Genomic DNA, 57,671 nt, shown 5'->3' on the forward strand with positions numbered 1-57,671 from the left:
CAACGTCGCCCGAACACGATTGACTTCATGTGCGTCCACACAGTCCTCATGCCCCTGAACACGGCACGCAGACAGACGTAACGGAGTCCTACTAGGGCCTGTCGTCAAATGTCACGCCCACATCAGCAGGGATGCCAGCGTGACGGCTGCCTGGTAGGACTCGGCGGTCTTCTCGTAGCGGGTGGCGATGCCGCGCCATTGCTTCAGCCGGTTGAAGCATCGTTCCACCACATTGCGTCGCTTGTAGATCTGCTGGTCGAAGGCCGGGGGCCGGCCACCGCGACTGCCGCGCCGGAGGCGGTTGCGGACCTGATCCGCCCGCTCGGGGATCGTGTGAGCGATGCCCCGCCGACGCAGCCAGGTGCGGATTGCCTTCGAGCTGCAGCCCTTGTCCCCGATGACATGAGACGGCCTGGTCCGGGGCCGGCTCGGGCCGATGCGGGGTACACGGATCGCTTCCATCACCGTGGCGAACTGGGTGCAGTCGTTGGTGTTGCCGCCCGTGACCACGAGCGCGAGCGGGCGGCCGAAGGCATCGCAGGCCAGATGAATCTTGCTGGTCAGACCGCCGCGTGAACGACCGAGGGCCCGGCGCCCCCTTTTCGGGCACCGGCGGCGTGCTGGTGGGCGCGCACGATGGTGCAGTCGACCGACACCAGCCAGTCGATGTCGTTGGCCGCATCCGCCCTCGCCTGTGCGACCTGGAGCATCCGAGTGAACGTGCCGTCCTTGGCCCACCGGCGGAAACGAGTGTGCAGCGTGGCCCACGGCCCATACCGCTCGGGTACGTCTCGCCAGGCCACTCCAGCCCGAAACTTCCACACGATCCCGTTGAGGATCGTCCGGTCGTCCAGCCGCTTCCGGCCCCGCAACGACTCCGGCAGCAGTGGCCGGACGAACTCCCACTCCACATCGGACAGTTCATGGCGACGTATCACCCGACCATGATCCACCACGCGAATCATGTGACGATACGCCTGGCGGCACTGGCGGTATGGCCTGTCGCCTCCGAGGGGCGCTATAGCCTTCCCGCGTGAACTTGGACCAGATCGTCATGGCGCCTTTCATCCCTGCGTCGGCAGGGCTCTCGGGTTGGGCCTTTGTGAAGGCGTGGACCAACTTCCGCCTCCTCACCCGAGGGCAGTGGATCGAGGCGGAGATCGTCTATGTCCGGGAGGACACGGACGGCGACGGCGACCCCCGTTTCTATCCCGAGGTCGCCTTCACCCCTCCGGACAGCGATGAGGTCAGGGTCGAATCCAAGGTCGGCAGGCTGTACCCGATCGACTACCCGACGCGGATACGCGTCCGGTACGACCCAGCCAAGCCCCGACGTGCCCGTCTGCAGGGTTACGGCGAACCTGGCCTGTTCGCATGCTTGGCGAGCGGGGTCGCCATGGCCGTCCTCGCCGTGGGTCTGTTCATGGACCTCTTCAACTGACGATCTTCCGCACCACCTGGCCGTCGACACGGCCCCAGGAACAGGTTCTCGATCAGGCCGCCAGGGCCCCCTCGGGCCTGGTGTTGGCCCACTTTGACGACAGGGCCTAGGAGCAGCCGGGTACGGTGCTGGCGCTACCACAGTTGTTGGGTTGGTTACCGGCGACGGGACTGTCGATCAGCGTCACCGTGCCGCTGGTTTTGACGATGCCGCCACCGTCTGCACCCGTTCCCAGCGCTCGGTTCTTGGTTACCGGGCTATGGTTGAGAGCCACCGTGCCGAAGGCCGTATTGAAGATGCCGCCACCGCGGGAGTTCGTGCCGTTGGCAGTGTTGCCGGTGACCGGGCTGTCGGTGAGTTGCACCGTGCCGGAGCCCGTATTGAAGATGCCGCCGCCCTGCGCATTGTTACCGGTGGTGGTGTTGCCAGTGACCTTGCTTCTCTTCAGCGTCATGGTTTCGGCTTGCGCGATGCCGCCGCCCTGCACATTGGTACCGGTGACATCGTTGCCGGTGACTCCGGTGCTGGTCAGCGTCACCTTCGTGCCGACGGCGGCGGCGATTCCGCCAGCCAGTGTGGTTGCGTGGTTGCCGGTGATCCTGCTTCTGTCGACGGTCGCCGTGCCGGAACCTCCGAATGGGCTCACAAACACGGCCCCGCCGGCCCTCCTCGCCGTGTTGTTGTAGAGCGTGCTCCTGTTGACGCTCACCGCGCCATTGTCGTTGTCGATGGCCCCACCAAAGATGTCGGCGGTATTGGTGGTGAGGCTGGTGTTGTTCAGCGTCAGCGCGGGACCGCCACCCTGGAGCCAAATGGCACCGCCCCGGCCGTTGCCAAGGCCACTGGACGCGTGACCGTTGCTGAGGGTCAGGGCGTTGAGAGTGAGGTTTCCATTGGGGCCGTCGATTTCGAAGAAACGGAAATTTGCCGCGGTTGCGGCACGGGTGATGGTGTCGCCGCATCCGTTGATCGTAACCTTATTCGTGATGACCGACAGTCCGTTATCGTCGTTGGGCGGTGCGGCGTCGGTGAGAGTGTAGGTGCAGCCGCGCCTGAGATTGACTGTGCCGCCCACTGTGGCGACAGCGCCGATCGCGGCTTGCAGGTCGCTCTCGCTGCAGCTGGTCACTTTCACAGTCAGCGGCCGACTGGTGGCAGGAGTGGTTCCGCTTGCCTCGGCTGAGGGAGTGCCGACCACTGGGTTGGTAGGCGCCGTAGCCGACTGCGACACGCCCAGTGGGTCCGGACCCGGTGGGACAGGTTGTGCGGTAGCGGGCGGCGTGACGAAGCCAAAAGCGGCGGGGGTGAGCCCCATGAGAATGGGGGCGATACGAGAGATGCTCAGACGCATCGGGGCTCCTTGGGCGGATCGCGAGTGTCGTTCCCGTGAGTGGTACCGGAACACCAACAGAAATGATTCATGTCGGATCAATCGACAGGAAGGCAACACGCCCGGCTGCGATCACAATTCAACCGAGAGATCCTCGCCTGAATAGCCGCCAGTGACACATCGCACGCGCACTCACGGTGGCAGCCGACTCCTGATCGACACCATTCGGAGACAGTGCATCCAAAGCGCTGAGGGCGATTCTCCAGGGTATTGCACTTGAATTCGTGTGTCGGTCAGTCGTTGATGGTCAGGCCAGTGCTTGTCGGTTGCTCGATGCGGGCCACCAGTTTGTTGGCGAAGTGCTGAAGTTCGTGCCGACACGGCAGGTTCAGTAAGGCGACGGGTGAGGGCCAGTAACAAGGTCGGTGGAGCCTCAACGGGCGTGGCAAGACCTGTCTTCTTGCCCTGGGTCTTGCCCAAGAAGTTGGCGACCTGCGTTTTCGGCCCGGCCTGCCTGGACCCTCGGTGGGCGGGAGGCCGTCCCCGCCTGCTCAGTTGTGACGACGAGGACTTTGTCGTCCGGACGGCCACCACCCGCTCCACCAAGCTCGGCCGGCCTTTCACCCGCTGGTCGCTGCGCAAACTCGTCGCCTACCTGCGGAAAGTCCACGGCCGGGTGATCCGCGTCGGCCGCGAGGCGTTACGCGGCTTGCTCGCCCGCCGCGGTGTCACCTTCCAGCGCACCAAGACATGGAAGGAATCCCCCGACCCGGGCCGCGAAGCGAAGCTGGACCGGATCGAGGAGGTCCTTCACCGCTTTCCGGACCGGGTGTTCGCCCTCGACGAGTTCGGCCCGCTCGGAATCCGGCCCACCGCCGGCTCGGGCTGGGCCGAACGGAAACATCCCGACCGGGTGCCGGCCCCCTACCACCGCACCCATGGGGTGCGGTACTTCCACGGCTGCTACTCAGTCGGCGACGACCGCCTGTGGGGCGTCAGCCGCCGCAAGAAGGGTGCCGCGAAGACGCTGGCCGCGCTGAAGTCGATCCGCGCCGCCCGGCCTGACGGCGCACCGATCTACGTGATCATGGACAATCTGTCCGCCCACAAAGGCGCAGACATCCGCCGCTGGGCGAAGAAGCACAAGGTCGAGTTGTGCTTCCCCCGACCTACGCCTCGTGGGCCAACCCGATCGAGGCGCACTTCGGACCGCTGAGGCAGTTCACCATCGCCAACTCCAACCACCCCAACCACACCGTCCAGACACGGGAGCTGCACCGCTACCTGCGCTGGCGCAACGCCAACACCCGGCACCCCGACATCCTGGTTGCTCAGCGACGCGAACGGGCGCGTATCCGCAGTGAGAGAGGCATCCGCTGGGGCGGTCGACCACTCGAAGCGGCAGCGGCCTGACCACCGAACCCGGCGGGTGTTTCCGGTCACAGCCCCAAGTCGGCGCGCACGAGCCGGACCGCGGCTACTGGGTCTTCGGCTCGGGTGACTGTCCGGCCCACGACGATGTGTGACGCACCGGCGGCGATGGCAGCACGCGGTGTCCCGGGTCGGGCGTGTTCGGATGGGGATTCACCGGGCAGTGTCACTCCCGGCGTGACGATCAGGGAGCTGGACCCCAGTACCCCCCGCAGCTGTGCGGCTTCCTGCGGCGATGCGATCACGCCATGGCATCCAGCGCGGTTCGCCAGCCGGGCCAGGCGCAGCACCTGCTCCCCGGTCGAGGCGTTGACCCCGAGGTCAGCGAGGTCGGAGCCGGTCATGCTGGTGACGACGGTCAGGGCCAGGACACGCAGGCGAGGAAAGTCGCGGGCCGCGGCGACGGCGGCAGCCATAATGTCGGTGCCACCCATGCCGTGCACCGTCACCATCGACGCGCCCAGCGTCCCTGCTACACGGACTGCGCCGGCAACGGAGTTCGGTATCTCGAAGAGCTTCAGGTCCAGGAACACCTCATTGCCCTCGGCAACGAGGTGCTTGATGAGATCGGGCCCCGCCGCCGCGAGCAGCTCCAGCCCGACCTTGTAGAAACGGCACTCATCACCCAGACGGTCGACGACCTCCTCAGCCGCTCGACGGCTGTCGAAATCCAAAGCAACGATGATCCGGCTGGTTGACTCCACGGCGCCATTGTCATCCACCACGCCGGTCGGCCCACGGTCGGGTTGCCTCAACCCGACCGACCAACCCGGTGAACTAACCAGGGGGCCTGACCTGCGGTTTCTCTCGTCGGTGCGGCGGGCTCGACTGGCACTGGCCACGCAGCCCGATCACCTGACGTACGCGATCTGTGGCTGTGTGTCCTGCTCGTTCAGTACGGGTGCCGATCCGGTTTCGTCTCCCAGGCCTCGTATGCCGTCGCACCCAGCTCGGGGTGGATCTGCTCGATGTGGATCCGACGCTGGTCGAGCGGTTTCTGGAAGTCCTCGTACTGGAAGGCGTCGTCGAAGCCGATATTCCGCGTGGCGTCCAGGTCGCAGCTGAAGTAGACGTTGTCGATACGTGACCAGTAGATGGCGCTCATGCACATCGGACACGGTGCGCCGCTGATGTAGATCGAACAGCCCTGGAGCATCCGGGCACGCTCGGGAACCGGGTCGGGTGAGCCTTCGGGACGCGGCACATATCGCAGGGTGCCCTCGTTCTGGTGCTCTTCCGAGATGGTGGGCGCCTGGGGGTTGAGGAGCTGGGACGCCTTGCGGATGGTCTCCACCTCGGCATGTGCGGTCGGGTCACCGGTCAGGAGCACGCGGTTCTGCCCCCGGGCGAGGATCTCGCCGTCCCGGGTGATGACGGCGCCGAACGGGCCACCCCAGCCGTGCTCGACCGACTCCGTGGCCAGTCGCACCGCTTCCTCCAGGAACTCCTTGTGCCCCATGGCGGCCTCCGCTCCTCGCCATTTTCATGGCTCAACAGTCAACATTATTCGAATTCTGCCAATTTGCTCCTTAAATCCCTTTCAGATTAGGCTACTCCGTATGAACGCCAGCGCAAACCGCGCCCCTGGTGGAGCCGGAGCCACCGTGGTGATCACGCAAAGGGTCGTCCCGGGTCGTGAGGAGGACTACAAGCGCTGGCAGGAGCAGGTGAATCGGGCCGTACGGGACTTCGACGGCTTCGAGGGAACGGAGCTGTACCCCCCCGAATCCGCCGAGGACAACCAGTGGGTCGTGGTGTTCCGTTTCTCGGGCGTCGACCAGCTGAGCGCCTGGCTCGAGTCTGCGACGCGCCGGGAACTTCTGCACGACGGCCGCGACTTGTTCGAGGAGCAGCCGTCCCAGGAGGTTCTCAGCGGAGGGCGACCGGCTCGGGAAGCCGTGACGGCGGTCGTCTCCCACGATGTGAAGCCCGGCCGCGAGCAGGACTTCCTGCGCTGGCAGGACAAGGTCCTGAAGGCTCAGCAGAAGTACCGGGGCTTCAAGGGGTCCGAGCTCTTCGCGCCGGTCGAGGGGATCCAGGATCGCTGGGTCGTCGTGTTCCGGTTCGACACCCGTGAACACCTCGACCACTGGCTGGAGTCGGACGTCCGCAGGAAACTGCTGGACGAGGGGCGTGACTACTTCGCCGACTTCGAGGTGCGCGAGATCGCGTCGGCCTTCAGCGGGTGGTTCCGTTTCGGCGGGGAGGAGGCGGGGGTCCCGCCCAACTGGAAGCAGGCCATGTCCGTTCTCCTCGCCCTCTATCCCACCGTCGTGGTGCTCAACCTCAGCGTGGGTCGTGCCCTCACCGATGCCGGCGTTCCGGGGTACCTCGGCCTGTTCATCGGAAACGTGTTGAGCGTCGCGATTCTGACCTGGGTTCTGATGCCGTTGGTGAACCGTGCCCTGACCTTCTGGCTGGCGCCCGACCGGCCGCGTTCGCGACGCGTCGAGCTGGCGGGTACTGCCATGGTGATGGCGTGCTACGCGGGGCTCCTCGCTGTTTTCGGCTTCACCACGTGACGTGCCGAGGTGAGGAGCACAGGTGATGAACCGGCACACGCCAGCTCACCGTCTCGCAGGAATGTCGGTACGACGGGACGACGCCGGTTACGAAGACATCCGCAGCGCCGCGGTGTGGAACGGGCTCACACCGGCGCGGTTCCCGGACGTCATCGTCCGTCCGGCCTCGGCCGATGACGTCGTGGAGGCGGTCCGCCTGGCCCGCGCCCGGGGACTCCAGGTCGCCATGCGGTCGGGAGGACACAGTTGGTGCGGGTCACCGTTGCGTGACGGCGGCATGCTGATCGACCTGTCCGGGCTCCGAACGTGTGCGGTCGACCCCGTCTCCGCGACGGCGACGGTGCGGCCCGGGATCACGGGCCGGGAGCTCACTCCCGAGCTCGGCCGTCACGGGTTCGCCTTCCCCACGGGACACTGCGGGTCCGTCGCCCTTGGTGGGTACCTCCTCAGCGGAGGGCTGGGATGGAACTCCGGTGTCCGTGGACCGGCCTGCGCCGACGTGACGGAAATCGAAGCCGTCACCGCGGACGGCGAGCCCCTCACCTGCAACGAGCGGGAACACCGAGATCTGTTCTGGGCGGCGCGCGGGGCAGGGCCCGGCTTCTTCGCCGTGGTCACCGCCTTCCGTCTCAGGCTGTATCCGCGCCCCGAGGCGATCATCAGTACCACCTGGGCCTTCCCCCTCGCGGACGTCATCGAGGTGACGCACTGGGCCATGGGGGCGTCCTCAGAGATCCCCCCGAGCGTCGAGCTGAGCCTCTCCCTCGCCACGGCGGACCCCGGCCCGGCGCCCGGCCCCAAAGTGGTGACCGTGACGGGGACCGCCTTCGCCCATTCACGGCAAGAGGCCTACGACTTCCTGGAACCGCTGCGGACCTGCCCCCTCGCCGAACGCTCCCTCTCCCGCCGGCTGGACGAGCCGATGACATTCGAGACCCTGTACGACGTCTCCGCCACTCTGTGGGGTCCTGAGTACCGCTACGCGTCGGACACGCTGTGGTCGGACGCCGACTTCCCCACGCTGCTCGGGCGGCTCGCCGACGTCTTCGACGCGGCCCCGTCGAGCAGGTCGCTGGTCCTGGCGCCGGTCTCACCGGCGGGCCGACCGCCGAAGGACATGGCCTTCTCCGCGCTCGGGGACAGCTACCTCGCTCTGTACGCCGTCTGGCAGGACCCCCGCCAGGACGCAACCAACATCAACTGGCTGCGTCAAGCCATGCACGCGGTCGAACCCCTGGGGACCGGGCACTACATCGCCGAGGCCGACCTCACCGCCGCGTCGTCCCGTGCCCGCCGGTCCTTCGTCCCGGACGACTGGCAGCGACTGCAGAGTCTCAGAGCGACGTACGACCCGGACGGCGTCTTCTGGTCCTATCTGTCACCTGGCGACGTCTCCCCATGACGTGGGGTGACCATGACCGCGTCGTATCGCTCAGTCATGCGTCCCCGTCTGCTTCGTGCGGACCAGGAGCAGCGCCGCGCCGCCGATCACGACCAGGGCTATCGCCGTGCCCGCGACGAGCGGGGTGGCGTTCGACGTGCCCGTTTCGGCGAGGTTGGTGTCCGTTGCCGTGCCGCCCGCCGTGGCGGGACCGGGCTCGCTGAGCGTCTGGATCTTCAGGCCGCCCGTGGCGGTCTCCGTCTTGCAGTCGAGGACACCCTTGACCCACCTCTTGTAACCTGCCGGGCCCTTGATCGTGAAGTCGTAGGGCTGGTCCTCCTGCAAAGGGACGGTCACCTTCTGTGACGCACCTGCGGGGATCGCGTGCTCGGCGCCCATGAGATCGAACGTGAACGCCTTGTCGCCCTTGTTCACCGCGGTGATCTCCACACCGCCCTCGGCGCAGTTCTTCTCGGCCGACAGGGCCGGCACGGCACCTTTCTTGGCCCAGGCCGCCGTGGTCGTGGCCGAGACGGTGGACTCGCTGGAGCCGGCGAGTATCTGCGCCTGGCTGCGGGTCTCGGAGGTGAGGGCCCGGCCGACCGGCACGGTGGTCGAGGCCTGGACGGTCAGCTCTGCCCAACCGTCCTGCGCCGTCTTCGGCACCTGGAAGTAGATCCGGCTACCGTCGGCCGCGGTCGTGACCGGTTTGCCGTCCTTGTCCACGATCTTCACCTTGGTGGTGGCGGCGTCCGCCGGCGGGGTCACCGTCACGCCGTCCGCGTTCGTGTGCACCGTGACCGGGCCGAGCCGCTCGCCCGGGTGGCCCGCGACGGCCGGCGGGTCGAGGGTCAGGGACGCCGCGGGCTCCGGAAGGTTCCGCGCGTGCTTCTCCAGGTAGTCCGCGAGTCTCTCGGCCTGCGGATCGACCGCGTCCACGTCGGCGCCGTCCGAGAAGCGCCAGATCGCCACCTGGGTGCCGGCCGCCGCGTCCTGCTCGGTGAGGCCCTTGGCTCCGGTCTCGGCCGCCAGCCGCGCCAGGTCGTTCACCTGCGGGTAGGAGTTCTGCACGATCCAGCGGATCTTTCCGGCGTTCTTGTTGCCGTTCAGGGACGTGCCGCTCCAGGACGTCTCGTGGTACCTGGCCTCCTTCTGCGTGGCGTTGTCGATGTCGATGCCGTACGTCTGCAGGGTGCCGCCGTTGTCGACGGACATCTCGAACAGGCCCGCCGACACCTGTTCGTCCGTGCCGCCGCCGTGGACGACAGCGGCCCCGTACGTCTTGAGGCCGCCGACGGTCGCGGTCGCCCCGCCCTCGCTCTGCGGCGTCCCGTCGGCGGCCGCCGCCCACACGACGGCCAGCGGGCCCGCCGCGACGAGTCCGGACACCAGCGTCACGGCAGCGAGACGGGCGGCTCCTCGCCTGCGCGCGGACGGCGCAGAGAACGCAGCAAACACAGAATTCCCCTTCGAGCAGGACCCGTTGACGTGGGGGGTGTGGTCCCACCAGCAGAATCAGAAGCCCCGAGAGCTATGCCCGGCATCCTAAGGACGCCGCGCAGCCCGCTCCCCGATCATGTGGCCCAACAGCCGATCCGACTCATAATCGTTATCGCTCACACAGCCTGTGAGCTGCGCCTATCGCCCTTTGGACAGGAAGCGTCGGGATATCGACTGACACTTGCGGTGATAAGCGGCAGTTGAGCCGGGACTGATGACCTGTCGGATCTGATTTCATGTCACCCCGGCTGGCTCCGGGTGCGGTTGCTCCGCCCCTTCTTGCGGCTGTGTCTCCTCCGGCATCCGACTCGCCGGTTCCGTCTCCCAGTTGGGCTCCGGCTGCATCGTCCCCCCGGTCTGCGCCTCGGGCCGGGACGACCGCCGGAAGGCCGACGTGCCGCGCGACAGATCGTGACCGATCGCCGCCGCGTCGAGGTCCGCCGACAGCCAGCCCTGCCCGTCGCGCTGCTCGGTCCGCACCTTCAACCGCCCCTGGACGACCAGCGGGTCCCCCACCGCCACCGACGCGGCGACGTTCGTGGCCAGCGAGCGCCGGGCCCACACCGTGAAGAAGTTGGTGTGCCCGTCCGTCCACACGTTCTTCTCGCGGTCCAGATACCGCGCCGTCACCGCCAGCCGGAAGCGGGCGGTGGGTCCCGTCGGCGACTCCCGGTACACCGGCTGTGTGGCGACGTTGCCGACCACGCACACCATCGTCTCGTTCATGGCGAAACCCCTCCCTCGCCCCGGCCGCGCGCCGGAGCGGAACGCGTACGGGCCTGTCCCGCACGGATGCGTCTGCCGCGGCGGCCACGCGCCCTGTCGCCTGCCGCCGCCGTGCGGCGACCGCGTCGTCCGCGATCGCCGCGAAGCCAGACTGCCTCCGTCGGCCCGAGCCCGCTGCGCGCTGTGGGCTACCGTCCGGTTGTGGAAAACGCCGCCACCCGAACGAGTGCCTCCGCCCCTTCCCGTGCCTGGCCGACGCCTCCGTCGGCTCTCCGGCGCGACGGCCGCACGGCGCTCACCGCACTCGCGTCCCCAGCCCGGCCCCCGCCACCTTCGCGTACTGCTCCCGCACTTCCCGGTACCGCAGCAGTTCCGCCGCCACCGGATCCAGAACCCGGGCCCGCCCGCACGCGGCGGCCGCGTCCCTCAGCCGCCGTTCCGCCTCGAGCCCGTACCGCCGGGCCGGTCCGCGTGCCGCCACCCCGCAGCCCCACTCGACGGCCGGACCACCGGCCAGGCCCACCAGCAACAGCAGTAGCGCCATCCAAAGGCTCGACGGCATGAAACCGACGACTTGCCCCACCAACCACAGAGAACCCATCAGTTGCAGGAGTGTCATCGACACCTGGGCGAACACGGCGACCCGCCACCAGCCGGGTCGGGGCGGCCGACCCGACGGCAGGGCGGTACGCACCGCCAGCTCGTCCAGCGCCTCCGGCAGCCCCTGCGCACCCCGTACCGCGGCCTCGCGCACCGCCTGGGCCCAGGGCGTCGGCAGCCCGACCGTCGCCCGGTCCGCCACCGTCCGCACGGCCTGCTCCACGCGCTGCCGCGCGGTGGCCTCCTCGTGCGGGGACACGGGCACCGGCACGCGTCCCGTGGAGGGTTCGCGCCGGTCCCGGTAGCACCGCCACAGCCGCAGCCACGGCGCGCCGCACGCACGGTTGGCGTACCGCAGCCAGGCGCGCTCGGCGGCCTCCCCCGCGGCGGTCGCGCCGACCGCGTCCGCGAGCCGCCCGGCGAACTCCTCGCGTGTCTCCTCGGTGAGCCCGGCGCAGCCCGCGGTGGCGTAGACGGGCCGCAGCCGGGCGGCGGCCGCGTCCACGTCCGCGGAGACACGGCGCGCAGCAGCCCCGCGCTCGGCCACGAACTGTCCGAGCGCCTCGCGCAGTTCGCCCACGCCCTCGCCGGTGAGCGCGGACAGCGCGAGGACGGTCGCGCCCGGCTCGCCGTACTCCCCCAGGGCGATCCCGTCCCCGTCGAGCAGCCGCCGCAGATCGTCGAGCACCTGCTCGGCGGCCTCCCCGGGGAGCCGGTCGACCTGGTTGAGGACGACGAACATGACCTCGGCGTGCCCGGCCAGGGGCCGCAGATAGCGCTCGTGGAGGACGGCGTCGGCGTACTTCTCGGGGTCGACGACCCAGATGACGGCGTCCACGAGGGCCAGGATGCGGTCGACCTGCCGCCGGTGTTCCACGGCCGCGGAGTCGTGGTCGGGCAGGTCGACCAGGACGAGGCCGCTCAGCGGTGCCTCGCCGTCGGCGCTCGACACGGGGCGTCGACGCAGCCGCCCCGGAACGCCCAGGCGGTCGAGCAGCGGGCCCGTGCCCTCGCTCCAACTGCACGCGTTCGGCGCGGCGGTGGTCGGCCGGCGCAGCCCGGTCTCGGAGAGCGGCGCGCCGGCGAGCGCGTTGAAGAGCGTCGACTTCCCGCTGCCGGTGGCGCCCGCGACGGCCACCACGGTGTGCTCCCCGGAGAGCCTGCGACGCGCGGCCGCCTCGTCCAGGACCCGGCCCGCCTCCGCGAGCGTGCGGCTGTCCAGCCGGGTCCGCGACAGACCCACCAGTTCGCGCAGCGCGTCCAGGCGGGAGCGCAGGGGCCCGTCGTAGGCGAGCGGCTCGGGCCCCCGTACGGCCGCGTCACCGGGCTCGCCCGGTGTGGTGCCGTCCGGCGGGACGGCCGTACCGGACATGCGGCGGGCGATCAGTCCGTCGTCCCAGACGGTCAGGGACTCCGTGTGCGCCGTATGCGCCGCCGGGTCGCCGGGCTGCACCCGTGCGTGCCGGTCGTCGTCCGCCGGGCCCCCGGTCGGGGGCGTCGCCTTCGGGGCGCCCGTCAGGGAGCCGTGCGGCACGCCGGTGTCCGCACTGGTCTCCTCCGTCGCGGAATCGTGCTCCCCGCGCGCGTACTCGGCGGCTGACCGCCCGTCGTCCGCCCGCTCCTCGGGGGTGGCGGCGGCCCCTTCCGGAAGCTCATATCCAGGGTTCTGGACGTGACCCATGTGATCGCTGTGATCAGTGTGATCCGTGGCGGCGGTCACCGCGGTCACCTCTCCTTCTCGAGTACGGACAGCGCGGCGATGAGTTCGGCCTGGGGCTCGGCGTGGACGTCGAGGGCGTCGAGGGGGGCGAGGCGGCGTTCGCGTTCCGTGCGCAGGGCGCGGTCGAGGTACTCCGAGAGCAGCCGCGCGGCGCGGTCGCGCAGCCGCAGCGCCCTATGTGCGCCGATCCGCTCGGCGAGCCCCTCGCCGGCCGCCCGCGCCCGCCGTCCGCCGAGCAGCGCCGTGGCGACGAGGGCGGCCACCTCCTCGACGTCCGGGGCGGTGCTCCTGTCGAGGTCGCGCACCGCTTCCTCGGAGTACTCCTCCAGGACGCGCCGCCAGCGTCGTACGGTCATCCCGATGCGGTGCTCGGCACTCTCCAGTGTGGCGTCGCGCTGCGTCAGTTCGGGGGCCGCCGCGGCGGGTTCTCGCCGCCAGACCTCCTCCACGCGCTCGTCGGCGGCTGTGACCGCGCACAGCAGCAGGGCGCCGAGGCTGTCGACCAGGGCGTCCAGCAGCTCCCCGGCGGTGCAGTCCACGGGGTGACCGCGCCAGCGCTTCAGTGCGTCGCCGGCGAGGACGGCCCCGGACTGCAGACGCTCCCGCACGCGCGCGTGCTCGCTGTCGTACGCCGTGTCGACGGCCGCGGTGAGCCGGAGGGCGGCGGCGTACTGGGCGGAGGCGGCGCCGGCCAGTTCCGGCAGCCGGGCCCTGAGCGAGTCGAGGACTCCCCGTGCCGTCCGTGTCATGGCGGCCTCCCGGGCGGCGGGATCCCGGACCAGGTTCTCGAGCCACAGGCGCAGCGGCTCGACGGCGGTGGCGGGCAGCAGCCCCCCGCCCCAGGCGGACTCGGGCAGCTCCGGCACGGTGAACCGGGGGACGTCGCCGAGGCCGGCCTTGGTGAGCAGCGCGCCGTACTGCCGCGACACCTCGGACACGACCTGGTGCGGTACCCGGTCGAGGACGGTGACGAGGGTCGCGCGGTACTCCTTGGCGGTGCGCAACAGGTGCCAGGGCACGGCGTCGGCGTAACGGGCGGCGGTGGTGACCAGGACCCAGACGTCGGCGGCGCAGATCAGCTCGGCGGCGAGGATCCGGTTGCCCGCGACCAGGGAGTCGATGTCGGGCGCGTCGAGGAGGGCGAGCCCGCGCGGAAGCGTGTCGGCGGTCTCGATGCGCAGCACCCGCTGCTCGCGGCCGACGGCGGCGCGCGGATCGTCGCCGCTCTCCTGCTGGGGCACCCACACGCGCGGAAGGCTGGGCAGGACGCGCATACGGCTGAACCAATGGTGGTCCCCCGGATGGCAGACGAGGACGGGCGTTCGGGTGGTGGGCCGCAGTACGCCCGCCTCGCTGACCTTGCGCCCGACGAGGGAATTGACGAGCGTCGACTTGCCGCTTCCGGTCGATCCCCCGACGACGACCAGCAGGGGCGCTTCAGGCTCTCTCAGCCGGGGCACCACATAGTCGTCGAGCTGTGCGAGAAGCTCGTCGCGGTTCGCACGCGCGCGTGGAGCCCCGGTCAGGGGCAGCGGGAAGCGTGCGGCGGCGACACGGTCGCGCAGGGCGGAGAGTGCGTCGAGCAGCTGAGGCCGTACGTCCAAGGTCACCACATGCGAAGAATGCCCAATTTTGGACACTTTCTGAAGCATATGGCAATGTCTGCGCGCCGAAGGACAGACGGGACGGATGGGGCGACTGGGGCGCAGGCATAACGAGTGCACAACACCCGGGTCGTGGAACGCCAAAAGCGATGCACGATTCGCACCTGCCTGCGATTATCGGACCGCTTCACCGAACCTCCACACAGAGCCACGGAGGCGAAGCAACAGGGACAAGGGCCCGGGGAGCCCTATCCTTGTCCCCGGCAAGGTCACGGATCAGCCCGTCCGGGCCCCACGACAAGCCACCACACAGGCCCCCGTAGCTCAGTGGATAGAGCAGGCGCCTTCTAAGCGCTTGGCCGCAGGTTCGAGTCCTGCCGGGGGCGCCACGTCCTACCAGCAAAAACGCCCTGGAGGGGTTCTCCCCTCCAGGGCGTTTCGCGTCTCTGACGGCAACGCTGACGGCAAAGGTGACATCGCTGCCACGACGGTTTTCAAGACCGCCGGCCTGCCTGTCCACCACCAGCGGAAACGCCGTTGCAGGAATATCGCTGTCCCAGGTCGGCTCCCAGCGCTGTGGGCCCCGCCACGCGTATCCGAGCGCTTCACTGTCGTCGGCGGGGTAGAAACGGGCAGGCGAACGTAGCGGGCTGGATCACAGGCGCATGATGACCAGGGCGGTGTCGTCGGTGGCGTCGCCTGATGGAAGCAGGTCGTTGAGCACGGCGTCGGCGAGGGCTTCGGGGTCGTCTGCCTGGTGGCGGGCCAGAGAGTCGGCGAGCCGGGCGAGGCCGGTGTCGATGTCTTCGCCACGGCGTTCGAGCAGGCCGTCGGTGTAGAGCGCGAGAACGGCGCCCTCGCGGAAGGCTGTGACAGCCTGGATCCGGGAGGCGTGTTCAGGACGGGCGGCCAGTGGCGGGTCGGTGGCCTGGTTGAGGAACTCGACGGTCTCGTCCCTCTGCAGGAGCGCGGGTGGTGGGTGGCCGGCGCTGCTGTAGGTGATGGTGCGGCTCTTCCAGTCGATGAATGCCGTGGCCACGGTGGTGTTCTCGGCGCCGTCGACGGTACGGGCGTACAGCCCGAGGACTTCCAGGGCGCGGGCGGGACCTTCGGCGACGAGTGAGGCGGCGGTGAGGGCGCTGCGCAGTTGTCCCATGACGCCGGCCGCGGGCAGGCCGTGGCCGACGACGTCGCCGACGGCGACGGCGATGCGGTCGCCGGGCAGGTCGACCAGGTCGTACCAGTCGCCGGCCACATTCAGTGCTTCGGCGGCGGGCCGGTAGCGTACGGCCGCCTGATGCCGGCCGACCGGGCGCAAAGCGGGCAGCATGGATTCCTGCAAGGCCAGCGCCACTTCACGGGCGCGGATTAGTTCGGTGACGTCCTCCGCCCGGTGCAGCAGCAGCGCCACCCGCCCATCCGGTCCGAACACAGGAATGTTGGTCATGTTGAAGTACTGCTCGTGCCACACTCCGGGCTGATCGGGGTCCTCCCTGTCGTAGCGTTGCAACGCCACGATGCTGCGCTCCCCGGTGTCGGCCGCTTGGCGCAGTGACGCCAGAACTCTGAGCAGGAGAGGCTCGGCGGGGGCTTTTTCGGGGTGGTCCTCAGGCACGAAGTGACCGATCACTTGTTCGCGTGGAAGGCCCCGTAGGCGCAAGAACTCCGCGTTGGCGTCCGCGTAGATCAGTTGCGGGGTCACTAGCGCCACCGCCCCGGGAAGCGCCTGGAACACCGCCGCGTAGTCGATCGCCGGTACCTTCATGACTTCCCTGCCTTGCCCGCAGCTCTGTCTCTTTTCACGATACGAGCGGGGAGTCACAGCTCGCCTCATGATGTTGTGGGCCCAAGGGCGGCTACACACGAACGGTGATCGATTGGCGTGCCCGGAGACCTCGCCGGGGCGTGCGCCGCGCGGACGTTTGCGGACCGTCGCAGCAGGTGAGAGGCGCACCGGCCCAAGGTCAAGCACTCCGCGAAGTTGCTTCGGGACGAAGAGGTCGTGAGCCAAAGGCTGTCACGCTCGATCAGTACGGCGTTTGCCCATACCCACGGCCGACCTGCAGATGCTTCAGCTGCCGGGCGCCTCTCAACCATCGCCCTGTCGGGTGGATCAACAGGGTCAAGCAGGATTGGGCGCCCCCGGAGGGGACCTATGGACTCGCGGGCGATGTCTGCGGTCCGCCACGAGGGCGTACCGGTGCCTTGTGAGGGGTGAGCATGGGACCTTCGGTGAGCAGGGTTGCCGTGAGCAAGTTGCCGATGGTCGGCGCGATGTTCTGGGCGACCAAGATCGTGGCCACCACGCTGGGCGAGTCGGCATCGAACTTTGTCACGATGGCCCCACTGAACCTCGGCTACGCCGTCGGCGCGCTGATCTTCCTGATGGCGTTCGGGGTCACCCTGGCGATGCAGCTCAAGGCTGACCGCTTCCATCCGGTGGTGTTCTGGTCGGTCATTCTGACGACCAGCATCGTGGGCACCTCGATGTCCGACTACATCAACCGCACCGCTGGGCTCGGCTACGCCGGCGGCTCAATTCTGCTGACCAGCCTGCTGGTGATCGTGCTGATCGGGTGGCGGATGACCGGACAGACCATGGATGTGGAACGGATCGCCACCACGGAGGGCGAGGTCTTGTACTGGACCGCGACACTGGTGTCCAACACGCTGGGTACCTCCAGCGGTGACTTCCTCTCCGGCGGTCTGGGCCTCGGCTTCCGCGACAGTTCTCTGCTGCTGTCCGGGGCCATGCTCGTGATCCTTGCCGCGCACTATCTGACCCGGATCTCCGGCACTGCGCTGTTCTGGGCGGCCTACGTGTTGACCCGCCCTCTCGGAGCGGTGGCGGAGAACGCGGTGGAAAAGCCCGTCGCGCAGGGCGGGCTCGGAGTAGGAACCACGGTCACCTCATCCGCGCTGCTCGCCGTCCTGGCAATTCTGGTGGGCTGGCAGATGGTCACCGGCCACCAAGTGACCTGCAAGGTGGATGCCGCCTTGGCAACCGATAGCGACGATCCCCAGCCTGCCGGCCCATCAACAGCAACTTCGACGGATGGCTACGCGGGCAAACCCCCGGGACGCCACTCGCACCGAGGGGAAGGCGGCCGGGCCGATCTCTGAACTGCGCCGTTCTGACATCCACGAGTGACATCGACGGCGCCGGACGCCAGCACTCCTAGCCGGTCTGGCACGGCCCGCGTGGCCCGGCGCCTCCCCGGCAGTACCGCGCAGCGATCGAGCTCCTAAGGCGGTGGTCCGGCACCCGCAGGCCGACAGCATCGACGGCAACGCTGACGGCAACGTCCACGGACGGCGACGGCTCTCGGCAACTCGTCACAGAGATGACGGGGAGCCGCAGGACCGCACCTGTAGGGCTTGCCCGCATCTTCCAAGCGCTTGGCCGCAGGTTCGAGTCCTGCCGGGGGCGCCAGATTCCGCCCTCCCCTCGGGGAGGGCTTTTTGCTGCTCAGAGCGGGTATCGCTTGGCATGAGTCAGCCTCGGACGCCCCCTTTATGGCCAAGGGAAGACTCCGGGGCTGTCCGGTTGTCGCCGGGTTTTCGCGGGTGGCTGTGTCGAACGCGTGTCGAAGTTCTGGGCCGAGGGGCCAGTCACCGGACGGCCGCTCGGGGAGATCTCCGGCAGCCTCAAGCCGCCTCTTCAGGTCGGGTAGCCGGCCTTCGATGCGTTGGGCGTAGGTCGCCAGGAGCACGGCAACGCTGTTCCCGGCCCACTGTCTGCCCCGGGACGTCCTTGGGCCGTGCAACGTCACCCGACGGCCGACCGACAACAGCAGAAACCCATGGCATCTGAGCTGGTCAGAGCCGTGGGCTGCGTCAGCCTTGCTGGCCAGCCGGACGGCTGTCCAGTACACCGGCAACTGTTCGTTTGCACCCTTAGCACTCGATCGACTACCAGAGCATCCGCAGCAGTTGGTGTGCTTTGTTCGCCAGGCTGCCGGGGGACGAGCAGAGGTCGGCCAGATCTCGGAGAGTACCGAAGGACCACAACCAGGGGTGGTTGTGACTCTGTCCGGCGATATCGCCGCTGTACGCCGCCGCCGCGCCGGCCACAACCGGCGCGCAGAGCAAGGTCAACAGCACCGGCCCATACCCGACATCCGTAGCCACAGCTACGACCACGACCTCGCCCAGGAACAATCCTCCCCCTAGGAACGCTGCCAGTAGCCCTCTGAGCAGGTTGCGAGAGACCAACCACGCGGGTGCGATCGCAAGCACCGCTCCGATCACCACACCGAGCAGTGATCCCACCCCCAAGCTACCCACTACGGAGATCAAGCCTCGCCCGAGGATCGCGAGTGGGTCATGGCGAAACGAGACCACTGCCCCAACGAGGAACAGGTCGCCCCAGATGATCGCGGGAAGCGTTCCCACCCGTACGCCGAATCGCAGACCGCGCAGCGCTGCCCCCCGCCTCACCATCCCCTACACCCCCGCACGGCTGACGCTTCAGGCTGTCGCAGCCTGTCAGCTTAGCCGTGCCCCATCCATGCCCGAGCGTGCGGGAAACCGGCCCGTTCCGCCTTTGCGGCCACCTCCCGAACGGTAGCCGTCAGCAGTCGGTCATGGCTGGGGCACGAGGCGGACCGGCCGCCAGGCACAGGGGTGGCGGCGTCTTCTAAGCGCTTGGCCGCAGGTTCGAGTCCTGCCGGGGCGCCAGTTTCCGCCCCCCTCGGGGAGGGCTTTTCGCTGGACAGAGTGGGTGGTACTCGGTACGAGTCAGCCCCGGAAGCCCCCTTGATGATCAAGGGAAGACTCCGCCAGGAGCACGGCAACGTGCCTGCCCCCAGTTATCCTGCCTTGTCCTGAACAAGTCAGGGAGGCCCCCACCATGAGCAGCACCACGCCCTTTCCCGAGCGGATCGAGCTCTCGGGGGAGGGTCTCGTTCTCCGCGACTGGACGGAGGCGGACCTGGCCGCGATGCCGGAGCTGTTTGATCACCCCGACATCGCGTACTGGACACCGATCGTCTCCCCCTTCGACGAAGCGGTCGCCCGCGCACGACTGGACCGGGACCGGCAGCTGCGAGCGGAGGGCACGACCATCCTGCTCGCGATCACCGTCGACGGCGGCGCACCGCTCGGCGAGGTGATGCTGCGGCGTACCCCCGAGGGCGCAGAGCTCGGCTACGCGGTCGGCCCGGCTCACCGCGGCCAGGGACTGGCGGCGCGGGCGGTGCGGGTGATGGCCGCGTACGCCTTCGAGCAACTGGGCGCCGAGAGGGTGGTCCTGGAGCTGGAGGCGGAGAACGCCGCCAGTGTCGCCGTGGCCACCAAGGCGGGCTTCAGACTGCTCGACGTGCCGCTGATCAGGGGTGAGGAGAAGGGCCGGCCCTACGCCCTGCAGACGTGGGGTCTGAAGCGCCCCTGATCGACCGGCCGTATGCCCCACTGGAGCCGTGCCCACATCCGGATCTGTTCGACATCTGACATCCGCGTCCGACTCGACGGCGTTGGCCGTGGACGGCCTTGAGCTACCTCTCATGACCGATGGCTCCCCAAGTCCCCACGGAGGCCAGCGGAGCGCTCCACACCCGGGCCACTCCCCTGCTCACCGTCGAAGAGATCGACGAGGCTGCCCGCCGGCAGGTCACCTTCCGCCCTCCCGGCGCGTAGGCCGAGACGGCCTGGCCCGGCAGAGGGTGCCAGACGCGTCACAGATCGTGCGGGCAACCCAGCGACCAGGGGCGCCCCATGGAGGCGGCGGACATCGTGGTGCCCGCCGCTCACTGCGAGATCGTCCATGTGATCCCGATCAATCGTCACCGGCCTTGACGGCGCCGCCCGTTGAATGCGTGCCGAAGACCGGTCGAGCAGACGAGGGAGGACTCCGGGCCCAGACGCCTGTCGGAGGCTCAGCCGCTCGTCCTGGTGCGGGTGACCCGCATCACACCCGACTCCTGTCAGCAATCGGGGCGCCGTCTCGTTCAAGGGGCACGCGAACGAGACAGGAGCATCTCCATGAAGCACCGCATCGTCGTACTCGGCGCCGGATACGCCGGGGCCTTCGCCGCCGGAAACCTGGCCCGTCGGTTGTCCCCCGCCGACGCCGAGGTCACCGTCGTCAACGCCGTGCCCGACTTCGTCGAGCGGATGCGGCTCCACCAGCTCGCGATCGGCCAGGACCTCGTGTTCCGCAAGCTCGCCGACGTATTCGCAGGCACCGGGGTGCGGCTGCGCCTGGCGCGCGTCACCGGCGTCGACCCCGAGCGCAGGACCGTCGCCGTGACCGGCGAGGACGGCGACGGCGAGCTCGCGTACGACACCCTTCTCTACACGCTCGGCAGCTCCGTAGCCCACCACGGCGTCCCCGGCGTGGCCGAATACGCCTTCGATGTGACCGGCCGGTCCTCGGCGCTGCGTCTGCGCGAGCGCCTGGCCGGCCTGGGCGAGGGCGGCACCGTGCTGGTCGTCGGTGAGGGGCTGACCGGCATCGAGACCGCCACCGAGTTCGCCGAGTCCCGGCCCGATCTCTCGGTCGCGCTCGCCGCCCGCGGCCAACTGGGCGCCTGGCTCTCCCCGAAGGCCCGCCGCCACCTGTGCCAAGCCTTCGACCGGCTCGGCATCACCGTCCACGAGCACACCGGCATCGAAGCCGTCGAGCCGACACGGGCGATCACCGCCGACGGTACTGCCATCCCGGCCGACGTGACCGTGTGGTCGGCCGGGTTCGCCGTGCACCCCATCGCGGCCGCCAGCGGCCTGGAGGTCGCCGAGACCGGCCAGATCGTCGTCGACCGCACCATGCGCTCGGTATCGCACCCGGACGTCTACGCCGCCGGTGACTGCGCCTACGCGATCGGCGAGAACGGCCGACCGCTGCCGATGTCCTGCGCCTCGGCCGGCTACACCAATATGCAGGCGACCGCCGCGATCACCGCGCGCCTGACGGGCAGCGCGGTCCCGACCATCGGGCTGAAGTACCACGGCAACCACATCGGCCTCGGACGGCGGGACGCGATCTTCCAGATGGTGGACAAGGACGTCCGGTCGAAGGACTGGTACCTGGGCGGCCGGACCGCCGCGTGGCTCAAGTCGGGCGTGCTGAAGGGGGCCGGGTGGAGCATCGCCCACCCGACCTTCGGCATGCCGAAGCGCAAGCGCCGCCTGGTCACCGCGCCTGAGCGGGCCGGTGCGAAGGTCGCCGCATAGGCTCCTCCGCATGGACAGCGCAGCCATCGATCGATTCGAGGCCGGCCGGGGCCGACTGGCCTCGCTCGCGTACCGTCTGCTCGGCTCGGCCGCCGACGCCGAGGACGCCGTTCAGGACGCGTTCCTGCGTTGGCAGGCCGCGGACCGGGCACGCATCGAGGTGCCGGAAGCGTGGCTCACCAAGGTCGTCACCAATCTCTGCCTCGACCGGCTCCGTTCGGCGCAGGCCCGCCACGAGCGCGCTGTCGGAGACTGGATGCCCGAGCCACTCCTCGAGGGCGACCCGATGCTCGGTCCTGCCGACACCTTCGAGCAGCGCGAATCGGTGTCCTTGGCCGTACTGACCCTCATGGAGCGCCTCTCTCCGGTCGAGCGGGCCGCTTACGTCCTGCGCGAGGCCTTCTCGTACACCCACGCCGAGATCGCCGGGATCCTCGACATCACCGAGTCCGCGAGCCAGCAGCATGTCCACCGGGCCCGACGCCGGGTCGCCGCCGAGCGCCGCGGCGGCGACGAGGTGGATCCCGCGTCCGCGCGCCGGATCGTCGAGGAGTTCCTCGCCGCGGCCACGTCCGGGCGCACCGAACGGCTGGTGGCGATGCTCACCGCCGACGCGACCATGGTCTCGGACGGCGCCGGACTGGCCAGGCGGCTGCTGCGGTACAAGACGCGCGAGCGCATCGCCTCTTCCGTGCGGGCCGGCTTCAAGCCCACTCCGGCGAAGCGGCGGTTGGCCGGCGGCTCCCCGGCGATGCACATCGCGCTGGTCAACGGCTCCCCGGCCGTCCTCGCCGTGGTCGACGACCGGGTCGTGGGCGCCATGGCGTTCGAAGTCAGCGACGGCAAGGTCGCGTCCCTGCGCGGCATCGCCGCCGCGGACCGGCTCACGCGCCTCAACGAGGCCTGGCGGCGGCACGAACCCGACGCGCCGGTCCTCGACGCATGGTGACCGGCGCTTCGGCCGGCGGCTCCCTCCTCGATCTGCTGAACGACGGCTGCACCGCGTGATCCGCACGGGAGCGGGCCGGCGGGGACGCGGTCAGAACAGCCACGCCCCGAAGGCCGCGACCGCCAGGCCGACGGCGAGGAAGACGCCTGCCGTGACGGTGAGCGGGAGCAGCTGGTTGCGCCGGCGCGACGGGTCGAGGTCGCGCCATGTGCTGCGCACCGCGTACACCCCGACGAGCGCGATCACACAGCCGAACACCACGGCCAGCAGCCCGAAGAACTCGGCCCAGGTGTAGGGGTGGTCCGGGTTCGGGGTCCACACCGCGGCGAGGTCGGTGGCGCTCGGTACTCTCACTCGTCCTTCTCATCCTTCATCAGGTCCTGGAGGTCGGACTCGATACCGGAGCCGGCGGCGTAGACACCCGTGTCGAGGGTGGTGCCCACGAGTTGTGCACCCCCGAGGTCTGCCGCCGCCGCTGGAGGCGGTCCGCACACCGCCGGAGCACTCGACCCGCTGAAGGGCCGTACGGAACTCCAGCGATCCGCCCGTCCAGGTCCAGGTGGGCGTACTCCCCCGGTGAAACTGGCCCCGGCCCGGGGGATGGTAAGCCGGGGCCAGGGCTGTCAGGCCGTCGGTGGCAGCGCGATGTTGTGGGTGTGCCGGAAGAGGTTCTGCGGATCCAGGCTGGACTTGAGGGACTGGAGCCGGGTGTAGGTCTCGGGCTCGAACAGGTCGCGGACCTGGGGCTCGGGGACAGGCGTCCCGTCGTTGTAGACGAAGTTGAGGCTGCGGCCCACCGTCCACTGCTTGAGGGCGTCGTAGACCCGCTGGTGGACGGGGCGCGCGGCCTCCGGCGGGGCGGCCATGCCGCCGGTCATCAGCCGGAGCACGTACTGGGCCGAGCGGCCGCCGACCGCGCTGGGGTGGGCGGGGGGGCGGGACAGGGCGCCGCCCAGGTGACGGATGTCGATGATGCACGGGACCGGGGTGCCCGGGCCCGCCAGATCGATCAGGGTCTGGAGGGCGATGGGGTCCAGTTCCCGCAGCAGCACGTTGCCGCCGAAGTAGGCGTGCGAGAACGTCGGGTCGCGGTAGACCGATCCCGCCTCCGCGTACGGCATCTCGCGTACCGAGTCGATCAGTCGGGGGCCGAGCGCGCGCAGCGGCTCCACCAGGCGCTCGCCGTCCTCCGCGCTGCCGTTGAAGACGAGTCGCACATGGGCGACGTACTTGCCGCGCAGCGGCTCGGGGAACGCGGGGGCCGGCGGGTAGCCCATCAGTCCGATCGACGAGGTGAGCTGCTCCGGCACCGTCAGCGTCCACTCGTGGTACGCCCGCAGCAACTCCACCGGGTCGTCCGCCTCGAAGTACAGGCCGCCGCCGTAGAAGCGTGCTACCGGGACCAGTTCCGTCTCCACAGCGGTCACCACGCCGAAGGCGCCACCGCCGCCCCGCAGCGCGAAGAACAGGTCCGGGTCCGACTCCGCCGTGACGTGGCGCAGGGTGCCGTCCGGCGTGACCACGTCGAGGGAGCGGACGAGGTCGGAGGCGTATCCGAACTCACGGCCCATCAGTCCCGTGCCGCCGCCGAGCAGATAGCCCACCACGCCCACATGGGGCGCCGAGCCGTTGAGCGGGGCCAGGCCGTGCGGGGCCGCGGCCTTGATCACCTGTTCCCAGCGCACGCCCGCCTCGACTCGTACGGTGCGGGCCTCCGCGTCCAGTTCGAGGCCGGTCATCCGGTGCGTGCTGATCAGCACTCCCTCCCCGCGCAGCGCGGTGACGATGCCGTGACCGGTGGAGTGCACGGCCACCGGCAGGCCGAGGCCGGCGGCGAACCGCACGGCCGCGCGCACGTCGTCAGCGCACGTCGCCCCGACGATGACGGAGGGTTCGTGCCGGAATCCGGCCTGGAAGCCGGACCGCTCCTCGTCGTAGCCCTCGTCGCCCGGCCGCAGCACAGGGCCCTTCACCTGCCCGGTCAGGCCTTCCAGGTCGACGTCGACGCTCATCTGCTCGTTCCTTTCCAGGGGGGTCGGCTGCCACCCTGCCGTTGCCTGTGTCGGCAGTCGATGGATGGGCTTGTTTGCACACCGCGCCGGTTGATCGGCCCGGGTCGGTCGGTGATGCGGACGCCGGTCAGCCGGTGATCCGACTGCCGGTCAGTGGGTGATCCGGCCGATGGTCAGTCGGTGATCCGGCCGATGGTCAGTCGGTGATCCGGCCGATGGTCAGTCGGTTATCCGGCCGATGGTCATTCCGGACGCGGTCGCCGGACGGTCCGTGACGTGGCCGCCGGTCGGTCGGTGACGCGGCGCCACCGGAGGACGCGCAGTTGAGGGCGGCCCACCAGGGCACGGCCGCGCAGCTCCAGTTCGTCCCGGTCGACGAGGACCAGGTCGCGGATCTGGTCCGTGCCCAGCCACGACCGCTCCGGTGCCAGCTCGATCGTGTGGACGACGCGGTCGCCGTCCCGGCGCCAGGTGCCCGCGTAGCTCATGTAGTCGGGCCGCCCGGGCTGCGCGGGCCCGGTGCGCATCATCGTCACGGAGAGCCGTCCGCCCGGGGCGTAGACCAGCAGGCCCGTCGGTGCGGGCCCGAGCGGGCCCTCGTGCACGGTGCCGTCGTCGTCCAGGTCGTGGAAGGACCGCAGGGACCAGACGCCGGTCAGGTCCTCGTCGGTGCCCCACGGGTCGGCCGCGCGACCGGTGGTGTCCGGTGCCGTGGGGCGGGCTTCGCGTCCCGTGCTGTCCGGTGCGGTGCGCTGTGCTGTCGGCGTGGGGTGCATCGGTGTCTCCCTTCCGGGGCGCTCAGGCCGCGGGAGCGGCGGATTCGGCGGGGTCGGAGGTGTCGTCGCCCGTCATGCCGCGCTGGGCCCGGCGGGTCGTCTCCTCGAGCGGCTCGGGCGGCAGGGCGCTCACCTCGTCGAGGCGGGCGGTCTGCTCTTCGGTGAGGCGAAGGTCGAGGGCGGCCAGGTAGTCCTCCAGATGGGCGGGGGTGCGCGGGCCGATCACCGGCACGAGCGTGGTGCCGCTGCGCCGGGCGCGGTGCAGGACCCAGGCGACGGCGACCCGGGAGGCGGGCTCCCCCGTCTCGGCGGCGACGGCCAGGACGGCGTCCACGACCGCGGTGACGCGGGCGTCGGACTCCGTACGGATGACGCGCCCGCCCAGGTCGGTCAGGCGGCCCGCGCTGCTCGTGCGGTACTTGCCGGTGAGCAGTCCGCCGCCGAGCGGTGACCACAGGGCCACGCCGAGGCCCAGGGCCTCGGCCATGGGCAGCAGGTCGCGGTCGGCGGTGCGTTCGGCGAGGCTGTACTCGGTCTGGATGCCGATCAGCGGCGACCAGCCGCGCAGCTCGGCGATCGTGGCGGCCCGGGAGACCCGCCATGCGGGGAAGTTGGACAGACCCGCGTACAGGATCTTCCCGGCGCGTACCAGGTCGTCGAAGGCGGCCAGGATCTCCTCGACCGGGGTCACCGGGTCGGGGAAGTGCGCCCAGTAGATGTCGATGTGGTCGGTGCGCAGCCGCCGCAGGCTCGCCTCCAGCGAGCGGATCATGCTCTTGCGGCTGTTGCCGGGGCGGGCGCCGGTGCCGCGGGCCGTGTCCCCGGGCGCGCCGGTGCCCAGGGTGTACTTGCCGGACAGCACGAACGCGTCGCGGTCCGCTGCGACGAACTCGCCGACGAGTTCCTCGGCCCGGCCGCTCTGGTAGTAGTCGGCGGTGTCGATCAGGGTGCCGCCGGCCTCGGCGAAGCGCTCGAACATCCGGCGGGCCACGGCCGGCTCGGCCCCGGCTCCCCAGCGGGTGCCGAAGTTGACGGTGCCGAGCCCGTACTGGGAGACCCTCAGGCCGGTCTTCCGACCGAAGGCGGGACTGCGCATGGCGGGCCTCCTCAGGCGGCCAGGGGGATGGTGGGCCGGTCGCCGGGCACGGCGCCGAGCGCGGCCCAGTCGACCGGGGCGCCGGCCGTCCACAGCGTGCCGAGCGTGGTCAGCAGTCCGGCGGTTTCGGGAGTGCGGGCGCCGGGGTGCGGCAGCGACGAGAGGGCGGTGGTGCCCGGGGGCAGGTCGGAGCGTCGTTTGACGAGTCCGGTCAGGGCGGGGCCCGGGCCGGTCTCCAGGAGGACTCCGGGGGCGTCGGCGAGCAGGGTGGCGACGGCGTCGGAGAACCGCACGGTCTGCCGCAGGTGCCGGGCCCAGTAGTCGGGGTCCGTGGCCTGCTCGGCGGTGATCCAGGCGCCGGTGACGCCGGAGACGAACCTCTCCGCGGGCGGGCGCAGGCCGATACCGGCGGCGGCCTCGCGCAGTCGGTCCACGCAGCCGTCCATCATCCTGCTGTGGAAGGCGTGCGAGACGCGCAGGCGGCGGCCGGGCGTTCCGGTGGCGGCGAGCATCTCCTCGACGCGCGCGATGGTCTCCTCGGTTCCGGCCAGCACGCACGAGTCGGGGGCGTTGACCGTGGCCAGGTCCGTGCCCTCGGCGAGGTAGGGGGCGAGTGCGTGCTCGGGGAGCGGGACCGCGAGCATCGCTCCGGGCGGCGCCTGCTGCATGAGCCGGGCGCGCAGGGCCACGAAGCGCAGGGCGTCCGGGAGCTCCATGACCCCGGCCAGGGTGGCGGCGACGTACTCGCCGAGGCTGTGCCCGATCATCGCGGCGGGCCGCACGCCGAGCGCGATCAGGGTGCGGGCCAGGGCGTACTCCAGGGCGAACAGGGCGGGTTGCGCGGCCTCGGTCTGCCGGAGTCCGGCTCCCGTCGCGTCCTGAAGGAGGGGCCGCAGGTCCATTCCGGCGGCGCTGTGCAGCAGGTCGAGGCAGCGGTCCAGTTCCGCGCGGAAGAGCGGGAGGTCGTGGGCGAGGGCGAGGCCCATGCGGCCGTACTGGGAGCCCTGGCCGGGGAAGACGAAGGCGATGGCGGGCGGTCGGCCGTCCGGTTGCGCCGCTCCCGGTGCCGTCGACGCCCCTCCCGGTCCCGTCGACGCCGCTCCCGATGCACTCGGCACTCCTCCCGGTAGCGCCTCCCGAGCGGCCTGGCGGAGCTCCTGCCCCGCTTTCTCCCGCGCCCGCTGCAGCGCCTTCGCCAGGTCCTCCTCGGTCTCCCCCACCGCGAAGGCGCGGTACGGGGGTGCCGGCGCGGTCACCGCCACCACCCGGTGGGCCCCGGCCCTGACGTGCACCGTCTCGCCGGACGGCTCCGCCACCAGGAGGCCGCGGATCCGGGCGAGCAGCCGGTGCCGCTGGTCCGGGGCGCGGAAGTAGAAGTGGCCCCCGGGCAGGTGGACGGTCTCGAACGGCCCCTCGGTGTGCTCCCGCCAGTTCTCCACGCGCAGGGTCTCGCGCTCCTGCTCGCCCGCGAAGACGGTGAGCGGGATCCGAAGGGGCGGGCCCGGCTCGAAGTGGTACGTCTCGAAGATCCGCAGGTCGGCGCGGAAGGTGCCGAGCACCATGGCGCGCAGGGCGGCGTCCTCGTGCACCTGGGCGGGCAGGGCGCCCCAGCGTCGCTCGACCTCGGCGAGCAGTTCGTCGTCCGGGAGGGTGTGGACGGTCGTGGCGCCGCGCGGGTGGGGCGGGGGCGGGCTGGACGACAGCAGCAGCCGGGTCGGCAGCGGCCGGCCCAGGCGGCGCAGGGCACGGGTCACCTCGAAGGCGACCAGTCCGCCCAGGCTGTGACCGAAGAAGGCGAACGGGCGCTGCGGGTCCAGGGCCGCGACCACCGCGTCGACCAGCTCGGGCATGCCGGTGACGGGGGGCTCGGCGTGCCGCGCGGCACGGCCGGGGAGTTGGATGCCGTGGACCTCGAGCTCGGGCAGTTCGTCGCCGAAGCGGACGTACTCGCCGGGCGAACCCCCTGCGTGGGCGAAGCAGTACAGGTCCGCTACGGCGTCGGGGCGGCGGGTGCGGGTGACCAGCCACCGGCCGCGGGGCGTACCGGCGTTCATGGGTGGTGCTCCTTTCGGGAGGCGGGGCGGGGGCTCACGGCGGGGGTCGTCAGGCGACCGGGGCCGGTTCGGGTGCGCGCCCGCCGAGCCGGTCGGCGACCAGGGCCGCGAACTCGGCCGGGGTCTGCGCGTCGTACAGCACCGACGACTCCAGCTCCACCCCGAACGACTCACGCGCCAGCGCCAGCAACTGCGTCGCGACCAGCGAATCCCCGCCCAGATCGAAGAAACCGGCATCCGGAGCCACTGCCTCCAGCCCCAACGTCCGGGCGAACAACTCCGACACCGCGGTCAACGTGTCCCGAGCACCAAAGGCCCGCGGCGCGGCGGCGGTCGGGGCTTCCGGGGCCGGGGAGGCCTTGGGTGCGGGGTCCGGGGCGGCGGGGGGCACGGGCTCCACGACGTAACGCCGGCGCTCGAAGGGGTACGTCGGCAGTGCCACCTTGCGGCGCCGCCCGGCCCCGTGCACGGCGCTCCAGTCGACGGACAGGCCGCCGAGCCAGAGCCGGCCGAGGGCGGTCAGCAGGGCGGCGCGGGCGCCGAGTGGACCGGCCTCCTCGGGCAGGACCGGCAGGACCGTGGTGCCGGGGTCCTCGGCCGGCGCCTCGGCGCCTGCCGTGCGGACGTGGATGTCCTCCGCGCCGGGGACACCCGCCGTGCGGACCGGGATGCTCGGGTCGCGGCGGGTGACGCCGCTGTGGCCGTCGGCCCGGGCCTCGGAGTCGGCTCCGGCTCCGGCTCCGGCTCTGGTCAGGATGAGGCGCACCGCGTCCTCGACGGTGTACACCCCCGCCACGGTCTCGGCGACGAGCGCGCCGGTGCCGTGTCCCGCGACCGCCGCGGCACGGACGCCCCAGGACTGCCACAGCCGGCCCAGGGCCAGTTCGGTGGCGAAGACGTCGAGGGCCTCCGGGACCTCCCGGTCCGGGTCGGCGAGGGCCAGGCACTCCTCGACGGTGCGCCGGAACAGGGGCTCCGCGCGCAGCTCGCGGGTGCCGGCGAGGGTTGCGGTGCCGGGGAAGAGCAGGGTGACGGGGCCGAGGGGGGCGGCGGCCGCGGAGTCGGTGAGGCGGCCGCGGTCCAGGCCGTCCAGGACCCGCACGGCGTCCGCGGGGCCGTCGACGACCGCGCAGCGGCGCACGGGCAGTTCGCGGCGTCCGGTCTGCAGGGTCCAGGCCACGTCGGGCAGCGCGAGTCCGGGGCGGTCGCGCAGGTGGGCGGCGAGCCGGTCGGTCAGCGTGTCGAGGGCCGTTTCGGTGCGGGCCGACAGGACGAGCAGCTGGGGTCCCGGCTCCGCCGCGTCCGGTTCGGCGCCGGTGCGAGCCGGCTCCGGTGCCTGCTCCAGGACCACGTGCGCGTTGGTGCCGCCGATGCCGAAGGAGCTCACCCCGGCCCGGCGTGGGAGCCCGCCGTCCGGGCGCCACTCGCGGGCCTCGGTGACCACCTCGAAGGGGCTCGACGCGAAGTCGATGGCGGGGTTGGGCGCGGTGTAGTTCAGGCTCGGCGGCAGGACGCCGTGCTCCAGGGCGAGCACGGTCTTGATCAGTCCGGCGGCCCCGGCGGCCGCGTCGGTGTGGCCGATGTTGGTCTTCACCGCGCCGATGCCGCAGAACCCGGTGCGGTCGGTGTCCTCGCGGAACGCCCGGGTCAGGGCGGTGATCTCGATGGGGTCGCCGAGCGGGGTGGCCGTGCCGTGCGCCTCGACGTAGGTGACGGTGTCCGCGTCGACGCCCGCGACAAGTTGGGCCTCGCGGATCACGGCGGCCTGTCCGGACACGCTGGGCGCGGTGAAGCCGACCCGGTCGGAGCCGTCGTTGTTGACCGCGGAGCCGCGCAGCACGGCACGGACGCGGTCGCCGTCGGCCCGCGCGTCGGCGAGCCGCTTGAGGACGACGATGCCGACGCCGTCCCCGCCCACCGTGCCGCCCGCGGCGGCGTCGAAGGTGCGGCAGACGCCGTCCGCGGAGATGATCCCGCCCTCGATGTACGGGCTCTCCTTGGCCGGGACGCGCACCGCGACGCCTCCGGCGAGTGCCAGGTCGCAGTCGCCGGACAACAGCGCCTGCACGGCGGTGTGCACGGCGACCAGGGAGGTCGCGCAGGCGGCCTGCACCACGACGGCGGGGCCGCGCAGGCCCAGCTTGTAGGCGACGCGGGAGGCCAGGTAGTCGGGCGCGTTGGCGACCAGGATCTCCATGTCGGTCACGGAGGGCAGCTCGTCCCGGCGCTCCTTGAGCAGCTGCGCGTACGCCGTGTCGGTGCTGCCCGCGTACACGCCGACGCGGCCGGACTGCCGGTCCGGGTCCTGGCCCGCGTCCTCCAGCGCCTCGACCGCGCACTCCAGGAACACCCGGTGCTGCGGGTTGAGCAGGCGCGCCTCGCGCGGCGAGAAGCCGAAGTAGTCCGCGTCGAACCACTCGGGGTCCTTCAGCAGGCCGCGCGCGGGCGTGTACTCGCCGCCGCCGCGGGGCGCGGGACGGCGCGGGAAACGGGTTACGGTCTCCCGCCCCCGCACGAGGTTGTGCCAGAACTCGTCGGCGTTGTCGGCTCCCGGATACCGGCAGGCCAGGCCGACGACGGCGACCAGGCCGTCGTCCTGCCCGGCGTCCGCCCCGCCGCCGTCGATGCGGTCACTCGCCACGGCCGGGCCCTCCGAGTCCGGTGCGGGCGCGGCGCGCCGCGAGCCGGGAGCGGCCGCCCCCGGGGCGCCGTGCCGTGCGGCCGAGCGGCTCCCCGGCACCGCCGTCCCCGTCCAGGTGTGCGGCGAGCCCGCGCACCGTGGGGTACTGGAACAGGTCCACGAGCGGCGGCGCCGCGCCGAGGCGGGCGGTGATGCGGTCCTGCACCATGTGCAGCAGGACGGAGTGCCCGCCGAGGTCGAAGAAGTTGTCCTCGGCCCCCACCTCGGGCAGTTCGAGGACCTCGCACCAGATGCCGGCGAGGACACGCTCGGTGTCCGTGGCCGGGGGATGGGAAATCACCGGTCTTCTCCCTGTGTCGCGCGGATGTCTTGCGCCGGATGACGGGGACGGCCGTGGCTGCGAGGGTCGCGCCGCCGTGCGACTGACGCACATCCTCGGTTGAACGCGATCCGTCACCGAAAGCATCGTCCGGCGGCCCTCTCCAGGAATTCCATTCCTGGTCTCATGAGCGGTCTATAGAACGCCCGAGCGGCGTCGCCCCCATGCTTCCGCAGGCGATTGACTCCTTCTCAGGAGTAACGGTCCGGTGGGCAACTGCGGATCGTTGCCGATGGTTGAAATTGGCCCGTACTGTTCCGGGCGCTGTCTTCCAGGGGAGGAAACTCATGACCGCGCAGACCATGACCGGCACGCAGCTGCCGGAGTTCCCGCTCCGCAGCGTCGAACGGCGCACGGACGCGGCCGAGGAGTACGCGAGGCTGGCGGCCGGGGCCCCGGTCACCCAGGTACGGCTGCCCAGCGGCCGCCCCGCATGGCTGATCGCGGGCTATCGGGAGGTGCGGACGGCGCTCACCGATCCGCGGTTCTCCCGGAGCGAGGCGGTCCGCGACCCGGGCGGGCATCTGCTGGCCGTGGAGGCGGTCGGCACGTCGATACTCAACCTGGACCCGCCCGCCCACACCCGGCTGCGCCGCGTGGCCGCGCGGGGCTTCACCGAGGCGCGGATCGCCGCCCTGCGGCCCCGCATCACCGAGATGGTGGGTGAGCTCCTCGACGACCTGGCGCAGCAGCACCCCGACCCCGTGGACCTGTGCGAGGGCTTTTGCAAGGTGCTGCCGGTGCGGGTGATCGGCGAGATCCTCGGGGTGCCGCCGGCCGACCGGTACCGGATCGAGAAATGGCGCGACGGCCTCGACGCGCCGATCACCGGGACGGGCGTGGCGGACACCTCGGCGCACGCCGAACTCCTCGCGTACATCGACGAGTTGGTGGCCGAGCGGCGTGAGCGGCCGCAGGACGACCTGCTGAGCGTGCTGGCCCGGGCGGGCGAGGACGGCGAGGAGGAGGACGTCCTGACCGACCGGGAGATCGCCGCGCTGGGCGGCACCCTGCTGGTCGCCGGCTTCGAGAACACCGTGGCGCAACTCGGCCTGGTGCTGCGGGAGGTGCTGACCGGACCGGACGGGCCGGGCGGCCTGCCGCAGGACGAGGAGGCGCTGGCGGCCGAGGTCGAGGAGCTGATCCGGCGACTGCCGATCGGCGACTACGGCGGCACGCTGGCCCGCAAGGCGACCGAGGACGTCGAGCTGGGCGGGGCGTCCATCAAGGCCGGCGACATCGTGATCGCCGCCGTGCAGGCCGCCAACTTCGACCCGGAGGCCTTCGCCGATCCGCGCCGCCACGACCCGGTGCGCGACACCGTCGCACACCACCTGGCGTTCGGCTACGGGGTGCACCGCTGCCTCGGCGCGCCGGTGGCCCGGATCGAACTCCAGGAGTCCCTCAAGGCGTTGCGTGACCGGTTCCCCGGAATGCGGCTCGCGGTGCCGGCCGAGGAACTGCGTTTCCACGAGGCCGCGATCAACCGGCGTCTGGTGTCCCTGCCCGTCGTCTGGTGATCGCGCTCGTCACCGAATCCGGTCCACGGAGAATTCGATGCCCGGCCGTGGCCGGTGGAATACGGCGATGCCCGTCCCCCTGCCGGGGACGGGCATCGCCGCTCGCGCGTCAGCTGGGTCACCCGCGAATGACGCCTTTGGTCCGCATCAGAAAATGCGCGAGATAGCCGTCGTGCGGAATTCCGGTGTCGGTCCAGTACGTGGGATGGTCGCCGATGTACACGTTCGCGATGCTCGGCTCGTCGAGGAACGCGTCGATCAGTTCGGTGTCCTGCGTGTACGCGCCGAGGATCAGGGTGTCGCGCAGGGGGGCCACGCCCTGTGCGCGCGACCAGGGGGCCACCCACACGCAGGGGAAGGGCAGTTCGGTGCCGGTGCGGTCGTCGGCGGCGCTGTCGAGCTGGTGGACGACGGGGCGGAGCACCGCGCTGCCGTCGCCCAGTTCTTCGACGAAGCCGTCGCCGCCGAGGTGGCAGCGGGCGTCCCCGGCGCGGTCCCGCACGTACTTCTCCAGGGCGCGCGCGGCGACCGCGGACTGCACCGGCAGGACCGCGTTCTCGTCCTCGGGCGGCAGGGCGGGCAGCGCCGCGAGCCGCTCGGCGATCGCCTCGGCGACCGGGGTCGGGTCGCCCTCGACCAGGACGGCCGTCGCGTTGACACAGCCGGTGCCACCGTGGTGGGCGATGGAGTCGACCACGATGTCCAGGTGGGCGCGCCAGTCGGTGTCCGCGGTCAGCAGGATCTTGGACCGGCCGGGGGTCAGCGGCAGTACGGCCGGGTCGTCGGCGTACTGGCGGATGACCTCGTCGCTGCCGTACGCGAGGTCGGCGCCGCTCAGCAGCGCCTCGGCAGCGGCGTGGTCGGTGGGCAGCAGCACCACCTGGTCCTCGCCGAACCCGGCCATGCGCAGCGCGCTCACCAGGCGGTGCGGGGTGAACGGCTCACGGCGCGAGGGGCGTACGGCGACGCGGTAGCCGAGGGCCAGGGCCTCGGGCCACAGGGTGTGCGTGCCGGGGTGGTTGCCGGCGGCGTGCACGGCGAACACCTCGCCCCTGCGCGTCCACACGGCGCGCCCGGAGCGGGTCAGCGGATCACGCCAGTCCCCGACCGCGCCGTGCGGGCGGGCGTGCTGGAGGCCGCGGTGGAGCTGGGCGGTGCGGTGCAGCGCGGTGCGGGTGGCGGCGCGGACCACCGTCAGGGGGACGCCGGAGACCCGGCTGACCGCGTGCTCGTAGCCCTCGACGGTGAGGCCGCCGATGGTCTCGGTGGCGAAGATGCGTCCGGCGCGCACGATCGCGGCGATCCGCTCGTCCACCGGCAGCGGGCGGGCGCGGCGCAGCGCGGCCATGGCACGGTCGACGTAGACGGCCGGGGCGAGGGAGAGCTCGGCCACCGGCTGCCCGGAGACGTCGGCGACCGGGGCGCGGGTGCGGGAGCGGTACGGCCCCGAGGGCCCGAGGACGTCCAGCTGGATCGGTCCGCCGTCCGGCGCCGAAGCGCCGGGCGCCGCTGCCGGGACCGTCGCGGGGGCGGGTGCCGTCGTCCGAGCGGGTGCGGTCGTCATCAGTAGACCCCCTCGATGACGGTCTCGTTCTCGAAGGTGGCGACCGGGGCGATGTCGGCGGCCGCGTCGCCGACCCGGCCGGGCAGCGCCTCGACGCGGGTGGCGAGGTCGCGCTCCAGGTTGTTGGGCAGGAACAGCGCCTTGGAGACGTGGTTCATGACCACCTGGCCACGCTCCCCGTACGCCACGGGGCGGCGGGTGGCCGGATCGACGACGGAGAAGGTGACGTAGGGCGAGAAGGTGTCGAAGACGCAGGCGTCGCCGGTGTCCCCGGCCCGCTGGCCCGCGATGCCGAGGATCATCGTGCTGCCGTAGTGCCCGTACAGGACGGTGTCCGGGAAGATCTCCGTGCGGTACAGGTGCAGGGTGTCGGGGTCGAGCTGGGTGCCTCCCCAGCGGATGGCCCGCACCTTGTCGTTGACGAGCTTCACCAGGTCGTCGCGGCGCACCAGGCGCTCCAGCAGGGCGGGGGTGATGGTGAGCACCCCGATGTCCTGGGTGCGCAGCACGAACGCCGCCTGGTCGATGACGTGTTCGGCGTACGCGTCGGCCTGGTCCTTGCGGCCCTCGGCGATGAGCTTCTTCACCCAGCGCGGGTCGAGGTCGACCTGGAAGCCGTACCGGCCGTGGGTGGCCGCGGACCGGCGGAAGATCTCCCCGACGATGTGCGGCCCGGACGGAGTCAGGCCCAGCCAGTCCACTGCGCGCGGGAAGCCGTGCTCGTCCAGGTTGGCGTTGCTCCACTCGACCAGCCGGTCGAGCCAGTCGCGGGGGCACACCACGCGCTTGGGCGCGCCGGTGGTGCCGCCGCTCTCGTAGATGCCGACGATGTCCGGGCGGGGGCCGTAGCCCTTGGGGATCAGCTCGTGCACCGGGACCTTGCGCATCTCGTTCACGACGTTCGGGAACAGGTGCAGGTCGGCGTGGCTCTTGATGTCCCTGCGCGGGTCGAAGTCCAGGGCCTTGGCCCGCTGGAGCCAGTAGGGGGAGCCGGTCTCGGGGCTGAAGTGCCACTCCATCGCCGCCTGGACGAACTCGTCCGGGTCGGGGCGGCTGTCGAAGGGGAGCTCCAGCAGGGGGTTGACTGCGGTGGGCACGACGTCTCCTTGATCGTCTCACGGTGGGTGGGCGGGTGCGGCGGCCCGGTCAGCCGGGGGTGTGGAAGCCGCGGTCGTACCAGACGAGCGCCTTGCCCGGGGCGCTGGTGCGGGTGCCGCATATCGCGCCCAGGACGAGGACGTGGTCGCCGGCCTCCACCACCTGGTCGAGCCGGCAGTGCAGCGTCATCAGGGCGTCCGGCAGATACGGCAGTCCGGTGCCCGGCCACTCGGCGAAGGCCCCGTGGGCGAAGCGGTCCTGGCCCTGCCGGGCGAAGCCGCGGGCGACGTCCTGCTGGTGCCCCGCGAGCACGTTGACCACGAACTCGGGTGCGGCCAGCAGGTCGTCGTGGCAGCTGGAGGTGCGGGCCAGGCCCACCGACAGCAGCGGGGGGTCCATGGACACCGAGGAGACGGCGCTGGCCGTGAACCCGCGCCGCCGTCCCACCGCGTCCACGGTGGTGACGACCGTGACGGGGGCGGCGAGCAGCGCCATCGCGTCGCGGAACTCCTGGTTGCCGATGAGGGAGGGCCGCGCGAGTGCCTCAACAGTCATTGATTCACCTTCCGTCGCAAGCGGTCCGGGGCCGTCGGAAGCGGTCCGGAGAGAGGAAGCCGGCGTCGATCGCCGCGGGCTTGTGCTGCACCAGGTCGGCGAGGAGCTCGCCGATGCCCGTGGCGTGCTTGAACCCGTGGGCGTTGCACCCGCCGGCGACCACGAGCCTGCTGTCCCCGCCGGGGCGTCCGATGACGAACTGGCCGTCGGGGGTCTTGGCGTACATGCAGACCGCGACCTTCGACGGCACGTCCGCGAGTCCGGGCAGCTTCTCGGGGAGCAGGGAGCCGAGTTCCGTCCAGTCCTCGGGAAGGACGGCGCGGTCGTCGGTCAGCGGGTCCAGCGGGGTGGGCACCCGGCCGTGCTCCTCCAGGCCGAGTTTGACGTCGTGCCCGTTCTCGGCGCCGTTGCCCCACAGCACCCGGCCGCCCTCGATCTCCCGCATGAAGACGGGCAGGTCGGCGAGGCCGAAGCCGTCCTCGTGGCCCGCCCGGGGACGGAACCAGGTGATCGGCATCCGGTACGTCTCCACGGGCAGGCCGGGCACCAGGGAGCCGAGCCAAGCGCCGGCCGCGACGACGACCTGGCGGACCCGCAGTTCGGTCTGGGCCGTGCGCACCAGCGCGCCGCCGGGCACCAGTTCGATCGCGTCGACACGGGTGCCGGTGTGGACCCGGGCCCCGGCGGCGCGGGCCAGGCCGACGGCGGCCCGCACCGACTCCTCCGGGCGCAGGATGCCGGCGGACGGCTCCCACACGCCGATGTGGTCGGCGGGAAGCGCGGCCTGCCGAGGGTAGCGCTCGCGCAGCCGGGCCGGGGTCAGGGTCTCCACCTCGATGCCGTGGACGCGGGCCGCGCGCAGGGTGCCGCCGGCGATGAGGCCGTCCTCGGGGCCGATCAGCAGACCGCCCGCGGGAACGAACAGCTGCTGCCCGTGGGCCTGCTCCAGCTGGTGCCACAGCTCCAGGGAGCGGCGGGCCAGGGGGACCAGGTGGGGGTGTTCCAGGCAGGTGACGCGGAACATGCGGGAGCCACCGTGCGAGGAGCCGAACGGGTGGCCCGGCTCGTAGCGGTCGAGTCCCACCGCTTCGACGCCGCGCGCCGCCAGCTGCCACAGGGCCGAGGCGCCCCAGGCTCCCAGGCCCACGACGGCCACTTCCGCGTCCCACCCGGCCATGTCCCCTCCTCCTTCGGGCCGGCCACGGTCCGGCCGGCCGACGGCGTCCACCACACCACCCGGCGCCGGCACGGGGCCTGAGTAGCCACCACTCATCCGGATCTCCGGCCGGGAGGACGGGGTGAGTACCGCCTGACGACCGCTCAGTTGAGTACCGCTCACTCACGCTGCCCGGGCGGGACGCGTGGTCCGATCGGCCCGGCGGGAGACACCCGCGCGTCGAACACGGGGAACGGCCCGCGACGGCGGAGCGGCCGCGGACCGGACGGATCGAAAGAGGGACCGCATGGAATTCCGGATCTTGGGCGCCCCGGAGGTGGCCGCCGGACCGCGCGCACCGGGCGTGGCGCTCACCAGCCCGAAGCAGCGCACCCTGCTCGGCGCGCTGCTCACCCGGCCGGGCGGTGTCGTCCCCGCGGAGGGGCTGATCCGCGAGCTGTGGGGCGACTGCCCGCCCGGCAAGGCGGGCAACGCGCTGCAGGCGCACGTGTCGCGGCTGCGGCAGGCGCTGATCTCGGTCGAGCCGGAGCGGGCCAACACTCCGCGCCTGGTGGCCCGGGGCGCCGGATATCTGCTCCAGGTCCGCCCCGAGGAACTGGACCGCACCCGCTTCCGCAACGCCGTGGAGCGAGGCCGAGTTCTGGTGGAGCGCGATCCCCGCGCCGCCTGGCGGCAGTTGCGCGAGGCGCTGGCACTGTGGCGGGGGCCGGCCCTGTACGGCAGTGCGCGCGGACCGCTGTGCTCCGGGGTCGCCCGGCGGCTGGAGGCGGAGCGGCTCGACGTGCTGGAGCTGTACTTCGACTGCGGGCTGCGCGCCGGGCGCCACGCGCAGCTGGTGGAGGAGATCGACGCGGTCGCCCTGGCGCACCCGGGCCGCTCCCGCTTCCAGGAGCAACTGGCCCTGGCGATGCGCCGCGTCGGCGGCTACGACCTCCCCGCCGACGAGCCCGCTGCGCGCGAGTCCGTGACACTCCCGGGCGGCCCCGGTTCCGGCCCCAAGGAGCCCGCACCGGGCCTGCGGCAGCCCGGCAGCGCTGCCGGTGGCCTCGGGTGCGGCGGGCAGGAGCCCGGGCCAGGCGCACCGAAGCACGAGCCGCTCTCGAGTCCCCTCGGCTACGGCCGGGAGGAACTTGTGGCGGACGTAGGGGAACCAGAAACCGCCACTGGCGACTTCGGGTTCGGCCCGCAGGAGCCCGGGCTGGGGCGGCGGGTCCCGGGGGCAGTTCCGGGCGGCTCCGCGTTCGTACCGGGGAGGCCCGAGACGGTTCACCACGGCACCGGCACCGGCACCGGTTCGCAGGTCCACGCACCGGGCCGACGGGACGGTGACCCCGCTCGGGAGAGCGCTTCGCCGGGTCGGCACGGTCGTCAGGCGGAACCGAAGTCCGCTTGGCCTGGCCTCGGCGGTCATCGGCCCGACCCCGCCGCGCCGTCACCGAAGGTGAGCGGTCGGCGGTCCGACCCCACGGCCCTCCACCCGGACCCGAACGGACGTCGGCCACGTCCCACGGCCTCCCGACCGGGCCCCGGCGGTCGGGAGCTGATCCGGCTGCGCGAGCGGGTCGCGCTGCTCGCCTCGCAGCAAAAGGAGCTGCAGGCTCAGGTGGAGCACCTCACCGCGCTTCTCGGCGGTCGGCTCCCGGCGCCCGCTCGGACCGACACCGCGGGCTCGGCACGGCAGCCGACCTGACCAGCCGCACCACCCGCACGCCCGGAGCAAGCCCTCACCGTGGCACCGGCACCGGAGCCGGCCGGGGGCCCGGCCGGCTTCCGGCGTCCGGCTTCCGGCGTCCGGTCAGGCCGGCACCGCGAGGGCGGCGCGGCAGCGGATCTCGGTGGCCGTGCCGTCCTGCGGCGCGTCGTCCTGGAACGCCGGCATCACCTCGGCCGCGAACAATTCCATCGCGGCGGCCGCCCTGCCGTATTCCATCGCGCCCGGGTTGAACTGAAGGCTGAAGGACAGATCCGTGCCGAACTGCTCGCGCACCGTCTCGATCTGGGCGAGCACGTCGGACGGATTTCCCGCCAGCACCTTGTTCGCCCCGAGCGCGGCACGGAAGTCGTAATTCCGCGCCTTCTCCAGGAACTTCTCGTACCCGGGATAGTCCGCCGATCCCTTCTCGGCCAGCGGGGCGACGGCCTTCGCCATGTGGTTCACGTAGTTGCGCTCGTAGAATTCGCCCTGCTGGTACGCCGTTTCCCGGTCGGCGTCCACATAGCAGGTGAATTTGATCTGGACGCGGCGGGCCTTGGGGTCGTGCCCCGCCGCGTCCCAGGCCCGGCGGTAGTGGACCAGCATCGCGGCCAGCTGCTCGGCGGAGGTGACCGACGGCACGACCTGCAGGTGGTGCCCGGCGGTGCCGGCCGCCGCACAGGACTCGGCGCTGGACGCCGAGGCGATGTAGATCGGCGGGTGCGGGTCCTGGTACGGCCGGGGCAGCATGGTGACCGGCCCGAACCGGTGGAAGCTGCCCTCCCAGACCAGGTTCTCCTCCGTCCACAGCCTGCGGATCGCCTCGACACCCTCGGCGAACCGGGCCCGGCTCTCATCCATGGACACGCCGAACGCCTCGAACTCCGTGGGCAGGAAGGCGCGCCCGAAGCCGACGTCGAGCCGGCCGTGCGAGAGGTGGTCGAGCATGGCCAGCTTGCCGGCCAGCTTCACCGGGTGGGTGAAGGCGGGCACGCACGCCCCGGTGGCCAGCCGGATCCGCGTGGTGCGGGCGGCGGCCGCCGTGAGCAGCGTGATCGGGTCGGGGCAGTAACCGCCGTAGCCCGAGAAGTAGTGTTCGACGGTCTGCGCCTGGGTGAACCCGAGGGACTCGGCCAGTTCGATGAGCCGCAGCGTCTCGTCGTAGTAGGCCGTCGCCGTTTTCTCGGCCGGGTCGATGACCGGAAAGAAGTTCACACCGAATTCCATGACGACTCCCTGTGGTCGTGTATGCGTCCTCGTTCTTGGACTCGCCTTGCCACGCACCCCACATTGCCCCCGACACGTCGTCAACTGTCAAGAAAGGGCTGGCGCCCGATGTCAGGACGTCAGCCTGGAGTCAGCAAAGGACCGGATTCCTTCCCCCACTCCCCAGCATCCCTAAGCTGCGAATGCAGTACGCGATCGGCGAGCAAGTCGAGCTGGCAAGAAGGGGATGACCATGCGGGGAAGTTATTCCGTGCCGTACGCGAAACGCGGAACCATACTCGGCGCGGCCGAGGTCGCGGCTCTCGAGGACGTCGTCGCCTCTGACGACGCGCTGACGATGGGCGCCTGGCGGGAACGCTTCGAGGAGCGCTTCGCCCGCCATGTGGGGGCCCGTCACGCCCTGTCGGTCACCAGCGGCACGGTCGCCCTGGAACTGGCCATCCATCTGCTGGACCTGCAGCCGGGCGACGAGGTCGTCGTCACCCCGCAGACGTTCCAGGCGACCGCCCAGCCGCTGCTCGGGTCACCGGCCCGGGTGCGCTTCTGCGACGTACAACCCGAGTCCCTGAACATGGACCCTGTCGTCCTGAAGTCCCTGGTCAACGAGCGGACCCGCGCGATCCTGCTGGTGCACTACGGCGGCTGGTCGGCCGACATGGACGAGATCATGGCGATCGCCCGCGAGCGCGGCATCACCGTGATCGAGGACTGCGCGCACGCCCTCGGCGCCCGGTACGACGGACGGCGCCCCGGTTCGCTCGGCGACATCGGCTGCTTCAGCTTCCACTCCGCCAAGAACATCAGCACCCTGGGCGAGGGCGGCATGCTGACCTTTGACCGGGACGACTGGGCGGAGCGGATCGACCGGCTGCGGTCCAACGAGATCGACGGGGTTCTGACGGCGGTGCCGGAGCCCACCGCGCCGGCCCCGGAGCTGCTGCCCTGGATGAAGTTCACATCCGGCGCCTATGAGCGGGTGGTCTCCGAGTTCCGCAGGCCGGGCACGAACGCGACCCTGTCGGAGGCCGCGGCCGCCGTGGGTCTGGTGCAGATGGACCGGCTCGAGACCCTGGTGGCCCGGCGCCGCGCGATCGCCGCGCGCCTGGACGAGGTCGTCGCCGCCCACCCGTACACCCGCGTGCAGCGGCCGAGGCCGGGCATCCAGCATGCCCAGCACCTGTACACCTGCTTCCTGAGCGGCCCGGACGGCGCCCGCGAGCGCCTGGTGCACGGCCTCAACTCCCGTGGGGTGGAGGTGCAGTTGCGCTACTTCCCGCTGCACCTGCTGCCGGAGTGGCAGCAGCGCGGCCACGGCGCCGGCGAGTGCCCGGTCGCCGAGCACCTGTGGTTCCACGAGCACGTCAACCTGCCCTGCCACCCGGGGCTGTCCGACGCGCAGGTCGACCACCTGGTGAACGCGCTGGACGAGGCCCTGACACAGGCGCTGGCCCCGGCGGTCGACGCCCAGCCGGTCGGCGCGGCGCGCGGCTGACCCCTTCTCCCACCCCCCTTCTTCCCGAGGAGCACACCATGCCCTTCATCGACGTGAAGCTCTACGAGGACCGCCTCGACGAGCGGACCGAGGCAGCGCTCATCGCCCGCCTCACCGAGGCCGTCGGCGACGTCTTCGGACCCGGGGCCGCCGAACAGACCTGGATCGCCGTGCAGGGAGTGCCCCGCAGGCGCTGGGGCATCGGCGGCAAGCCCGGCTCCACCGACCAGTAGTCGGCCCCCGAGCGTGCGCGGAAGGAGGACCGTGAGGTGAAGGTCGACGACATCTACCTGGCCGGCGTGGGCACCTATCTGCCCCCGGCCGTCCCCACCGAGCAGGCCGTGAAGGCCGGCTGGTGGGACGCCGACGCCCGGGAGGCGTCCGGCATCGAGTCGGTGACGGTGGAGAGCGAACTGCCCGCACCCGAGATGGCGGTGCGCGCCGCGCGCACCGCGCTGCGCCGCTCCGGCCACCGCCCCGAGGACTTCGCGTCCCTGCTGCACACCGGCACCTTCAGCCAGGGCCAGGAGGGCTGGTCCGCGCAGCACTACGTGCTGCTGCACACCCTCGCCACGCCGATCAGCGCGGTCGAGGTGCGCCAGGGCTGTCTGGGCATGCTGTCCGCGCTCGGCATGGCCGCCGCTCAGCTGGCCGCCGCCCCGGAAGGCAAGGACGCGGTGCTGCTGACCGGCGCGGACACCTTCTCCACTCCGCTGGTGGACCGCTGGCGCGCGATGGACCTGTTCGTGCTCGGCGACGCGGGCTCCGCCCTGGTGGTCTCCCGCCGTTCCGGCTTCGCGCGGCTGCTGGCGGTCGGCTCCCTGTCGGATCCGCACATGGAGTGGCGCCACCGCGACGGCCGTCGCCAGCTGCCGCCGCAGCAGCCGCAGGAGCGGCTGATGGACTTCCAGTCCCGTTCCGACTACTGGCGGCGCAAGTGGGCCGAGGGGCACACCCCGCCGGGGGGCAGCTGGCAGGAGCTGTGCGAGGAGGCCGTGCAGCGCACACTCGCGGAGGCCGGGACCGGCATCGAGGACATCGCCCGGGTGGTCACCGTGTCCTTCACCCGGGACGCCCTGGAGGCGATGTTCCTCGAACCGCTCGGCATCGACATCTCCCGCAGCACCTGGGAGATGGGCCGCCGTACCGGCCACGCCAGCGTCAACGACCTGGCGATCGGTCTCGAGTACCTGTGGACCACCGGCCAGGTGGCGCCCGGGGACCGGGTCCTGCTGGTCGGCGCGACTCCGGGCATGGAGTGCGGCTGCGCCGTGGTCGAGATCACCGCGCCGCTCACCGGCGAGGCGGACGCCGCGTCCGGGTGACCGCCGCCGACCGACCCCACGACGAGTACGAGTTGAAGGAGACGACCATGCTCGACGGATGCACGCCCTGGCCGCAGGACGTCGCCGAGCGCTACCGCACCGAGGGCTACTGGCGCGGTGAGACGCTGCTGGATCTGCTGGACGAGGCCGTTCGCCGGGGCGGTGGCAGGACCGCCCTCGTCGGGCCGGGCACCCGGCTGACGTACGACGAACTCGACCGCCGCTCCCGGCGCATGGCCGCGGGCTTCCGGGCCCGCGGCATCCGGGCCGGGGACCGCGTGGTGGTGCAGCTGCCCAACACGCCGGAGTTCGTCGTGGTCTGCTTCGCGCTGTTCCGCCTCGACGCCAAACCGGTGTTCTGCCTGCCCGCGCACCGTGCGGCCGAGGTCCGCCACCTGTGCGAGCTGTCGCAGGCGGTCGGCTATGTCTTCCCGGCCGGGCTGAACGGTTTCGACCACCTGGGGCTCGCCCGCCGGGTCCGTGACGAACTGCCTGCGCTACGGCACCTGTTCGTGTACGGCGAGGACACCGCCGGCGTCGGCGCGGTGCCGCTCGCCGAGGTGGACGCCGAGCCGGAGGAGCTGCCCGCGCCGGACCCGTCGGACGTGGCGTTCTTCCTGCTGTCCGGCGGCACCACGGGCCTGCCCAAGCTGATCCCACGCATCCACGAGGAGTACGCGTACCAGGCGCGGGCCGCCTCCCAGGCGTCCGGCCTGGGCGAGCGGGACGTGTATCTCGCCGTGCTGCCGGTCGAGTTCAACTTCACCTGGGGCTGCCCGGGAGTGATCGGAGCCCTTCAGCAGGGCGGCACGGTGGTGTTCGCCGAGGAGCCCACGCCCGACGTCTGCTTCGCGCTCATCGAGCAGGAGCGGGTGACGATCACCTCCGTCGTGCCCAGCGTCGTGCAGATGTGGCTCGACGAGGTCGAGTGGCTGGACAACGACATCTCCTCGCTGCGCACGCTGCAGATCGGCAGCGCCAAGCTGCACCCGGAGGTCGCCGCACGGGTCGAGCCGGCCTTCGGCTGCCGGCTGCAGCAGGTGTTCGGCATGGCGGAGGGCCTGCTCACCTTCACCCGCGAGGGCGATCCGCAGGAGACGGTCCTGACCACCCAGGGCCGCGCGATCTCACCCGCCGACGAGATCCGCATCGTCGGCGAGGACGACCGCGAGGTGCCGGTCGGCGAGACCGGTGAGCTGCTGGCCCGCGGGCCGTACACGCTGCGCGGCTACTACCGGGCGCCGGAACACAACGCGCGCGCCTTCACCGCGGACGGCTTCTACCGCAGCGGTGACCTGGCCCGGCTCACCGAGGACGGAAACCTGGTGATCGAGGGCCGCATCAAGGACGTCATCATCCGCGGCGGCGACAAGGTCCCGGCCGATGAGGTCGAGCGGCACCTGCTGACCCTGCCGGCGGTGGCGCGGGCCGCGCTGGTGTCCGTACCCGACACCTACCTGGGCGAGAAGACCTGCGCCTTCGTCGTGCCACAGGGCACTCCGCCCTCCCTGGTGGAGCTGAAGGAGGCGCTGCGCGCCAGGGGCCTTGCCGAGTACAAGCTCCCGGACCGGGTCGAGTACCTCGGCAGCCTGCCGCTGACCGGGCTCGGCAAGGTCGACAAGAAGCGGCTGTCCGCGATCGCCCGGGGCGAGGACGCGCCCGCGACCGCCGACCTGCTGCCCGCCGGCTGATCCACCGCCCCGCCGTCCCACCACCGAGAGGGAGGAACTCCCATGAACAGCACCACCGAAGCCGAGGACGAGGTGCGGGCGGCGGTCGCCGAGCTGCTCGGCACCGCCCCGCAGGAGGTTCCCGGCGACGCCCGTCTGGTCGACCTCGGGCTGACCTCGCTCCAGGTCATGCGGCTCGGCTCGCGCTGGCGCCGCGCCGGGATCCGGGTGAAGTACCAGGACCTGGCCGCCGAGCCCACCGTGAACGCCTGGGCCCGGCTCGTTTCCGAGAACTCCGGGAAGTCCGGGAGCGCCGCGAACTCCGCGAACTCCGCGAACAGGGAGAGGTGAGAAAGTCATGGCCACCCGAGTACGGAAGTTCCGTGTCGACGGAACGGCTGCCCGGCTCGCCCGGCACCTGTTGGATGCCGACGTGGAACAGCTCGTCCGTTTCTCCTGCATCGGGGACGAGGTGAGGCTCGACATTCCCGACACGCATTTCCACGTACATCTGCGGGAATCCGGAGGCTCGTTCCAGCTGCGATTCCGGATGACCCATGACGGTCCGGCGAAGCCGCGTTCCTGGTCCCGCCGGCTGCCCGTGTCGGCCGGGCTGCCCGGGATAGCCCGGTGCATCGCGGACGACGTGCGCACCATGGCGCGCGAGCTCGCCCCGCTCACGGCCGCGGTGGGGGTGTGAGCACCATGGCGACGGCTCTCTTCCTCCGGGCGCGGCGCGGCGAACTGCTGGTCGTGGGGCGAGCCGGGCGACGTACGCGCCCGCGCTGTATCTGCTCGTCGCGGTCGCCGGGTGCGGCACGATCGGCACCCAGATCCTGGTCAACGCCTATGTGGCGCTGCACTATCCGCCGCAGATCCGAGCGACCGCGCTGGGCTGGGCGCTCGGGATCGGGCGGTTCGGGGCGGTGGCCGGGCCGGCCGTCGGCGGGCTGCTGGTCGCCGCGGACGTCGGTGCGGCGGTGAACTTCTACGCCTTCGCCGTGCCCGCCGTGCTCGGTGCCGGCTCGGTCCTGCTGCTGCCGGGCCGCCGCCGCACCCCGGCCGCGGCGCCCGCCGCGCCGTCCTCCGAGCCGGTGAAGGCGGCGGCTTGACGACCCCGCCTCCCGGCCATGCGCCGGAACTCCTCGCCCGCCCGCCGGAGAAGGCGGGCGGGCGCCGAGGCGGACGAGGACGGCCGCCGCCTCCACCCCGCGCTGGACGCCGGTACTCCTGCCCGCCCGCCGTACCTGGCGGGCGGGCAGAGTGCTTGGCGCACGGCACCGGAGACCGACGAAGACCGACGAACGGACTGCGGTCCCGTTCCACCAGGCCGACACGGCTGAAGCCTCCGCCCGGATGGGCACGGCGCTGCGGGCCGAAGTGCTCGAGGCAGAGCGGACGGAGCGGACGGTCGGTGGGTAGATGGAGCCTCCGTTCCGGACGCCGGGGACGGACCGTCGGCGGGCGGACGCCTCCATCCCGGACGCCCGGGACGGACCATCGGCGCGCGGACGCACCCATCCCGGACGCCCGGGACGGACCATCGGCGCGCGGACGCCTCCATCCCGGGCGCCGGGGACGGACCGCCCGTGCGCGGACGCCTCCGGCCCTGGGGAACGGACCGTCGGTGCGCGGACGCCTCGGCCCGGGTCGCCGGGGACGGCGGTCCGGGCCGAGGCCTTCGTTCAGTCCGTCGGCGGCAGGGCCGGTACGGCCGCCGGTGCCGCGGCCTCCGTCCGGTCCGCCGCTGCGGCGGGGGCGGGCTGCCGGGCCGCCGCAGCGAGCAGCACCCCGAGCGCCATGGCCCCGCAGACCACGAGCAGGGCGGGCACGAGGGCCGCGACGAGGGAGTGGGACAGCACGGTGGACGCCAGGTCGGTGATCTTCCGGGCCAGTTCGGGCGAGGCGTCGCGGGCCAGCGCGGGAGCGGACCGGCCGCCTCCGGCGGCGGCACCGGCCGCTGCCCCGGTCATCTCGTCCACGAACCGCCCGCGCAGCGGAGCGGGCAGCGCGCGGGCCGCGTCGGCGGCTCGCGGGGTCACGTCCGCCAGCAGCCGGTTCTGCAGCACGGCGACCGCGACCAGACCGCCGAGGACGGAGCCGAACTGGCGGTTGCTGTTGAGGACTCCTGACGCGGCCCCGGCGAGGCGGTGCGGAACGTCGTACGTGGCCAGGGTCTGCATCGGCCCGAAGGTGCAGCCCACTCCCGCGCCCGCGACGGCGAACCCGGGCAGGAAGGCGTACCAGGGCGTGTCCACCTCGGCGATGAAGGCCACCGAGCCGATTCCGGCGATGAACAGCACGAGCCCGATGACCAGGATGTACTTGCCGCCGATCCGGTCCACGAGACGCCCGGCGACCGGGGCCACGGCGACGGAGACGACGGCGATGGGCGCCATCGTCAGACCGGTCTTGAGCGCGTTGTAGCCCAGCACCGACTGCAGATAGATGTTCAGCGGCAGGAAGACACCGACCGTGCACAGCGACACCAGGACGTTCACGCCGTTCATCAGCGTGTAGTTGCGGTCCTTGAACAGCTCGAACGGGACCAGCGGGGAGCGGCCCTGCTTGCGTCGCTGGTCGAGCAGGAACAGCAGCAGCACCACGGCACCGGCGGTGAGCACCCCCGGGATGGTGATCCAGCCGTCGACCGTGCCCCAGTCGTAGCGCTGGCCCTCGGCGAGGCCGTAGGTGAGCAGCACCAGGCCGACGCTGAGCAGCAGCACACCGACCGGGTCCAGCGAAGCCCGGCGGCCGGGGCGCACGTCGGTCAGCAGCAGCGGGCCGAGCACCAGGACGGCCACGCCGATGGGCAGGTTGATGTAGAACACCCACCGCCAGTCGGCGACGGTGATCAGCAGCCCGCCGAGCGTGGGGCCCGCGACGGTCGCCACGCCCGCGATCGCGCCCCACACGCCGAGCGCCGAGCCGCGCCGCTCCGCCGGGAAGACCGCGATGATGAACGTCATGGTCTGCGGCAGCAGCAGCGCCGCGCCCAGGCCCTGCACGAACCGGCCGGCGATCAACTGCTCGGTGTTCTGGGCCAGGCCGCAGGCCATGGACGACACGGTGAAGAGCGCCACGCCGCCGAGGAAGAGGTTGCGCGGCCCCCAGAGGTCGCCGAGGCGTCCCGCGGTGATGAGGAACGCCGCCACGGCGATGACGTAGCCGTTGATCATCCAGGCGATGTCGGCGAGGGACGCGTGCAGATCGCCGGAGATGCTCGGCACGGCGACGTTGATGATCGTCATGTCGAGCATCGTCATGAAGTAGCCGAGGGACAGCACCGTCAGCATGGCCCAGGGGTTGCCGCGCAGCTTCGTGTTCATGTGACTCCTTGGGAAGCGGTCCGGTGCGGGCGGCAGCGGCCGGACGCGTCGCCGCCGCCCCCGGCGGACCGAGTCAGCCGAAGAACGGCCGGTCGATGATCCACAGCCAGGTGCCGTCGGGCTGGCGGTGGGCCACCTCGGCACGGGCGCCACCGTCGGCGGTGCGCGCCGTCGTCAGGGCGTAGTCGCCGCTGCGCAGCACGGGCAGCACCGTGCCCGCGTCGAACTTGGGCTTGTTCGCCAGCAGTCGGGTGTAGACCGCGCGCAGCGCCTCGTGGCCGGTGGTCTCGCGGCCCGGCGGGACGGCCACCACGGCGTCCGGCTCGTACAGCGCCAGCAGGCCCTCGACGTCCCCGGCGTTGCCACGTTCGATGAACAGCCGCAGCAGGTCCTCCGGGCTCTTCGCGGTTTCGCGTTCAGTCATCCGCGTACTCACTCTCCACATCGGTGTGCGAACGGCAGGCGGCAGCGGTGCGCGCGCGTGCCGGTGCGCACGGGCCTGCCGTCCGGGAATTGTGGCAGTGCATTCCGTTTCGGGGGCAGCGCGAAGTACTCACTTGCACAGCGGACTTGCACACGGAATAAGTCGGCCGGGCGTTCGACTGCGTACATTGTCCGGGGACCCGGACGGGTCGTAGGGTGCCGCGGATCCGAATGGCTTCCACCGAAGGAATTTCACCGCGATGACCGAAACCGTCACCTCGGAAGACACGGCTGAATTGCTTCCCGAATTCCCACTGCGTTTCGGCGAGGAGGAGTCCCGCACGGACGGAGCCCTCGCCTACGCTCGCCTCGCGGCCGGCGACCCGGTGACCCGGGTGCGGCTGCCCAGCGGCCGTCCCGCCTGGCTGGTCACCGGCTACCAGGAGGTCCGCGCCGTCCTCACCGACGCGCGGGCCGCGCGGCAGGCCGCCGCCCGCTCGGACGGCGCGCAGGTCCTCGCCGTGGAGCGGGTCGGCACCTCGATCCTCACCCTCGACCCGCCGGACCACACCCGGCTGCGCCGGATCGTGGGCCGGGGTTTCACCGCGCGCCGCAGCGAGGCCCTGCGGCCCCGCATCGCCGAGATGGCGGGCGAACTGCTCGACGACCTCGCCGCCGGACCGCGGCCCGCGGACCTCAACGAGCAGTTCTGCATGCTGCTTCCGGTCCGCGTCATCTGCGAACTGCTCGGCGTGCCGCTCGAGGACCGCCACCGTTTCGAGGCGTGGCGGGACGCGCTGATCGCCCCGGCAGGACCAGACCGGACCTTCGACGCGGGTGCGCACCAGGCCCTGCTCGCGTACATCGGCGAGCTCGTGGCGGCCAAGCGCAGGGAACCGGGCGACGACCTGCTGAGCATCCTCGCCGCCGCCGGGCAGGGCCCCTCGGACAAGGACGACGCCCTGACCGATCAGGAGATCGTCGCGCTCGGCGGCACTCTGCTGGTCGCCGGGTTCGAGACCACGGTCGCCCAGCTCGGCCTCTGTCTGCGGGAGATCCTGGCCCGCCCGGAGGGGCTGCTGAGCGTGCCCACGGAGCGCACGGAGCTGGCCGCCGAGGTCGAGGAGCTGGTCCGCCGGCTGCCCATAGGCAACTTCGGCGGCACGCTGGCCCGGCAGGCGACCGAGGACATGGAGGTGGGCGGCGTCCTCATCCGCGCCGGCGAGGTGATCGTCGCCGCCACCCAGGCGGCCAACTTCGACCCGGCCGCCTTCCCCGCCCCGCTGGACCACGACGCGGCCCGGACCAACGGCAGCCACCAGATGGCCTTCGGCTTCGGAGTGCACCACTGCCTGGGCTCCCCCGTCGCCCGCATCGAGATCCAGGAGGCGCTGCTGGCCCTGCGCACCCGCTTCCCGGACATGCGGCCGGCCGTGCCCGACGAGGAGCTGCGGTTCGTGCCCGGCGCGGCCAGCAGGCGGCTGGAGCGGTTCCCGGTCACCTGGTGACCGGCAGTCCCCCATCCGGCGCACCGGGCCCGGGAGGCTTCCTCCCGGGCCCGGTCGCGTGCCGGCGCACACGGGTGGGCCGTCCGGCCGCCCGCACGGGCCCGCCGAAGCGCACGCGCTGTCCGGCGGGGCCCGGCGTTTGTGAGTGACGTCCACTCAAGAGCCGGGCATCCACCGCGTGTTGTGCTGCTCTCCGCCGGTCACCGCACCGAAAGGAGGGCACGGGGTGAGAGCCGGACACATTCATCTCGCGGGCATCGGCACCTGGCGCCCCGCCACCGCGCACATCCGCCCGCCGGGCGCCTTCGCCCACCCGGGCGCCGCTCCCGCGGCCGGACCCGGGGCGACCTCCGGGTCCTGGCCGGCCACCGGGCATGACTCGGCGGCCCGGTCGTCCCAGGCCGCCCACGACGACACCACGGCCTGGCCGAGGACCGACCACGACGACAGCGCAGCCTGCCCGAAGACCGAACCCGGTGACACGGCAACCCGATCCGACGCCCAACCCGCCGACACGGCAACCCGACCCGACGCCCAACCCGCCGACACGGCAACCCGACCCGACGCCCACCCCGTCGGCATGTCGGCCTGGCCCGGCCCCGAGGCCGCCGTGCGCGCCGCCCGGACCGCCCTGACGCGCGCGGGGCTGCCGTACGAGCGGTTCGGGGCGCTTCTGCACGGCAGCACCCTTCCGGCCGGCCCCGCGCATCTGTCGGTGCCGCACTACGTCCTGCACCGCACCCTCGGCCGGGCCGTCACCGCGGCCGAACTGCGCCAGGGACACCTCTCCCTGCTGTCCGCGCTGGGACTGTGCGCCCACCTGCTGCGCGCACCGGGTGGCAAGGACGCCGTCCTGATCACCGGAACCGACCCGGCCGCCCCGGCACCTGACACCCCGGACGACCCCGATGTCCGGAACGGCCCGCACGCGCCGGTCACCGCCCCGGCCGCCCCCACCGGCCACGCGCTCGTCGTCTCGCGGCTCGGCGGCTTCGCGCGCGTGCTGTCGGTCGCCGAGAACTGCGACCCCGGCCACTACGACCTGCGCATCCCGCCCGGCACCGGCTGGGCGGCGCTGCGCACCCGCACCGAGGACCAGGTCCTCGCCGAGGCCGGGGTCGCCCCGGGCGACCTCGCCGCGACCCTCACCGGCGCGTCCGGCGCGGGTGACCTGGTGCCGGCCCTGGAGGAGCTGTGCGCCACGGGCCGCGCGGCGCCCGGCGACCGGCTGCTGCTCACCGCCGCCACGCCGGGGCTGGAAGCGGGCGCCGCCGTCCTGGAGATCACCGCGGCCCTGCCCTGAGACCGCTCCCGTGCCCGCACGGGCTGCGCCCCACCTGAAGTTCCGTTTCCCTACCCAGGAGGCCCGGACCATGGCGAACACCATTCCGCCGGTACCGCCCTATTCCCTGCCCACCCGCGCCGACCTGCCCGAGAACACCGTCTCCTGGACGGTGGACCCGCGCCGGGCACTGCTGCTCGTCCACGACATGCAGCACTACTTCCTCAGGTGCTTCGGCGACCGCTCCCCGGGACCCGAACTCCTCGCCCACGCCACCGCCGTACGGCGCGCGGCGGCGGTCGCCGGGGTGCCGGTGGCGTACACCGCCCAGCCCGGCAGCATGACGCCCGCCGAGCGCGGCCTGCTCAAGGACTTCTGGGGCGAGGGCATGCGCGCGACCGCGGCCGACCGGGACATCCCCGCGTCCCTGGCGCCTGCCCCCGGCGACACCGTCTTCACCAAGTGGCGCCCCAGCGCCTTCTTCCGCACCGGGCTGCTGGACCTGCTCCGCGACAGCGGACGCGACCAGCTGATCCTGTGCGGCGTGTACGCACACGTGGGTCTGCTGCAGACCGCCTGCGAGGCCATGGCGCACGACATCCAGCCGTTCTTCGTGGCGGACGCCGTCGCCGACTTCAGCGAGCGGGACCACCGCATGGCCGTGGAGTACGCGGCCAAGCGCTGCGCCATGGTCGTGACCACGGCCGACGTGTGCGACGCCCTGGCCCTTCGGACCACCGGAGCCCTGCGATGACGTACCCGGACCTGCTGGACGCGCTGACCGGTCCCACCCCGCCCGCGGCGTTCGCGCTGCTGCACCGCCCGGAGACGGCCGCCGAGCGCATCGACCTGCTCACCGGCACCCTGCACGAGGCGGACACCCTCGCCGAGGTGCCGTTGCCCGCCCCGGGTGGACGCGCGTGCCACGAGGCGCTGGTGCTGCTGCCCTACCGGCAGATCGCCGAGCGCGGCTTCGAGGCGCCCGACGACGGGGCGCCGCTGACGGTGATGAGCATCGAGCGGCAGGCCTCGGCACCGGTCGGCGAGGTGCTCGACCGGCTCCCCGACGTGCCGCTGAACGCCCGCGACCTGGGCTTCGACCTGGACGACGACGCCTACGCCGACGCCGTGCGCCGCGTCGTCGACGAGGAGATCGGCACCGGCGCCGGCGCCAACTTCGTCCTCAAGCGCACCTTCGTGACGCAGTTCGACCACTGGTCGCCGCAGGCCGCCCTCGCGCTCTTCAAGCGGCTGTTGCGCCACTCGGCGGGCGCCTACTGGACCTTCCTGATCCACACCGGGGAACGCACCCTGCTCGGCGCGAGCCCCGAGCGGCACATCACCCTCGACGCGGGCACCGCCGTGATGAATCCGATCAGCGGCACCTACCGCTACCCGGAGTCCGGCCCGTCCGCCGACGGCCTCCTTCAGTTCCTGGCCGACCGCAAGGAGGCCAACGAGCTGTACATGGTGGTCGACGAGGAACTGAAGATGATGAGCCGGATCTGCGAGGGCGGCGGCCGCGTGGTGGGTCCCCGGCTGCGCGCCATGGACCGGCTCGCGCACACCGAGTACTTCGTCCAGGGGCGCTCCCGGCTCGACGTGCGCACCGTCCTGCACGAGACGCTGTTCGCGCCGACCGTCACCGGCAGCCCCCTGGAGAGCGCCTGCCGGGTGATCTCCAAGTACGAGCCGGACGGCCGGGGTTACTACGCGGGCGTGGCCGCGCTGATCGGCCGGGACGCCGCGGGTGAGCGCGCCCTGGACACGGCGATCCTCATCCGCACCGCCGACGTGGACGCCGCGGGCACGCTGCGGCTGAGCGTCGGGGCGACCCTGGTGCGGGACTCCGACCCGTACGCGGAGGCCGCCGAGACGCGGGCCAAGGCGGCGGGCCTGCTGGCCGTGGTGCACGGCGACCCGGGCGCCACCGCGGCGGAGCCGGGCGAGGTGTCACCCGCCGCCGCGGCCGCCCGTCGGCTGAGCCTGCTGCCCGCGGTCGCCCTCGCCCTGTCCGCCCGCAACGAACCGCTGGCTCCGTTCTGGCGCGCCGACCCACGGCGGCGGCGAACGGCCGGCTCGCCGCTGGCCGGGCTGCGGGCCCTGCTCGTGGACGCCGAGGACACGTTCACGGCGATGGGCGCCGACCTGATGCGGGCTCTGGGGCTAAAGGTCGTGGTGCGCCGGTTCGACGAGGCGTACGACCTCGACGGCAACGACCTGGTCGTGGTGGGGCCGGGACCCGGCGACCCCCGGGACACCGCCCATCCGAAGATCGCCCACATGCGGGCGCTCACAAGTGAGTTGCTCCGCCGGGGCACGCCGTTTCTGTCGGTGTGCCTGGGCCATCAGGTCCTCAGCTCGGTCCTCGGCCTGGAACTGGTCCGCAAGGACGTGCCGAACCAAGGCGTGCAGCGCACCATCGACCTGTTCGGGCACCGCGAGGACGTCTACTTCTACAACACGTTCACCGCGGTGAGCGCGGCGGACGCGTTCCCCGGGCCGGCCGCCCGCCCCGGCCCCGTGGAGGTCGCCCGGGACCCGGCCACCGGTGAGGTCCACGGGCTGCGCGGCGCGGGTTTCGCGTCCGTGCAGTTCCATCCCGAGTCCGTCATGTCGCGGGCCGGCGTGCACACCTTCGAACGCCTGGTCAGCGGCCTGTTCCCGGCCCGTCTCCGTTCGCCCCTCCCCTACTCGGAACGCGAGGAAGTCGCATGAGCGCCCTTCTGCCCCCGTCGTCCCTTGCCGTGCCCGAGGCGCTGCAGCAGCCGGTGTGGCCCGACCCGGAGGCCCTGCGGACCGTCCGGGAGCGCCTGTTGACCGCGCTGCCGCTGGTGCTGCCGACCGAGTGCGACGTCCTGCGCCGGCGGCTCGCCGCCGTCGCGGCCGGCAAGGCGTTCCTGCTGCAGGGCGGCGACTGCGCGGAGACCTTCCGCGACCTGTCCCTCGGCACGGTCTCGCGCAAGATGGATACCCTGTTCGGTACGGCCGACGAGCTGAGCGAGGCGCTGTTCCTGCCGGTCGTCATCGTGGCGCGGCTCGCCGGCCAGTACGCCAAACCCCGCTCCCAGCCGGTGGAGACCCGGGACGGGGTGACCCTGCCGTCGTACCGGGGCGACGCCGTGAACGGCCCGGAGTTCACCGCCGAGGCCCGCACCCCGGACCCGCACCGGATGCTGCAGGTGTACGCGGCGGCCGGGGCCACGCTGAACGCCGTGCGCTCGCTGCTCACCGAACGGCGCACGGCCCTCGGGCAGCGGGAGATGTTCGTCTCGCACGAGGCGCTCCTGCTCGACTACGAGCGCCCGCTCACCCGGCCGGACGCCCGCACCGGCGACCCCTACGCGGGCTCCGGGCACCTGCTGTGGGTCGGCGAGCGGACCCGGCAGACGGACGGGGCGCACATCGACTACCTGTCCCGGATCCACAACCCGGTCGCTGTGAAGGTCGGCCCGACGGCCACGCCCGCCGAGGTGCTGGCCCTGGTGGAGCGGCTCGACCCGGATCGGGAGCCGGGCCGGCTCACGCTCGTCGCGCGGATGGGCGCCGACCGGGTCCGGGACGCGCTGCCGCCGCTGGTGGAGAGCGTCGCCGCGGCGGGCGGACGGGTGGTGTGGATATGCGACCCGATGCACGGCAACACCTACAACGCGCCGTCGGGGCACAAGACCCGGCACTTCGACGCGGTCCTCGACGAGGTCACCGGCTTCTTCGAGGTGCACCGGTCGCTGGGCACGCACCCGGGCGGCCTGCACCTGGAGATGACCGGCGAGGAGGTCACGGAGTGCGTCGGCGCCGGCGTCGCCCCGGCCGACCTGCCGCTCCGCTACGAGACGGCCTGCGACCCGCGGCTCAACCGCAGCCAGACACTGGAGTTGGCCCGGCTGGTCGGTGAGTTGGCGACCCCGGTGGCCGGGTGAGGCAGTCGGCCGCGTGAAGGGCCCCGGCCGGACGGCCGGGGCCCTTCACGGAGAGGACGGACGAGAGAGGAGGGCTCACAGGTGGTGGGCGAGCTCCGTGCGGGCGGTGACGCCCAGCTTCCCGTAGACCCGGTGCAGGTGGTTCTCCACCGTGCGCACGGAGACGACGAGCCGGTCGGCTATCTCCTGGTTGGAGAGCCGCGAGGCGGCCAGCGAGGCGACCTCGCGCTCCCGGGCGGTCAGCCGGGCCGTGCCCGCGGCGGGCTCCGTCCAGGACGCCGACGCGGGTGCCCAGGGCGGGAGTTCACCGTCGTAGGCGGCGAGGAGCTCCGCGCACCGCACGCGTGCGGCACGGCCACGGCGACGGCGACCGGCCGCCTGATGCGCGCGGGCGGCCTGCGCGGACGCCTCGGCGGCGAGCGGCGGCGCGCCGAACGAGGCGAAGCGGTCGGCGACCGTGTCCAGCGCGTCGCCGTCGCGCCGGGCCAGGGCCCGGACGTGCGTGGCGAGCAGCGCCGGGTACCCGCCGTCGTCCTCGCGGACCAGCCGGGCGAGGTCCGCTGCGGATGCCGCCGCGTCACCGACCCGGCCGGCCAGGTGCAGGGCCGTGACCGCCTGCTGCAGGCGCCCGGCCGCGGCCGCGCGGGAGGCGACGTCGCGGGCGCGGCGCGCGGCGCCCGCGAGGTCGCCGGTGTACGCGAGGACGAGGGCGTGCTCCAGGGCGGCGCCGTCCACGGCGAGCGGGTAGGCCACGGACTGCCGCTCGACCGCGCGGGCCTCGACGACGGTGCGTACGGCCTCGGTGTGCTCACCGGCCTCGGCGAGCGCACCGGCCAGCTGCGCGAGCGTCCAGGCCGGGGTGGTGAACCAGTCGGCGCGGTCGTCGCGGGCGCAGGCGCGCCGCAGCAGCGCGACGGCCTCGCCGTAGCGCCCGGCACTGCGGTAGGTGCGGGCCCGCACCACCGCGCCGCGGATCTCGCCCCGGCTGCCCGCGCTGTCGTGGCGGATCCCGTCGAGTGCGGCGGAAAGCTCGGCGGTCCGGCCGACGTGGAACGCGGCGCGGCTGGCCAGCAGCCGGGCCGCCAGCCGGTGTTCGGCGTCCCACCCGTCCATGCGGTCGCGCACCTGCCGCAGCAGCGCGAGCGCGCCGGCGGCGTCGCCGCGCTCGATCCGTGCCAGCGCCACGGGCGGCACGACCAGGGCGGCGGCGTCCGGGCCGGGGAGCCCGGTGCCGGCCGCGCCGCCGGTGTCGTCACGCAGCAACTGCAGGACGGTACGGGCACCGAGCAGCGCGGGGTCGTCGGGGCGCCTCGCGGCGGCCGTCTCCACGAGCGCGGCGGCCTCGGGGACCCGGTGCAGGCCCCAGGCCAGGTTGAGCGCCCGCGCCGCCTCGTCCCCGGTCCCCCGGGCGAACTCCTCCTCCGCCTCCTGGTGCCGCCCCTGCCCGGCGAGCGCCCGCGCCAGCAGGGCACCGGGACCACCCCCGCCGTGGCCCCGGTCGCCCTGCGCGGCGAGTCCCAGGCGGCCGAGGCGCTCCGCGAGGGCGAAGTCCCGGCGGCGCAGGGCCGCGTCGGCCGCCGCGAGCAGCCGGTGCGGCGGGAGCTCGTCGCCCGCGGCGAGCCGCAGCGCGACCGTGCGCGGACCGTCGTCGGTGCGGCGGGCGCCGGTCGCCTCGATGGCCTCGGCCAGCCGCAGCCGCAGCCGCCGGGCGGTCAGATCGGGCAGCCCGGCGGTGAGCACGGGCGCGTACAGCGGATGGGCCAGGCACAGCCGTAGCCGTTTGCCGTCGCGTTCGGTGACCACCACGCCGCGCCGGTTGAGGGACTCGGCGGCGTGGATGAGGTCCTCGACCGGTGCCAGACCGGCCTCCAGCGGTCCGGCGAGGGCGATCATCGCGGCGAGTTCCGCCTCGTCGTCGGCGAGCGGACCGAGCCGACGCCGCACCATCTCGGCGAGCCGGTCGGAGGGTTCGCCGGCGGGGCCGTGCCACTGCCAGGTGTCGCCGTCGAGCCGCAGGCCGCCCTCGGCCAGCGCGGATTCCACGATCTCGCACAGGAACTGGGCGTTGCCCAGGGTCAGCGACCACAGCCCGTCCAGGCTCGGCCGGGCGATCCGGCCGCCGAGCCGCGCCCGCAGCAGGGCGTCGGCCGCGGCCGGGTCGAACGGCTCGACGGGGATCCGCTCGACCCGGCCCTCGACCCACAGCCGGGAGACTCCGTCCGGCAGCGGCATGCCGGACGGGGCCGCCCCGAGCAGGGCTGCCCGGCCGGCGCGGACCAGCGTGTACAGCCGCTCCGCCGCGCCCGGTACCAGCAGGTGCACGTCGTCGGCCCCGACGACGACGTGGCCCCCGCCGTCCGCCTCGCCGAAGTGGCGGTCCAGGTCGGTGGCGCGCGGGTCGTGCAGCCACACGGTGGTGTGCCCGGCGTGCCGTGCCGCCTGCATGGCGGCGGCGAGCAGCCGGCTCTTTCCGGTGCCGGGCTCTCCGACGAGAAGGGCGCCGCCGCGCTCCACCGCGGCGGCGACGACCGCCAGTTCGGTCTCCCTGGCCGT

General features: G+C 72.1%; 44 protein-coding genes, 1 tRNA gene and 4 pseudogenes (1 of these 49 running past the window's edge). 24 read left to right on the forward strand and 25 right to left on the reverse strand.

All coding sequences use genetic code 11. From position 1 onward, the window contains the following. Positions 1 to 111: 111 nt before the first annotated feature. A pseudogene (locus ACZ7L1_RS08745) lies at positions 112 to 935 on the reverse strand (IS5 family transposase). A gap of 98 nt (positions 936 to 1,033) precedes the next feature. On the opposite strand from ACZ7L1_RS08745, the gene ACZ7L1_RS08750 reads away from it, so the two are divergent. Further along, complete coding sequence (locus tag ACZ7L1_RS08750) at positions 1,034 to 1,441, forward strand: DUF3592 domain-containing protein (protein ID WP_471435427.1); 408 nt, start codon at positions 1,034 to 1,036, stop codon at positions 1,439 to 1,441. 106 nt (positions 1,442 to 1,547) lie between these two features. Here the strand turns inward: ACZ7L1_RS08750 and ACZ7L1_RS08755 are convergent, their stop codons facing one another. Further along, a complete protein-coding gene (locus tag ACZ7L1_RS08755; protein WP_471435429.1) occupies positions 1,548 to 2,792 on the reverse strand; it encodes a hypothetical protein in 1,245 nt (414 codons plus the stop codon). Positions 2,793 to 3,273: 481 nt separating this feature from the next. Between ACZ7L1_RS08755 and ACZ7L1_RS08760 the strand changes: the two are divergent. Beyond that, positions 3,274 to 4,184, forward strand: a pseudogene (locus ACZ7L1_RS08760) (IS630 family transposase); the annotation flags it as partial. A 26-nt stretch (positions 4,185 to 4,210) separates the two neighbouring features. On the opposite strand, the gene pyrF reads toward ACZ7L1_RS08760, so the two are convergent. Further along, positions 4,211 to 4,906, reverse strand: coding sequence for an orotidine-5'-phosphate decarboxylase (gene pyrF, locus ACZ7L1_RS08765; protein WP_471435431.1), 696 nt, complete (start codon positions 4,904 to 4,906; stop codon positions 4,211 to 4,213). A gap of 188 nt (positions 4,907 to 5,094) precedes the next feature. Next, a complete protein-coding gene (locus tag ACZ7L1_RS08770) occupies positions 5,095 to 5,661 on the reverse strand; it encodes a nucleoside deaminase (protein ID WP_471435432.1) in 567 nt (188 codons plus the stop codon). Positions 5,662 to 5,761: 100 nt separating this feature from the next. Between ACZ7L1_RS08770 and ACZ7L1_RS08775 the strand changes: the two genes are divergently transcribed. Then, complete coding sequence (locus ACZ7L1_RS08775; protein ID WP_471435433.1) at positions 5,762 to 6,724, forward strand: antibiotic biosynthesis monooxygenase; 963 nt, start codon at positions 5,762 to 5,764, stop codon at positions 6,722 to 6,724. Positions 6,725 to 6,785: 61 nt separating this feature from the next. Continuing rightward, positions 6,786 to 8,126 (forward strand): FAD-binding oxidoreductase, encoded by a 1,341-nt coding sequence (locus ACZ7L1_RS08780; protein ID WP_471435435.1) that lies wholly within the window; start codon positions 6,786 to 6,788, stop codon positions 8,124 to 8,126. Positions 8,127 to 8,156: 30 nt separating this feature from the next. Here the strand turns inward: ACZ7L1_RS08780 and ACZ7L1_RS08785 are convergent, their stop codons facing one another. From ACZ7L1_RS08785 to ACZ7L1_RS08800, 4 genes are all read right to left on the reverse strand, one after another. Then, positions 8,157 to 9,563, reverse strand: coding sequence for a TQXA domain-containing protein (locus ACZ7L1_RS08785; RefSeq protein ID WP_471435436.1), 1,407 nt, complete (start codon positions 9,561 to 9,563; stop codon positions 8,157 to 8,159). A 276-nt stretch (positions 9,564 to 9,839) separates the two neighbouring features. Further along, the gene (locus ACZ7L1_RS08790) at positions 9,840 to 10,331 is read right to left on the reverse strand and encodes a single-stranded DNA-binding protein (protein WP_471435438.1); all 492 of its coding nucleotides are present in this window, start codon (positions 10,329 to 10,331) and stop codon (positions 9,840 to 9,842) included. A 295-nt stretch (positions 10,332 to 10,626) separates the two neighbouring features. Further along, on the reverse strand, positions 10,627 to 12,612 hold the full coding sequence (locus ACZ7L1_RS08795) for a YfjP family GTPase (RefSeq protein WP_471435440.1): 1,986 nt from the start codon (positions 12,610 to 12,612) through the stop codon (positions 10,627 to 10,629). Between the two features lie 44 nt (positions 12,613 to 12,656). After that, positions 12,657 to 14,264 (reverse strand): dynamin family protein, encoded by a 1,608-nt coding sequence (locus ACZ7L1_RS08800; RefSeq protein ID WP_471435442.1) that lies wholly within the window; start codon positions 14,262 to 14,264, stop codon positions 12,657 to 12,659. Between the two features lie 304 nt (positions 14,265 to 14,568). Between ACZ7L1_RS08800 and ACZ7L1_RS08805 the strand changes: the two genes are divergently transcribed. Next, a tRNA-Arg gene (locus tag ACZ7L1_RS08805) sits at positions 14,569 to 14,644 on the forward strand. Between the two features lie 266 nt (positions 14,645 to 14,910). Here ACZ7L1_RS08805 and ACZ7L1_RS08810 read toward each other — a convergent pair. Further along, the gene (locus ACZ7L1_RS08810; RefSeq protein ID WP_471435444.1) at positions 14,911 to 16,020 is read right to left on the reverse strand and encodes a PP2C family protein-serine/threonine phosphatase; all 1,110 of its coding nucleotides are present in this window, start codon (positions 16,018 to 16,020) and stop codon (positions 14,911 to 14,913) included. 482 nt (positions 16,021 to 16,502) lie between these two features. Between ACZ7L1_RS08810 and ACZ7L1_RS08815 the strand changes: the two genes are divergently transcribed. Further along, entirely contained in the window at positions 16,503 to 17,378 is an 876-nt protein-coding gene (locus ACZ7L1_RS08815) for a COG4705 family protein (protein ID WP_471435446.1), read from the forward strand. Positions 17,379 to 18,167: 789 nt separating this feature from the next. On the opposite strand, the gene ACZ7L1_RS08820 is transcribed toward ACZ7L1_RS08815, so the two are convergent. Beyond that, on the reverse strand, positions 18,168 to 18,650 hold the full coding sequence (locus ACZ7L1_RS08820) for a hypothetical protein (protein WP_471435448.1): 483 nt from the start codon (positions 18,648 to 18,650) through the stop codon (positions 18,168 to 18,170). Positions 18,651 to 19,107: 457 nt separating this feature from the next. Here ACZ7L1_RS08820 and ACZ7L1_RS08825 point away from each other — a divergent pair, with 457 nt between their 5' ends. From ACZ7L1_RS08825 to ACZ7L1_RS08840, 4 genes and pseudogenes are all read left to right on the forward strand, one after another. Further along, the gene (locus ACZ7L1_RS08825) at positions 19,108 to 19,647 is read left to right on the forward strand and encodes a GNAT family N-acetyltransferase (protein ID WP_471435450.1); all 540 of its coding nucleotides are present in this window, start codon (positions 19,108 to 19,110) and stop codon (positions 19,645 to 19,647) included. Positions 19,648 to 19,952: 305 nt separating this feature from the next. Further along, a pseudogene (locus ACZ7L1_RS08830) lies at positions 19,953 to 20,051 on the forward strand (GntR family transcriptional regulator); the annotation flags it as partial. Positions 20,052 to 20,237: 186 nt separating this feature from the next. Beyond that, positions 20,238 to 21,428: an NAD(P)/FAD-dependent oxidoreductase gene (locus ACZ7L1_RS08835; protein ID WP_471435452.1), complete on the forward strand. Its 1,191-nt coding sequence runs from the start codon at positions 20,238 to 20,240 to the stop codon at positions 21,426 to 21,428. 10 nt (positions 21,429 to 21,438) lie between these two features. Further along, positions 21,439 to 22,377 (forward strand): sigma-70 family RNA polymerase sigma factor, encoded by a 939-nt coding sequence (locus ACZ7L1_RS08840; protein WP_471435454.1) that lies wholly within the window; start codon positions 21,439 to 21,441, stop codon positions 22,375 to 22,377. A 90-nt stretch (positions 22,378 to 22,467) separates the two neighbouring features. Here ACZ7L1_RS08840 and ACZ7L1_RS08845 read toward each other — a convergent pair whose 3' ends face one another. The 7 genes from ACZ7L1_RS08845 to ACZ7L1_RS08875 form a co-directional block, all read right to left on the reverse strand. Continuing rightward, a complete protein-coding gene (locus tag ACZ7L1_RS08845; protein WP_471435456.1) occupies positions 22,468 to 22,731 on the reverse strand; it encodes a hypothetical protein in 264 nt (87 codons plus the stop codon). A gap of 269 nt (positions 22,732 to 23,000) precedes the next feature. After that, a complete protein-coding gene (locus ACZ7L1_RS08850) occupies positions 23,001 to 24,389 on the reverse strand; it encodes an FAD-binding oxidoreductase (RefSeq protein WP_471435458.1) in 1,389 nt (462 codons plus the stop codon). A gap of 242 nt (positions 24,390 to 24,631) precedes the next feature. Continuing rightward, positions 24,632 to 25,165, reverse strand: coding sequence for a lipocalin-like domain-containing protein (locus ACZ7L1_RS08855; protein WP_471435460.1), 534 nt, complete (start codon positions 25,163 to 25,165; stop codon positions 24,632 to 24,634). Positions 25,166 to 25,187: 22 nt separating this feature from the next. Continuing rightward, a complete protein-coding gene (locus ACZ7L1_RS08860; RefSeq protein ID WP_471435463.1) occupies positions 25,188 to 26,261 on the reverse strand; it encodes an aldo/keto reductase in 1,074 nt (357 codons plus the stop codon). An 11-nt stretch (positions 26,262 to 26,272) separates the two neighbouring features. Further along, complete coding sequence (locus ACZ7L1_RS08865) at positions 26,273 to 28,315, reverse strand: acyltransferase domain-containing protein (RefSeq protein WP_471435465.1); 2,043 nt, start codon at positions 28,313 to 28,315, stop codon at positions 26,273 to 26,275. 49 nt (positions 28,316 to 28,364) lie between these two features. After that, positions 28,365 to 30,956: a type I polyketide synthase gene (locus tag ACZ7L1_RS08870; RefSeq protein WP_471435466.1), complete on the reverse strand. Its 2,592-nt coding sequence runs from the start codon at positions 30,954 to 30,956 to the stop codon at positions 28,365 to 28,367. Then, the gene (locus ACZ7L1_RS08875; protein ID WP_200417448.1) at positions 30,946 to 31,296 is read right to left on the reverse strand and encodes a phosphopantetheine-binding protein; all 351 of its coding nucleotides are present in this window, start codon (positions 31,294 to 31,296) and stop codon (positions 30,946 to 30,948) included. The genes ACZ7L1_RS08870 and ACZ7L1_RS08875 overlap by 11 nt, the downstream gene beginning before the upstream one ends. 326 nt (positions 31,297 to 31,622) lie before the next feature. On the opposite strand from ACZ7L1_RS08875, the gene ACZ7L1_RS08880 reads away from it, so the two are divergent. Continuing rightward, on the forward strand, positions 31,623 to 32,855 hold the full coding sequence (locus ACZ7L1_RS08880) for a cytochrome P450 (RefSeq protein ID WP_471435468.1): 1,233 nt from the start codon (positions 31,623 to 31,625) through the stop codon (positions 32,853 to 32,855). Positions 32,856 to 32,973: 118 nt separating this feature from the next. Here the strand turns inward: ACZ7L1_RS08880 and ACZ7L1_RS08885 are convergent, their stop codons facing one another. The 4 genes from ACZ7L1_RS08885 to solA are packed head-to-tail and all read right to left on the reverse strand — an operon-like array spanning position 32,974 to position 37,249. Next, entirely contained in the window at positions 32,974 to 34,419 is a 1,446-nt protein-coding gene (locus ACZ7L1_RS08885; protein ID WP_471435470.1) for an aldehyde dehydrogenase family protein, read from the reverse strand. Further along, positions 34,419 to 35,516, reverse strand: a complete 1,098-nt coding sequence (locus ACZ7L1_RS08890; RefSeq protein ID WP_471435472.1) for a phenylacetate--CoA ligase family protein — start codon at positions 35,514 to 35,516, stop codon at positions 34,419 to 34,421. Before ACZ7L1_RS08890 ends, ACZ7L1_RS08885 begins: the two co-directional genes overlap by 1 nt. Before the next feature lie 49 nt (positions 35,517 to 35,565). Beyond that, positions 35,566 to 36,072, reverse strand: coding sequence for a flavin reductase family protein (locus ACZ7L1_RS08895; protein WP_471435473.1), 507 nt, complete (start codon positions 36,070 to 36,072; stop codon positions 35,566 to 35,568). Positions 36,073 to 36,076: 4 nt separating this feature from the next. Beyond that, entirely contained in the window at positions 36,077 to 37,249 is a 1,173-nt protein-coding gene (solA, locus tag ACZ7L1_RS08900) for an N-methyl-L-tryptophan oxidase (RefSeq protein WP_471435474.1), read from the reverse strand. Between the two features lie 286 nt (positions 37,250 to 37,535). Here solA and ACZ7L1_RS08905 point away from each other — a divergent pair, with 286 nt between their 5' ends. Continuing rightward, a complete protein-coding gene (locus ACZ7L1_RS08905; RefSeq protein ID WP_471435475.1) occupies positions 37,536 to 38,939 on the forward strand; it encodes an AfsR/SARP family transcriptional regulator in 1,404 nt (467 codons plus the stop codon). A 105-nt stretch (positions 38,940 to 39,044) separates the two neighbouring features. On the opposite strand, the gene ACZ7L1_RS08910 is transcribed toward ACZ7L1_RS08905, so the two are convergent. Next, complete coding sequence (locus ACZ7L1_RS08910; RefSeq protein WP_471435476.1) at positions 39,045 to 40,169, reverse strand: LLM class flavin-dependent oxidoreductase; 1,125 nt, start codon at positions 40,167 to 40,169, stop codon at positions 39,045 to 39,047. Between the two features lie 232 nt (positions 40,170 to 40,401). On the opposite strand from ACZ7L1_RS08910, the gene ACZ7L1_RS08915 reads away from it, so the two are divergent. The 7 genes and pseudogenes from ACZ7L1_RS08915 to ACZ7L1_RS08945 all read left to right on the forward strand — a co-directional run. Then, positions 40,402 to 41,661 (forward strand): DegT/DnrJ/EryC1/StrS aminotransferase family protein, encoded by a 1,260-nt coding sequence (locus tag ACZ7L1_RS08915; protein ID WP_471435477.1) that lies wholly within the window; start codon positions 40,402 to 40,404, stop codon positions 41,659 to 41,661. Positions 41,662 to 41,699: 38 nt separating this feature from the next. Further along, a complete protein-coding gene (locus ACZ7L1_RS08920; protein WP_471435478.1) occupies positions 41,700 to 41,894 on the forward strand; it encodes a tautomerase family protein in 195 nt (64 codons plus the stop codon). A 36-nt stretch (positions 41,895 to 41,930) separates the two neighbouring features. Beyond that, complete coding sequence (locus ACZ7L1_RS08925; RefSeq protein ID WP_471435480.1) at positions 41,931 to 42,986, forward strand: ketoacyl-ACP synthase III family protein; 1,056 nt, start codon at positions 41,931 to 41,933, stop codon at positions 42,984 to 42,986. A gap of 47 nt (positions 42,987 to 43,033) precedes the next feature. Continuing rightward, positions 43,034 to 44,677 carry a (2,3-dihydroxybenzoyl)adenylate synthase gene (locus tag ACZ7L1_RS08930; protein WP_471435897.1) on the forward strand — a complete coding sequence of 548 codons (1,644 nt, stop codon included), beginning with the start codon at positions 43,034 to 43,036 and terminating at the stop codon, positions 44,675 to 44,677. 42 nt (positions 44,678 to 44,719) lie between these two features. Continuing rightward, on the forward strand, positions 44,720 to 45,007 hold the full coding sequence (locus tag ACZ7L1_RS08935) for a phosphopantetheine-binding protein (protein WP_471435481.1): 288 nt from the start codon (positions 44,720 to 44,722) through the stop codon (positions 45,005 to 45,007). A 7-nt stretch (positions 45,008 to 45,014) separates the two neighbouring features. Further along, positions 45,015 to 45,356, forward strand: coding sequence for a hypothetical protein (locus ACZ7L1_RS08940; RefSeq protein ID WP_471435483.1), 342 nt, complete (start codon positions 45,015 to 45,017; stop codon positions 45,354 to 45,356). An 82-nt stretch (positions 45,357 to 45,438) separates the two neighbouring features. Then, a pseudogene (locus ACZ7L1_RS08945) lies at positions 45,439 to 45,768 on the forward strand (MFS transporter); the annotation flags it as partial. Between the two features lie 573 nt (positions 45,769 to 46,341). Here the strand turns inward: ACZ7L1_RS08945 and ACZ7L1_RS08950 are convergent. Both ACZ7L1_RS08950 and ACZ7L1_RS08955 read right to left on the reverse strand, forming a co-directional pair. Continuing rightward, a complete protein-coding gene (locus ACZ7L1_RS08950; RefSeq protein ID WP_471435485.1) occupies positions 46,342 to 47,985 on the reverse strand; it encodes a DHA2 family efflux MFS transporter permease subunit in 1,644 nt (547 codons plus the stop codon). 73 nt (positions 47,986 to 48,058) lie between these two features. Further along, positions 48,059 to 48,409, reverse strand: coding sequence for a YybH family protein (locus ACZ7L1_RS08955; protein WP_471435487.1), 351 nt, complete (start codon positions 48,407 to 48,409; stop codon positions 48,059 to 48,061). A 259-nt stretch (positions 48,410 to 48,668) separates the two neighbouring features. Here ACZ7L1_RS08955 and ACZ7L1_RS08960 point away from each other — a divergent pair, with 259 nt between their 5' ends. The 5 genes from ACZ7L1_RS08960 (at position 48,669) to ACZ7L1_RS08980 (ending at position 55,118) form a co-directional block, all read left to right on the forward strand. Next, on the forward strand, positions 48,669 to 49,916 hold the full coding sequence (locus ACZ7L1_RS08960; RefSeq protein WP_471435489.1) for a cytochrome P450: 1,248 nt from the start codon (positions 48,669 to 48,671) through the stop codon (positions 49,914 to 49,916). Positions 49,917 to 50,142: 226 nt separating this feature from the next. Next, a complete protein-coding gene (locus ACZ7L1_RS08965; RefSeq protein WP_471435490.1) occupies positions 50,143 to 51,219 on the forward strand; it encodes a hypothetical protein in 1,077 nt (358 codons plus the stop codon). 70 nt (positions 51,220 to 51,289) lie between these two features. Then, complete coding sequence (locus ACZ7L1_RS08970; protein ID WP_471435491.1) at positions 51,290 to 51,952, forward strand: isochorismatase family protein; 663 nt, start codon at positions 51,290 to 51,292, stop codon at positions 51,950 to 51,952. Beyond that, entirely contained in the window at positions 51,949 to 53,916 is a 1,968-nt protein-coding gene (locus ACZ7L1_RS08975; protein ID WP_471435492.1) for an anthranilate synthase family protein, read from the forward strand. The genes ACZ7L1_RS08970 and ACZ7L1_RS08975 overlap by 4 nt, the downstream gene beginning before the upstream one ends. Next, entirely contained in the window at positions 53,913 to 55,118 is a 1,206-nt protein-coding gene (locus ACZ7L1_RS08980) for a 3-deoxy-7-phosphoheptulonate synthase (protein ID WP_471435494.1), read from the forward strand. Before ACZ7L1_RS08975 ends, ACZ7L1_RS08980 begins: the two co-directional genes overlap by 4 nt. 75 nt (positions 55,119 to 55,193) lie before the next feature. On the opposite strand, the gene ACZ7L1_RS08985 is transcribed toward ACZ7L1_RS08980, so the two are convergent. Further along, a protein-coding gene (locus tag ACZ7L1_RS08985) for a LuxR C-terminal-related transcriptional regulator (RefSeq protein ID WP_471435496.1) crosses the window boundary here: on the reverse strand, positions 55,194 to 57,671 show its 3' portion. Its footprint extends 39 nt past the window's final position; 2,478 of the gene's 2,517 nt are visible here — the last part of the coding sequence; the start codon falls outside the window, past its right edge — the gene reads right to left on this strand; the stop codon is at positions 55,194 to 55,196.

It is taken from the genome of Streptomyces sp. NPDC107546, from assembly GCF_055639175.1.

Coding starts and splice junctions, on each gene's coding strand:
- ACZ7L1_RS08835 (WP_471435452.1), top strand. CDS start 20,238: ATGAAGCACCGCATCGTCGTACTCGGCGCCGGATACGCCGGGGCCTTC.
- ACZ7L1_RS08775 (WP_471435433.1), top strand. CDS start 5,762: ATGAACGCCAGCGCAAACCGCGCCCCTGGTGGAGCCGGAGCCACCGTG.
- ACZ7L1_RS08790 (WP_471435438.1), bottom strand. CDS start 10,331: ATGAACGAGACGATGGTGTGCGTGGTCGGCAACGTCGCCACACAGCCG.
- ACZ7L1_RS08895 (WP_471435473.1), bottom strand. CDS start 36,072: ATGACTGTTGAGGCACTCGCGCGGCCCTCCCTCATCGGCAACCAGGAG.
- ACZ7L1_RS08930 (WP_471435897.1), top strand. CDS start 43,034: ATGCTCGACGGATGCACGCCCTGGCCGCAGGACGTCGCCGAGCGCTAC.
- ACZ7L1_RS08795 (WP_471435440.1), bottom strand. CDS start 12,612: ATGGGTCACGTCCAGAACCCTGGATATGAGCTTCCGGAAGGGGCCGCC.
- ACZ7L1_RS08960 (WP_471435489.1), top strand. CDS start 48,669: ATGACCGAAACCGTCACCTCGGAAGACACGGCTGAATTGCTTCCCGAA.
- ACZ7L1_RS08810 (WP_471435444.1), bottom strand. CDS start 16,020: ATGAAGGTACCGGCGATCGACTACGCGGCGGTGTTCCAGGCGCTTCCC.
- ACZ7L1_RS08880 (WP_471435468.1), top strand. CDS start 31,623: ATGACCGCGCAGACCATGACCGGCACGCAGCTGCCGGAGTTCCCGCTC.
- solA (WP_471435474.1), bottom strand. CDS start 37,249: ATGGCCGGGTGGGACGCGGAAGTGGCCGTCGTGGGCCTGGGAGCCTGG.
- ACZ7L1_RS08980 (WP_471435494.1), top strand. CDS start 53,913: ATGAGCGCCCTTCTGCCCCCGTCGTCCCTTGCCGTGCCCGAGGCGCTG.
- ACZ7L1_RS08885 (WP_471435470.1), bottom strand. CDS start 34,419: ATGACGACCGCACCCGCTCGGACGACGGCACCCGCCCCCGCGACGGTC.
- ACZ7L1_RS08770 (WP_471435432.1), bottom strand. CDS start 5,661: ATGGGGCACAAGGAGTTCCTGGAGGAAGCGGTGCGACTGGCCACGGAG.
- ACZ7L1_RS08865 (WP_471435465.1), bottom strand. CDS start 28,315: ATGAACGCCGGTACGCCCCGCGGCCGGTGGCTGGTCACCCGCACCCGC.
- ACZ7L1_RS08910 (WP_471435476.1), bottom strand. CDS start 40,169: ATGGAATTCGGTGTGAACTTCTTTCCGGTCATCGACCCGGCCGAGAAA.
- ACZ7L1_RS08850 (WP_471435458.1), bottom strand. CDS start 24,389: ATGAGCGTCGACGTCGACCTGGAAGGCCTGACCGGGCAGGTGAAGGGC.
- ACZ7L1_RS08825 (WP_471435450.1), top strand. CDS start 19,108: ATGAGCAGCACCACGCCCTTTCCCGAGCGGATCGAGCTCTCGGGGGAG.
- ACZ7L1_RS08940 (WP_471435483.1), top strand. CDS start 45,015: ATGGCCACCCGAGTACGGAAGTTCCGTGTCGACGGAACGGCTGCCCGG.
- ACZ7L1_RS08950 (WP_471435485.1), bottom strand. CDS start 47,985: ATGAACACGAAGCTGCGCGGCAACCCCTGGGCCATGCTGACGGTGCTG.
- ACZ7L1_RS08935 (WP_471435481.1), top strand. CDS start 44,720: ATGAACAGCACCACCGAAGCCGAGGACGAGGTGCGGGCGGCGGTCGCC.
- ACZ7L1_RS08975 (WP_471435492.1), top strand. CDS start 51,949: ATGACGTACCCGGACCTGCTGGACGCGCTGACCGGTCCCACCCCGCCC.
- ACZ7L1_RS08780 (WP_471435435.1), top strand. CDS start 6,786: ATGTCGGTACGACGGGACGACGCCGGTTACGAAGACATCCGCAGCGCC.
- ACZ7L1_RS08915 (WP_471435477.1), top strand. CDS start 40,402: ATGCGGGGAAGTTATTCCGTGCCGTACGCGAAACGCGGAACCATACTC.
- ACZ7L1_RS08970 (WP_471435491.1), top strand. CDS start 51,290: ATGGCGAACACCATTCCGCCGGTACCGCCCTATTCCCTGCCCACCCGC.
- ACZ7L1_RS08840 (WP_471435454.1), top strand. CDS start 21,439: ATGGACAGCGCAGCCATCGATCGATTCGAGGCCGGCCGGGGCCGACTG.
- ACZ7L1_RS08920 (WP_471435478.1), top strand. CDS start 41,700: ATGCCCTTCATCGACGTGAAGCTCTACGAGGACCGCCTCGACGAGCGG.
- ACZ7L1_RS08955 (WP_471435487.1), bottom strand. CDS start 48,409: ATGACTGAACGCGAAACCGCGAAGAGCCCGGAGGACCTGCTGCGGCTG.
- ACZ7L1_RS08860 (WP_471435463.1), bottom strand. CDS start 26,261: ATGCGCAGTCCCGCCTTCGGTCGGAAGACCGGCCTGAGGGTCTCCCAG.
- ACZ7L1_RS08755 (WP_471435429.1), bottom strand. CDS start 2,792: ATGCGTCTGAGCATCTCTCGTATCGCCCCCATTCTCATGGGGCTCACC.
- ACZ7L1_RS08855 (WP_471435460.1), bottom strand. CDS start 25,165: ATGCACCCCACGCCGACAGCACAGCGCACCGCACCGGACAGCACGGGA.
- ACZ7L1_RS08905 (WP_471435475.1), top strand. CDS start 37,536: ATGGAATTCCGGATCTTGGGCGCCCCGGAGGTGGCCGCCGGACCGCGC.